This window comes from Brevibacillus massiliensis, from assembly GCF_000311785.1.
Lineage (GTDB): Bacteria > Bacillota > Bacilli > Brevibacillales > Brevibacillaceae > Brevibacillus_C > Brevibacillus_C massiliensis.
In genome coordinates this window covers 495,076-552,502 of the sequence record NZ_HE978535.1, presented here as the reverse complement: position 1 = coordinate 552,502, position 57,427 = coordinate 495,076, and the positions used below count along the sequence as shown (strand labels likewise).

Annotated in this window: 56 protein-coding genes, 3 pseudogenes and 1 riboswitch (1 of these 60 cut by a window edge); of the genes and pseudogenes, 14 read left to right on the top strand and 45 right to left on the bottom strand. The window is 52.6% G+C overall.

Translation table 11 applies throughout. The features are described 5' to 3' along the window. From HGBM_RS26375 to HGBM_RS02715, 7 genes are all read right to left on the bottom strand, one after another. On the bottom strand, positions 1-451 hold the beginning of the coding sequence (locus HGBM_RS26375) for a BadF/BadG/BcrA/BcrD ATPase family protein (protein WP_019119569.1). It extends 3,041 nt beyond the left edge of the window; the window shows 451 of its 3,492 coding nt (coding positions 1-451); it begins with the start codon at positions 449-451; the stop codon falls past the left edge of the window. Positions 452-628: 177 nt separating this feature from the next. Then, entirely contained in the window at positions 629-1,069 is a 441-nt protein-coding gene (locus HGBM_RS02740; RefSeq protein ID WP_019119568.1) for a YhcN/YlaJ family sporulation lipoprotein, read from the bottom strand. A gap of 150 nt (positions 1,070-1,219) precedes the next feature. Continuing rightward, positions 1,220-1,546, bottom strand: a complete 327-nt coding sequence (locus HGBM_RS02735; RefSeq protein ID WP_147512785.1) for an SMP-30/gluconolactonase/LRE family protein — start codon at positions 1,544-1,546, stop codon at positions 1,220-1,222. A gap of 90 nt (positions 1,547-1,636) precedes the next feature. Beyond that, positions 1,637-1,993, bottom strand: coding sequence for a Na-translocating system protein MpsC family protein (locus tag HGBM_RS02730; RefSeq protein WP_019119566.1), 357 nt, complete (start codon positions 1,991-1,993; stop codon positions 1,637-1,639). A 34-nt stretch (positions 1,994-2,027) separates the two neighbouring features. Further along, the gene (locus HGBM_RS02725; protein WP_019119565.1) at positions 2,028-2,507 is read right to left on the bottom strand and encodes a helical membrane plugin domain-containing protein; all 480 of its coding nucleotides are present in this window, start codon (positions 2,505-2,507) and stop codon (positions 2,028-2,030) included. Continuing rightward, complete coding sequence (fdhF, locus tag HGBM_RS02720) at positions 2,507-5,455, bottom strand: formate dehydrogenase subunit alpha (RefSeq protein WP_019119564.1); 2,949 nt, start codon at positions 5,453-5,455, stop codon at positions 2,507-2,509. The genes HGBM_RS02725 and fdhF overlap by 1 nt, the downstream gene beginning before the upstream one ends. 572 nt (positions 5,456-6,027) lie before the next feature. Then, a complete protein-coding gene (locus HGBM_RS02715) occupies positions 6,028-6,984 on the bottom strand; it encodes a carbon-nitrogen hydrolase family protein (RefSeq protein WP_019119563.1) in 957 nt (318 codons plus the stop codon). A 250-nt stretch (positions 6,985-7,234) separates the two neighbouring features. Between HGBM_RS02715 and HGBM_RS02710 the strand changes: the two genes are divergently transcribed. Further along, a complete protein-coding gene (locus tag HGBM_RS02710) occupies positions 7,235-8,419 on the top strand; it encodes a benzoate/H(+) symporter BenE family transporter (RefSeq protein WP_147512784.1) in 1,185 nt (394 codons plus the stop codon). A gap of 120 nt (positions 8,420-8,539) precedes the next feature. Here the strand turns inward: HGBM_RS02710 and HGBM_RS02705 are convergent, their stop codons facing one another. Further along, a complete protein-coding gene (locus tag HGBM_RS02705; RefSeq protein WP_019119561.1) occupies positions 8,540-9,004 on the bottom strand; it encodes a GlcG/HbpS family heme-binding protein in 465 nt (154 codons plus the stop codon). 122 nt (positions 9,005-9,126) lie between these two features. Continuing rightward, complete coding sequence (locus tag HGBM_RS02700) at positions 9,127-10,569, bottom strand: aminotransferase-like domain-containing protein (protein WP_026074162.1); 1,443 nt, start codon at positions 10,567-10,569, stop codon at positions 9,127-9,129. Between the two features lie 171 nt (positions 10,570-10,740). Here HGBM_RS02700 and HGBM_RS02695 point away from each other — a divergent pair, with 171 nt between their 5' ends. Beyond that, complete coding sequence (locus HGBM_RS02695; RefSeq protein ID WP_019119559.1) at positions 10,741-11,775, top strand: aldo/keto reductase; 1,035 nt, start codon at positions 10,741-10,743, stop codon at positions 11,773-11,775. Positions 11,776-11,805: 30 nt separating this feature from the next. On the opposite strand, the gene HGBM_RS02690 is transcribed toward HGBM_RS02695, so the two are convergent. Next, entirely contained in the window at positions 11,806-13,317 is a 1,512-nt protein-coding gene (locus HGBM_RS02690; protein ID WP_019119558.1) for a xylulokinase, read from the bottom strand. A gap of 29 nt (positions 13,318-13,346) precedes the next feature. Next, on the bottom strand, positions 13,347-13,946 hold the full coding sequence (locus HGBM_RS02685; protein WP_026074161.1) for a class I SAM-dependent methyltransferase: 600 nt from the start codon (positions 13,944-13,946) through the stop codon (positions 13,347-13,349). A gap of 192 nt (positions 13,947-14,138) precedes the next feature. Here HGBM_RS02685 and HGBM_RS02680 point away from each other — a divergent pair, with 192 nt between their 5' ends. Next, positions 14,139-15,776 carry a multicopper oxidase domain-containing protein gene (locus tag HGBM_RS02680; RefSeq protein ID WP_026074160.1) on the top strand — a complete coding sequence of 546 codons (1,638 nt, stop codon included), beginning with the start codon at positions 14,139-14,141 and terminating at the stop codon, positions 15,774-15,776. Between the two features lie 36 nt (positions 15,777-15,812). On the opposite strand, the gene HGBM_RS02675 is transcribed toward HGBM_RS02680, so the two are convergent. The 4 genes from HGBM_RS02675 to HGBM_RS26370 are packed head-to-tail and all read right to left on the bottom strand — an operon-like array spanning position 15,813 to position 18,708. After that, positions 15,813-17,147, bottom strand: a complete 1,335-nt coding sequence (locus HGBM_RS02675; RefSeq protein ID WP_019119555.1) for a HAMP domain-containing sensor histidine kinase — start codon at positions 17,145-17,147, stop codon at positions 15,813-15,815. Then, a complete protein-coding gene (locus HGBM_RS02670) occupies positions 17,144-17,848 on the bottom strand; it encodes a response regulator transcription factor (RefSeq protein WP_026074159.1) in 705 nt (234 codons plus the stop codon). Before HGBM_RS02670 ends, HGBM_RS02675 begins: the two co-directional genes overlap by 4 nt. 42 nt (positions 17,849-17,890) lie before the next feature. Continuing rightward, a complete protein-coding gene (locus HGBM_RS02665; protein ID WP_019119553.1) occupies positions 17,891-18,367 on the bottom strand; it encodes an SRPBCC family protein in 477 nt (158 codons plus the stop codon). 11 nt (positions 18,368-18,378) lie between these two features. Beyond that, complete coding sequence (locus HGBM_RS26370; RefSeq protein ID WP_218916979.1) at positions 18,379-18,708, bottom strand: hypothetical protein; 330 nt, start codon at positions 18,706-18,708, stop codon at positions 18,379-18,381. Positions 18,709-18,915: 207 nt separating this feature from the next. On the opposite strand from HGBM_RS26370, the pseudogene HGBM_RS30165 reads away from it, so the two are divergent. From HGBM_RS30165 to HGBM_RS02645, 3 genes and pseudogenes are all read left to right on the top strand, one after another. Then, positions 18,916-19,062: pseudogene (locus HGBM_RS30165) on the top strand (DMT family transporter); the annotation flags it as partial. 169 nt (positions 19,063-19,231) lie between these two features. Then, complete coding sequence (locus tag HGBM_RS02650; protein WP_019119552.1) at positions 19,232-19,939, top strand: MBL fold metallo-hydrolase; 708 nt, start codon at positions 19,232-19,234, stop codon at positions 19,937-19,939. Positions 19,940-19,962: 23 nt separating this feature from the next. After that, a complete protein-coding gene (locus tag HGBM_RS02645) occupies positions 19,963-20,562 on the top strand; it encodes a TetR/AcrR family transcriptional regulator (protein ID WP_019119551.1) in 600 nt (199 codons plus the stop codon). Between the two features lie 3 nt (positions 20,563-20,565). Here HGBM_RS02645 and HGBM_RS02640 read toward each other — a convergent pair whose 3' ends face one another. The 3 genes from HGBM_RS02640 to HGBM_RS29270 all read right to left on the bottom strand — a co-directional run bounded on the left by HGBM_RS02640 (position 20,566) and on the right by HGBM_RS29270 (position 23,748). After that, on the bottom strand, positions 20,566-21,348 hold the full coding sequence (locus HGBM_RS02640) for an enoyl-CoA hydratase/isomerase family protein (RefSeq protein WP_019119550.1): 783 nt from the start codon (positions 21,346-21,348) through the stop codon (positions 20,566-20,568). Between the two features lie 82 nt (positions 21,349-21,430). Continuing rightward, on the bottom strand, positions 21,431-22,501 hold the full coding sequence (locus HGBM_RS02635; protein ID WP_019119549.1) for a branched-chain amino acid aminotransferase: 1,071 nt from the start codon (positions 22,499-22,501) through the stop codon (positions 21,431-21,433). Between the two features lie 449 nt (positions 22,502-22,950). Next, positions 22,951-23,748, bottom strand: coding sequence for a C40 family peptidase (locus HGBM_RS29270; RefSeq protein ID WP_019119548.1), 798 nt, complete (start codon positions 23,746-23,748; stop codon positions 22,951-22,953). 172 nt (positions 23,749-23,920) lie between these two features. Here HGBM_RS29270 and HGBM_RS02620 point away from each other — a divergent pair, with 172 nt between their 5' ends. Together HGBM_RS02620 and HGBM_RS02615 are read left to right on the top strand one after the other, a co-directional pair. After that, entirely contained in the window at positions 23,921-24,601 is a 681-nt protein-coding gene (locus tag HGBM_RS02620) for a response regulator transcription factor (protein ID WP_019119547.1), read from the top strand. 36 nt (positions 24,602-24,637) lie between these two features. Then, positions 24,638-26,008: a sensor histidine kinase gene (locus HGBM_RS02615; RefSeq protein WP_035286209.1), complete on the top strand. Its 1,371-nt coding sequence runs from the start codon at positions 24,638-24,640 to the stop codon at positions 26,006-26,008. Positions 26,009-26,020: 12 nt separating this feature from the next. Here HGBM_RS02615 and HGBM_RS26360 read toward each other — a convergent pair whose 3' ends face one another. Continuing rightward, positions 26,021-27,463: a potassium/proton antiporter gene (locus HGBM_RS26360; protein WP_019119545.1), complete on the bottom strand. Its 1,443-nt coding sequence runs from the start codon at positions 27,461-27,463 to the stop codon at positions 26,021-26,023. A gap of 151 nt (positions 27,464-27,614) precedes the next feature. Then, positions 27,615-28,853 (bottom strand): D-alanyl-D-alanine carboxypeptidase family protein, encoded by a 1,239-nt coding sequence (locus tag HGBM_RS02605; RefSeq protein ID WP_019119544.1) that lies wholly within the window; start codon positions 28,851-28,853, stop codon positions 27,615-27,617. A 108-nt stretch (positions 28,854-28,961) separates the two neighbouring features. Here HGBM_RS02605 and HGBM_RS02600 point away from each other — a divergent pair, with 108 nt between their 5' ends. Then, the gene (locus HGBM_RS02600; protein WP_019119543.1) at positions 28,962-30,344 is read left to right on the top strand and encodes a class II fumarate hydratase; all 1,383 of its coding nucleotides are present in this window, start codon (positions 28,962-28,964) and stop codon (positions 30,342-30,344) included. A gap of 46 nt (positions 30,345-30,390) precedes the next feature. Here the strand turns inward: HGBM_RS02600 and HGBM_RS02595 are convergent, their stop codons facing one another. The 9 genes from HGBM_RS02595 to HGBM_RS02555 form a co-directional block, all read right to left on the bottom strand. Continuing rightward, positions 30,391-31,209 carry a GTP pyrophosphokinase gene (locus HGBM_RS02595; RefSeq protein WP_019119542.1) on the bottom strand — a complete coding sequence of 273 codons (819 nt, stop codon included), beginning with the start codon at positions 31,207-31,209 and terminating at the stop codon, positions 30,391-30,393. Positions 31,210-31,321: 112 nt separating this feature from the next. Beyond that, positions 31,322-31,912 (bottom strand): histidine phosphatase family protein, encoded by a 591-nt coding sequence (locus HGBM_RS26355; protein ID WP_019119541.1) that lies wholly within the window; start codon positions 31,910-31,912, stop codon positions 31,322-31,324. Next, positions 31,906-32,670 carry an adenosylcobinamide-GDP ribazoletransferase gene (gene cobS / locus HGBM_RS02585; protein WP_019119540.1) on the bottom strand — a complete coding sequence of 255 codons (765 nt, stop codon included), beginning with the start codon at positions 32,668-32,670 and terminating at the stop codon, positions 31,906-31,908. The genes HGBM_RS26355 and cobS overlap by 7 nt, the downstream gene beginning before the upstream one ends. Positions 32,671-32,679: 9 nt before the next feature. Further along, on the bottom strand, positions 32,680-33,231 hold the full coding sequence (gene cobU / locus HGBM_RS02580) for a bifunctional adenosylcobinamide kinase/adenosylcobinamide-phosphate guanylyltransferase (RefSeq protein ID WP_019119539.1): 552 nt from the start codon (positions 33,229-33,231) through the stop codon (positions 32,680-32,682). Beyond that, positions 33,232-34,350, bottom strand: coding sequence for a threonine-phosphate decarboxylase CobD (gene cobD / locus HGBM_RS02575; protein ID WP_245552851.1), 1,119 nt, complete (start codon positions 34,348-34,350; stop codon positions 33,232-33,234). A gap of 102 nt (positions 34,351-34,452) precedes the next feature. Continuing rightward, complete coding sequence (locus HGBM_RS02570; protein WP_019119537.1) at positions 34,453-34,734, bottom strand: hypothetical protein; 282 nt, start codon at positions 34,732-34,734, stop codon at positions 34,453-34,455. Positions 34,735-34,769: 35 nt separating this feature from the next. Next, positions 34,770-34,856 (bottom strand): YjcZ family sporulation protein, encoded by an 87-nt coding sequence (locus HGBM_RS32375; protein ID WP_147512788.1) that lies wholly within the window; start codon positions 34,854-34,856, stop codon positions 34,770-34,772. Positions 34,857-34,998: 142 nt separating this feature from the next. Continuing rightward, entirely contained in the window at positions 34,999-35,193 is a 195-nt protein-coding gene (locus HGBM_RS02560) for an alpha/beta-type small acid-soluble spore protein (RefSeq protein WP_019119536.1), read from the bottom strand. Positions 35,194-35,391: 198 nt separating this feature from the next. Further along, positions 35,392-35,733 (bottom strand): DUF952 domain-containing protein, encoded by a 342-nt coding sequence (locus HGBM_RS02555; RefSeq protein ID WP_019119535.1) that lies wholly within the window; start codon positions 35,731-35,733, stop codon positions 35,392-35,394. 240 nt (positions 35,734-35,973) lie between these two features. Between HGBM_RS02555 and HGBM_RS02550 the strand changes: the two genes are divergently transcribed. Further along, positions 35,974-36,849: a 5'-3' exonuclease gene (locus HGBM_RS02550; RefSeq protein WP_019119534.1), complete on the top strand. Its 876-nt coding sequence runs from the start codon at positions 35,974-35,976 to the stop codon at positions 36,847-36,849. Positions 36,850-36,869: 20 nt separating this feature from the next. Here the strand turns inward: HGBM_RS02550 and HGBM_RS02545 are convergent, their stop codons facing one another. Together HGBM_RS02545 and HGBM_RS02540 are read right to left on the bottom strand one after the other, a co-directional pair. Continuing rightward, the gene (locus HGBM_RS02545; RefSeq protein WP_019119533.1) at positions 36,870-38,573 is read right to left on the bottom strand and encodes a vWA domain-containing protein; all 1,704 of its coding nucleotides are present in this window, start codon (positions 38,571-38,573) and stop codon (positions 36,870-36,872) included. 23 nt (positions 38,574-38,596) lie between these two features. Beyond that, positions 38,597-39,901 (bottom strand): AAA family ATPase, encoded by a 1,305-nt coding sequence (locus HGBM_RS02540; protein WP_019119532.1) that lies wholly within the window; start codon positions 39,899-39,901, stop codon positions 38,597-38,599. 111 nt (positions 39,902-40,012) lie between these two features. Here HGBM_RS02540 and HGBM_RS26350 point away from each other — a divergent pair. Next, a pseudogene (locus tag HGBM_RS26350) lies at positions 40,013-40,699 on the top strand (hypothetical protein); the annotation flags it as partial. Positions 40,700-40,769: 70 nt separating this feature from the next. On the opposite strand, the gene HGBM_RS02530 reads toward HGBM_RS26350, so the two are convergent. Both HGBM_RS02530 and HGBM_RS02525 read right to left on the bottom strand, forming a co-directional pair. Then, complete coding sequence (locus HGBM_RS02530; RefSeq protein ID WP_019119530.1) at positions 40,770-42,233, bottom strand: amino acid permease; 1,464 nt, start codon at positions 42,231-42,233, stop codon at positions 40,770-40,772. A gap of 115 nt (positions 42,234-42,348) precedes the next feature. Continuing rightward, positions 42,349-42,538: riboswitch (Lysine riboswitch) on the bottom strand. 132 nt (positions 42,539-42,670) lie between these two features. After that, positions 42,671-43,102 (bottom strand): DUF2935 domain-containing protein, encoded by a 432-nt coding sequence (locus HGBM_RS02525; RefSeq protein ID WP_019119529.1) that lies wholly within the window; start codon positions 43,100-43,102, stop codon positions 42,671-42,673. A 177-nt stretch (positions 43,103-43,279) separates the two neighbouring features. On the opposite strand from HGBM_RS02525, the gene HGBM_RS02520 reads away from it, so the two are divergent. Beyond that, complete coding sequence (locus tag HGBM_RS02520; protein ID WP_019119528.1) at positions 43,280-44,980, top strand: pyruvate oxidase; 1,701 nt, start codon at positions 43,280-43,282, stop codon at positions 44,978-44,980. 56 nt (positions 44,981-45,036) lie between these two features. Here the strand turns inward: HGBM_RS02520 and HGBM_RS02515 are convergent. Then, positions 45,037-47,121: pseudogene (locus tag HGBM_RS02515) on the bottom strand (thioredoxin domain-containing protein). A gap of 293 nt (positions 47,122-47,414) precedes the next feature. On the opposite strand from HGBM_RS02515, the gene HGBM_RS30925 reads away from it, so the two are divergent. Further along, positions 47,415-47,744: a cysteine hydrolase family protein gene (locus HGBM_RS30925; protein ID WP_162530988.1), complete on the top strand. Its 330-nt coding sequence runs from the start codon at positions 47,415-47,417 to the stop codon at positions 47,742-47,744. Positions 47,745-47,911: 167 nt separating this feature from the next. Here the strand turns inward: HGBM_RS30925 and HGBM_RS32035 are convergent, their stop codons facing one another. From HGBM_RS32035 to yhfZ, 11 genes are all read right to left on the bottom strand, one after another. Next, positions 47,912-47,998, bottom strand: a complete 87-nt coding sequence (locus HGBM_RS32035) for an AlwI family type II restriction endonuclease (protein WP_261798107.1) — start codon at positions 47,996-47,998, stop codon at positions 47,912-47,914. A gap of 19 nt (positions 47,999-48,017) precedes the next feature. Then, positions 48,018-48,140 (bottom strand): AlwI family type II restriction endonuclease, encoded by a 123-nt coding sequence (locus HGBM_RS32030; protein ID WP_222705643.1) that lies wholly within the window; start codon positions 48,138-48,140, stop codon positions 48,018-48,020. A 52-nt stretch (positions 48,141-48,192) separates the two neighbouring features. Next, positions 48,193-48,975, bottom strand: coding sequence for a glucosamine-6-phosphate deaminase (gene nagB / locus HGBM_RS02495; RefSeq protein WP_051029588.1), 783 nt, complete (start codon positions 48,973-48,975; stop codon positions 48,193-48,195). A gap of 16 nt (positions 48,976-48,991) precedes the next feature. Further along, complete coding sequence (locus HGBM_RS02490) at positions 48,992-50,194, bottom strand: phosphopentomutase (RefSeq protein ID WP_019119524.1); 1,203 nt, start codon at positions 50,192-50,194, stop codon at positions 48,992-48,994. Beyond that, a complete protein-coding gene (locus HGBM_RS02485; protein WP_019119523.1) occupies positions 50,191-51,339 on the bottom strand; it encodes a YhfX family PLP-dependent enzyme in 1,149 nt (382 codons plus the stop codon). Before HGBM_RS02485 ends, HGBM_RS02490 begins: the two co-directional genes overlap by 4 nt. A gap of 157 nt (positions 51,340-51,496) precedes the next feature. Continuing rightward, a complete protein-coding gene (locus HGBM_RS02480; RefSeq protein WP_019119522.1) occupies positions 51,497-52,594 on the bottom strand; it encodes an aminotransferase class V-fold PLP-dependent enzyme in 1,098 nt (365 codons plus the stop codon). Between the two features lie 9 nt (positions 52,595-52,603). Beyond that, complete coding sequence (locus tag HGBM_RS02475) at positions 52,604-53,512, bottom strand: phosphotriesterase family protein (RefSeq protein WP_019119521.1); 909 nt, start codon at positions 53,510-53,512, stop codon at positions 52,604-52,606. 53 nt (positions 53,513-53,565) lie between these two features. Then, entirely contained in the window at positions 53,566-55,107 is a 1,542-nt protein-coding gene (locus tag HGBM_RS02470) for a YhfT family protein (protein WP_019119520.1), read from the bottom strand. A gap of 11 nt (positions 55,108-55,118) precedes the next feature. Then, complete coding sequence (locus tag HGBM_RS02465) at positions 55,119-55,490, bottom strand: DUF2620 domain-containing protein (RefSeq protein WP_019119519.1); 372 nt, start codon at positions 55,488-55,490, stop codon at positions 55,119-55,121. A 5-nt stretch (positions 55,491-55,495) separates the two neighbouring features. Further along, positions 55,496-55,867: a PRD domain-containing protein gene (locus HGBM_RS02460; protein WP_019119518.1), complete on the bottom strand. Its 372-nt coding sequence runs from the start codon at positions 55,865-55,867 to the stop codon at positions 55,496-55,498. Between the two features lie 11 nt (positions 55,868-55,878). Next, positions 55,879-56,796 (bottom strand): GntR family transcriptional regulator YhfZ, encoded by a 918-nt coding sequence (yhfZ, locus tag HGBM_RS02455; protein WP_019119517.1) that lies wholly within the window; start codon positions 56,794-56,796, stop codon positions 55,879-55,881. Positions 56,797-56,912: 116 nt separating this feature from the next. Here yhfZ and HGBM_RS26345 point away from each other — a divergent pair. Further along, positions 56,913-57,427, top strand: a 515-nt coding sequence (locus HGBM_RS26345) for an HAD family hydrolase (RefSeq protein ID WP_019119516.1), incomplete at its 3' end; no start/stop codon positions are given.

The window sequence follows — 57,427 nt, the reverse complement described above, 5'->3', positions numbered from 1 at the left end:
TCATGCACTTGTCAATGGTCGCCCCCGTCCCGGACGCACACTTGTCGTTCATCGAGGTAAGGGCTTGCTTGTCTCCTGTTTCTTCGTTTGCTTTAAAAATGATGATCTTCGCATCTTGACCGCCCAGTTCAATCACGCTGCCTACATCGGGGTGAAGATGCTCCACGGCCATCGTGACGGCATTCACCTCCTGAACAAACTTGGCGCCGATGTGCTCCACAATCGGACCGGCTCCGGAGCCTGTCATAAAGACACGGATATTCTCCTGGCTGACACCGGCAAATTCGTTGCCGATCGTAATGAGAAACTCGAGGACTTTCTCTGCCTGCTTCGTGTGGTGACGTTGATAGTCCGACCAAAGGATTTCATTGGTCACGGGGTTGACCACGGTGGCTTTGACAGTAGTCGAACCGACATCAATGCCGATAATCAAAGATTTCAGACTGTTCATCGCGTTATCCACTACACCACGTCCTTTCCGCAAAAATACATTTATATCCTTTCACTCGAATTTGTAATATATACACAGTGGTAACCCTAAAAAACGACCGGACCCTTCCAAAAGCAAAAGGGGCCAGGGACAACCTCCCTGACCCATTTCCGGTCAACTCCATTTTTTATATGCCGCTCATCCCTTCATCCTATCTTCAATATCTTTCATCTGTTTCTTTTGCTTGCAGGCATCCTCGCGTTTAGAAGACCAGGGAGTATTGCTTAGCATTTGTAATTCATTGATGATCGCCTTGTCGGAGGAAATGTGAATGTTTGATTTCGGAAACGCTTCCTTTAACTTCTTCGCTGTATTTTTTTCGATGGATTTGAATCTGAGGCGGTTAAAGTTGCTTATTTTGATCCCTACATGCAGTTCTTTATCGATTTGTACCGCGACAGCATCGTCAACGCCAGGTACTTGCTCCACAATGGATTTTACAGTCTTTTCCACATGAAAATGCCGGACGGGTGTCTCTTTGCATTCCGCTGCAGACGCAGCTTTTGTCTGTTGATTGGATTGTGCAGCACAACCGGTTAACAATACAAACAGCGATAATATCAATGGCTTGATACGCAAAGTGCATAACCCCCTAACCATCCTTAGCATTTCACGAAACTTGCATTTTATGGTTAGAAAGTTTTTACACGATAAGTGATTATTTGCCATTCTAAAAAAGGAAAAGTAGTCGTTCGTCATGGTCCAATTTCGATCCATGCCGCCACCAATCTATTTGCTGCCGGGTTCAATCTTGGCAATAGACGTACCGATCCCGGGTTCGTTCGGTTTGTTGACTCCTCGGGGCAGGTCATAGTTGCTCACGTAGAGCGTGGTTCCAACAAAATGCAAGCTTGCCGGGAACTCCAACGGCCCGTGATTATCGTTGCCGGCCACCTCCGCCACTTTGCCGTCGGAAGTCACTTTGACGATGGAATTGCGTTCGTTCGCACATACATAGAAATCGCCCTTCGGACCGAAAGCGAAGCCGTCTGCTCCGTACAGAAGCGGATCTTTCGCCACGCGCTCCATCCGGCCGAAAGATCCGTCTGCATTCACCTTGACCCGGTTGATCTCGCCAAAGCGAAATCTATATCATCCAATTGCCCGTTTTTTTCGTCATCCACTTTCAACGAAAGATGCGAAAGATTACCTGGGATCAAGCGGTTTATCGAATACAAACACGGTCATGGCAATGTCTTCTTCGATATTGATGTCCGAAAAGATCCTCAAGATTTTCGCCTTCATCAAATGTTCCAGTCTCTCTATGACCTCAGGATTCTTGTAGATGTTTTTCACCAACTTCGTCCGTGCTTCATGAACCATTCGTCTGCCGTCCTTCGAACCAATCATAAATTTTTCCACATTCGTCAGGTTCCCTCTCATCTCGCTGATCGCCCAGGAATCGACGAAACGAGTCAATATCTCTTTCGGACCGTTTCCCACATGTTCTTTTCTGATCTCGCGAACCACCATGCTGAATTGATGCTCCAGGTTTTTGGTCATGCGATTTCCCCCTTTTGCCACTTTCAAAACAGAGTCAGTCTTTTAAGCCTTCTCCTACCCCTTTCAGCAGGTTGATGCCAAAAGCGATCGCCCGATTGACGTCAGGATCGCGCAGGGCCTTGATCAAATCGAAAATGCCAATGGCAGCTTCCGTACGACTCCCCTCTTCAGCCTTTTGCAGCCCTTTCGCCAACCCGCTCATCAGCTTTTTCGTCATCTCCGGATTTACCGCCGTTAACTCCCCGGCAGCGGCCAGCGCATTGTTGATCATATTGGTGACAGGGGGGCGTCCCATTTGCCCCACGACGATTTTGGCAATCTCTTCTTTCGCTTCGACGGCGGCGTTGAGCGCTCCGAGAATCCCGCTATTGTGAAGTTCCTGGAGCAGTTTGATCGCTTCTTGGATGCCGTCGGCGTTTTTCGCAAGCACTTCGATGACATTCTCCACGGCTTGGTTCTGTCTTTCTTTTTCGGTGACAGGTGTTCTTGCGATACGGGTGATGGGTCTTGCCATTATTTTCTCCCTCCCGCTACATTTACATCTGAGATTGGCTCATAATCGGCTCTGGCCCACTTGCGTTCTACTTGTACCCCGAGCTGCGGATTTCGCTTGGCGAAACGAGGGTTGTACCTGGGAAGCGGAATCGTTCCTGTTTCTTCAAGAATCTGCATGCGAACCTTCACCTGTTTGTAGGCCGGAGTATGCGTCTGCACGTCAAACCCGCCGCCGGTCAGCAGATTTACGGCGCTTTCATGACTTGCCGAGTGCATCGGAACGTAGATGTCTTTCCCGCGCATGCGGTCGGTCACGAGTGCGTGAAGCTTGATTCTTCCATAAGGCGATTCCAGACGTACCAGCGTTCCGTCCTGGATCCCCCGCTCCGCGGCCAATTCCGGCGAGACTTCAACAAACACTTTCGGGAGCTTGTATTGGAGACCTTCGGATTTGTTTGTAAGATTTCCTTCATGAAACTGTTCCAGCAGACGGCCGTTGTTCAGCGTCAAGTCAAATTCTTCCGGGAACTCCATGGGAGGGACGTATTCAAAGAGCGCCAGCCGCGCCTTTTTGTCCGGGAAGTTAAATCCCTTGGTATAGAGAAGCGGCGTATTGCTTCCGTCCGGCGAGCCCCAGTGGAAGCTGTTCCAACCTTCCAAAACGTCGTAATTGCATTGCGAAAAGAACGGTGTGAGCGAAGCCATTTCGGCGAAGATTTCGCTTGGATGGCTGTAATCCCAATCAAATCCCATTCGCTTCGCCAGCTGGCTGAAAATCCACCAGTCCGGTTTGCTGTCGCCGACAGGGTCGAGCGCTTGGTACAGCCGCTGCACACGGCGTTCGGTATTGGTAAACGTGCCGTCTTTTTCAAGCGATGGCACCGCGGGCAAAATGACATCGGCAAATTCAGCGGTTTTGCTGAAGAAGACGTCCTGCACCACGAGAAAATCAAGTTTGGCCAGCATCTCTTGGGTATGGTTGGAGTCTGAATCTACCCACGCCATGTCCTCGCCGGCAATGTACATGCCCCTAAGCTCGCCCCGGTCTACCGCCTCCAGCATTTCAATGTTGTCCAAACCGCGTTTGCCAGGCAGCTTCACTCCGTAAGCCGCTTCAAATTTGGCGCGAATCTCATCGTCTGTCACCCGCTGGTATCCCGGAAAAATATCCGGCATGGTTCCCATATCGGCGGCCCCTTGAACGTTATTGTGCCCGCGCAGCGGAAACGCACCGGCACCCGGACGCATAAAGTTGCCGGTGACGAGCAGCAGGTTGGCAATGGCCGTGGACGTATAGGAGCCCGCCACGTTTTGCGTGACGCCCATCCCCCAGCAAATGGCGGTTCCGTCTGCGTCCCGTATCATTTTGGCTATTTCGATGATCGTCTCTTTTGAGATGCCGGTCTCTTGTTCGGCGAATTCCAGTGTATACCTCTCCAGCAATTTCACATATTCCGGGAAGAAATGCACATGTTCATCGATGAAAGCCTGGTTGTGCCAGTTTTGATCGATCATGTACTTGGCCACGGCTGACAGCCAGACGTAATCCGTTCCTTGTCGCGGCCGAATGAACAAATCCGCCCGGTCTGCCATTTCATGCTTGCGGAGGTCGACGGTAATCAGTTTTTGCCCGTGCAATTTTTTCGCACGCTTGATTCGGGTCGCGAGTACGGGGTGTGCTTCGGCCGTGGCAGTCCCGATCAAAATCACAAGTCCAGCCTGTGCAATGTCTTGGATCGTCCCCGTGTCGCCGCCAATCCCGCCGGTCTGCTGAAGGCCCCATGACGCCGGGGACTGACAGTAACGAGAGCAGTTATCTACGTTATTCGTTCCAAATACCTGGCGGGCCAATTTTTGCATCAAGTAGTTTTCTTCGTTGGTAAACTTGGAGGAGGAAATAAATCCCAAAGCATCTCCCCCATGCGCTTCTTTTATGGAACCCAGTTTCCTTGCAACCAGACTGAGGGCCTCCTCCCAGGTGGATTCCACAAATTCATCGCCCTGTCGAATGAGCGGTTTCGTCAGTCGCTCTTCGCTGTTGACGAAATCCCACCCGAATTTCCCCTTCATACACGTTGAGATTCCGTTAACGGGCGCTTCCGGAGAAGGTTCGATCTTCAAGATTTTACGGCCTTTCGTCCAGACTTCAAACGAACAGCCTACACCGCAGAAGGTACATACTGTTTTTGTTTTCTTGGTCCGCGTCTCCCGCATGGCCGCTTCCATTTCCGAAATGGCAAAAATGCTGCTGTAGCCGGGTTCAACCTCCTTGATCAAATCGATCATCGGATTCAACAGTTCTTGATCAAGACCGGTCATAAACCCAGCTTCGCCCAGCATCGATTTTTCCATCAGCGCATTGCAAGGGCAGACCGTTACGCACTGTCCGCAAGAGACGCAAGATGACTCATTAATCGGTTTATCGTCATCCCAGATCACCCGCGGAATCTCTCGTTCCCAATCGATGGTGAGCGTTTCATTCACCTGCAAATCCTGACAAACCTCTGTACAGCGTCCGCAGAGGATGCACTGATTGGGATCGTAGCGATAGAAGGGATGCGACATGTCTACCTCGTAGCCTTTTTCCCGGAACGGACGTGTCTGATGCTCAATTTCCAGCAGCTCCGCTGTATTGTGAACCCGGCAGTTTCCGTTGTTGTTGTCGCAGACGGTGCAATACAGCATGTGGTTTTCCAAAATCCGGTCCATCGCTTCCGTCTGAGCCCGCTTTGCCCGCTCGGAAGAAGTGAGAATGTTCATCCCGTCTTCGATATAGGTCGAACATGCCCGCATGATCTTTCCGTCGATTTCACACATGCACGTGTCGCAGGTCTGGATCGGACCCAGTTCGGGGGAGTAACAAATGTGCGGATGCTCTATCCCCTGCTGCAGAAGGTAATCGAGGATGCGTGTGCCTGCTTCGGTTTCGTGCTTTGCTCCATTTACGTGAAAACTCGCTTTTTTCATCTGCAAAACCTCCTGTTTCAAATAAAAGCCCACCATAAAACAACTTGTGCAAAACAGATACACAAACTGTTTTATGGTGGGCTAACACTTGGCAACGAATGATACCAGTTATCCATCCCGCCATAGATTTAGGGGTGATCAGGATGTGATTGGCAAACCGTTTTTACCACACATCAATGATCTGACACTTCATTATATCACAGAATGGAAATCCCTGCGCTAGAAATGAACCAGCCATTTTTCGAAAAAGATTGCCATCCACTAAACAAACAGGCGATAGGGAACTTTAAGCACAGAACTTTTTCGACCCTTGCAATCATGGTAGTCAGATCATCGAGGACGTGTTGTTTCATGATTCCCGGTATTGTATGCACTCATGGAAAGCTTATGCAAAGAAAACTGTCAACCAACAGGCAAAACAATCGGACGCAATTCCGTTTCCCCCGGTTAACCGAAAAAACCTTAGACGTTCAGACGTGAATGAAAACGCGTCTGCGTCCGAGTTTCTCGAATACGTTTCATGAAAAAGCGCGTCCTGGAAAAGGACGCGTTTGAATGTACCACTATTCACGCTATTTATCAGGCGAATACCGAACGATATCCTGCTTTTGTCGATTCACCACCAATTGAAAGACATCCGGGCGGCTGTAATGGCCCACGGCGTCAAAGTCGTAACGGCTTCGCGCGACCAGGGAAAGATCCAGATCGGAAATCAGCATGCCCTCTTGATGATAGAGCGGCTCCGCAATGTACTCGCCAAGCGGTCCGACAATCGCACTGCCTCCTCTGCAAATAACGTCCGGATCTTCATTGATGTCCTCGTAGCATGCCAGATCGGTTGGATAGGAATCTTTTGTCACAAACTGATTGCAGGACAGGACAAAGCAGCGGCCTTCACAGGCAATATGCCGGATCGTCGCCTGCCAGGTGTCGCGGGCATCTGCCGTCGGCGTAATGAGAATGTCGATGCCTTGGGCGTACATGGCGGTGCGAGCCAGCGGCATGTAATTTTCCCAGCAGATCAGACCGCCGATTTTTCCGAAGGGAGTATCAATGACCGTAAGCGTGCTTCCATCACCCTGTCCCCACAGGAGGCGTTCGGAACCCGTCGGCACAAGCTTGCGGTGTTTTCCCAGAACATTCCCATCCGGTCCGATGTAAACAATCGAATTGTACAAGGTCCCCCTGCTGAATTCTTGATCCCGCTCCACAACTCCGACAACGAGATAGACACCCGTCTCTCTGGCAAGTTCCCCGAGAATCTCCGTTTCGGCACCCGGTACATCGATGGCACTTTCCCAGTATCGCGCCCAATCCCTTCGTCCATCTTCATTCCGGCTTCCGACACGCGTCCCAAAATACAATCCCCGCGGATAACCCGGCAGGAACACTTCGGGAAATACAACGAGCTGAGCCCCCAGCCGAGCGGCCTCCTTCGTTTTGCTGGCGATTTTCTCCATGGATGACTGCTTGTCAAAAAGAATCGGCGAGGATTGGATGACCGCAGCACAAACATTCCTTTTTTCCATGACCGTAATCTCCTCTCAGCGTAGACATACTTGATTCTATGATAAAAGGAACGCAGGTAAAACAAACCATCCAATAGGCCGCTTTTCGGGCCATCCAATTTATCCAATATAGGATGATAAAAAAGGCTGAACGATTGGATGGTTGCGAATCTACAGAAAGTCTTTATAATGAAATTCATGAAAAATGCAAAAAAGAAAAGCAAAGGATCTCAGCTGCCAGTCGCATACTTGAGAGGGGTATCGTTTTTACGTGAACAGTCAAAACATATCAGCAGGAATATTGTCAGCTTTAATGGCTTGCACGGGTGGAGCCATCTTGGTCATGAATACAGGCAATTTGGCAGGATTAAGCCAGCCGGAAATGATCTCATGGCTATCCATTATTTATTTTGTAGGCGGCAGCCTCAATATTGGGCTGTCACTGCGGTATAAAATACCGATTGCGGGTGCTCATTCCATTACAGCCGCAGCTTTTTTGAGCACGGCGGCCGCCCCATTCTCGCCGCAGGAATTGGCCGGGAGCTTTATGATGGCAGGCGGGTTAATCGCTTTGCTTGGATTTTCGGGAATCTGTAAAAAAATATTGGAACTCATCCCAAAACCGTTGATCGATTCGATGCTGGCAGGTTTAATTCTAAATTATGCCGTTCAAATCGTGCCCGCTTTCAAAGAGTCTCCCCTTGTAGCAGGATTCGCCATTTTGGGATTCTTCCTTGTTCCTAAAATTTCCAAATCAATCCCGCCGCTGCTTGGCGTCCTTGTTTTTGGCGTTCTTGGCCTTTTCCTGGGATATGATTTTTCGATGGTATCAGAGGCGCAATTTACCTTGCCGCATCTTATTGTGCCGTCTTTTACAGCCCAGGGTTTCTTTTCCCTTTCCATTCCGGTAGCCGTGTTGATATTGAGTAACGATATAGCTGTTGCCCTGGCCGCGCTGAAAAAAAACGGATTTGACCCGCCAATCAATAAAGCGATTGCCATTTCCGGCATGGGTACAACGTTTGTAAGCCTATTTGGAGGACATTCCGCAAATATCGGGGGCATGATGACAGCACTTTGCAGCAGCGATGAGGCAGGTCAAAAGGAAAGCCGCTTCTGGGCAGCCGTCATTTCAGGCACAGCAGTTGCCCTGTTCGGAATCTTTGCCTGGAAAATCATCGTCATACTTGAATTGCTGCCCGTATTTTTCATTTCTCTGGTAACCGGATTTTCCCTTTTGGGCGTGTTATTGGGCAGTCTTCAATCCGCCTTCACAGCGACCTCTTACAGGTACTCGATCTTGTTTGCCTTTGTTATTGCCATTTCGAACGTATCATTTCTGGGGATATCGTCTGCCGTATGGTCATTGCTGGTTGGCGGCATCACAGCCAAGCTGCTGGGCGAAGGGAAGGTGCAGGAAAGGACTGCAGCAGTACGAGAAAAGAATGCAGTCTAGCAGGACTTGAACTTTGACGGCTTTTTTCATCTAAAAGCGGCTGACCATGCCAACTGCAAAGGAGGCCCATGCTCCCATCGTGGAATCGGACGGGGACATGGCCTCCTTTCCGTTTGGCGGCTAACTGTAACGCTGTGTCGAACCACTTTGTACGTCAGTGCTCGAGGTCCTTCCATTCATCGACTCGAAATATTGCACCGCCGCATTGGCAATCTCGATGTCTTGTGCGCTGCTTCCCCCGCTTACACCAATCCCGCCGACAATACGTCCCCGCACAACGAGCGGTATGCCCCCTCCCAGGATGACAATTCTGCCGTAATTGGTCGTGTTCACCCCGAACGCAGGACCGCCCGGAAGCGCTGATTCTGCCAAATTTGCTGTCGGCATTTGCATGCTTACGCTCGTCCAGGCCTTGTTCTTGGAAATTTCAATGCCGGCGATGCGAGCATGATCCATGCGAGTAAACGCAATCAGGTTCCCGCCGTCGTCAACGATCGCAATATTGCTGGAGAGCCCCATCTGTCGGGATTTTTGTTCGGCAACCGCGATTAACCGCTTGGCAGTCTCCAAAGTAAGCCTTCCCATGTTCTCACTCCCCTCCCTTTCTGCTACAGAATATGGCGACGGTACAGAAGCCGTGCATGCTCAAGACCATCGCGATGACTGCTGTCTGGTCGAGGCAGCGTCTTGCGGCATGGGGATTGCGGTCACTTGCTTTTGTCAAAGCTGCGCAAGGCATCGGAGAAGCGGGATATGGCTTCGTAAATCTGCTCTCCATCAGCCCGTCCGAAGGTAAATCGAGCGCAGCCTTTCTGTGTCCCAAAAATACTTCCCGGAACGTAGACAACTCCTCTTCGGATTGACTCTCTTAACAACAGCTTTTCATCGATATCCGCTTTCACTTTGCACCAGATGTGAATCCCGCCTTCAGGCGCTAAAAACTCCACCTGATCATCCAACAGGTCGTAGAGCGAGAAGACGATTTTATCCCGGTTGTACGCCAGTGCGTCACGAAGCCTATGCAGGTGCAGCGAAAAATCCTGCGAAGACAAAAACTGATTCGCGATCCACTCGGGAATAATGCTGTGTCCAAAATCGATCTGCTGTTTTGCGTCCGCCAAGCGTTCAATGACTTTTTGCGGGCCAAGGATCCAGCCGATGCGCAGTCCGGAAGCCATGATTTTGCTCAGCGAACTGATGTAGAGAACAGAACCGCTCTGATCCATTGATTTTAACGTGGCGACCTCGATGTCTCCAAACGCTGTTAAACTGTACGGATCATCCTCGACGATCGGGATTCCGTAGTAGGAAGAAATCTCCAGGATTCGCTTTCTTCGTTCCAGGGAGAGATACGAGCCATTCGGATTTTGAAAATTGGGATTAAGAAATACCATTTTTATGCGATGCTTCTTATACAGTTCAACCACATCATCCGGGTGGATCCCCTGTTCATCAACCGGCAACAAAAAGGCTCTTATTCCCGCCGATTTAAATAAAGGCAATGAATAACAATAGGACGGGTCTTCAATCGCGATCGCATCACCTGGTTGGAGCAAGCACTGGACAATCAGGTAAAGAGCCTGCTGTGCCCCTGAAGTGATGAGAATTGAGGCAGGGGTTGCCGAAATATTTCTGTATGCTTGCAAGTGTACGGCGATGGTTTCACGCAATTGCAGACTACCCTGAGGATGATCGTAGCCGACATGGTAATTGAATTCTTGAGTCGCCATGATCTTGCGAAAGTATCGGGAAGCAGACAAATCGGGTGAAAGTTCTCCGCTCGCCAGATCGATCAGGTCAAGATCGTACGTCTCTTTTCGGATGCTTCGCATCACTTTTGTGTTCGGCAGAAAAGACCCCGTTTCAATTAGTTTTTCCCAGTTCGGAACCCGTTTGCTGGCGCTCCCCCAAATGTTTCGGCTGACGATCGTGCCTTTTCCCTGCAAGCTTTCAACAATGCCCAAAGAACGTAGTTCTTCATAGGCAGCAACGATTGTCGAACGGTTTACCTGTAATTCCTTGGAAAGCAAGCGTTCGGAAGGGAGCAGGCTTCCCGCAGGAAATTCTCCATTGGCGATGCGCTGCTCAAAGTATTGGGCAATTTGCTTGTACACGGGGATTTGACTTTTACGATTCGGCTTCCAATCCATCATATGGTTCACTTCCTTCCCCTCACCCTGCGTTCCTAGTGGACGGTGATAATTTTATCCAACTGGAGGGTTCGCTTCTGTTTCGTAATGGATAATATAGTTTCAACACCAGATTACTATATTATCACCAATTGTTGAATGGAGCAGGGTTTACGAGAGGAGAGAGGATCATTGAAGTACAGACCGTTTCCTGGAACCAATTCGCTGGTCTCTGAAATTGGCTTTGGCGTTTGGACAGTCGCAACCCATTGGTGGGGCGTCACGGATCGAGATGCAGGGAGAAAGCTGCTGAAATCGGCGTATGAGGACTACGGAATCACCTTTTTTGATACGGCGGATGTCTACGGCGACGGCTACGGAGAAACCATCCTTGCCGAAACACTGGGCGGTGTTCGCGAGAAAATTTTCATCGCGACCAAATTCGGATACGACATCTACCAATACCCCGGCGAGCGAAAAGGGCATGCAGAGCTGCCGCAAAACTGGTCAAAGGAACATATCGCCAAGGCTTGTGAACAAAGTTTGAAGCGTCTGGGTACGGATTACATTGATTACTATCAGCTTCACAATCCGCGAATGGACGCGATACAAAATGATGAAGTGTTGGAAGCCCTGGAACGGTTGCTAGCCCAGGGCAAGATTCGCAGCTATGGAGCAGCGCTGGGACCTGATCTCGGCTGGAGGGAGGAAGCTCTTGCAGCCTGGAACAAAGGATACGCGGCCGTGCAGGTGATCAACAATATCTTGGAACAAGAGCCTGCCAGAGACTTGCTTCGGGTGGCAAACGAACAGGGAAAATCACTCATTGTTCGAATCCCTCATGCCTCCGGGCTGCTGGACGGGACCTATGATCCTGACAGGCATTTTGCCAAGTCTGACCATCGAGCGCATCGGCCGGTCCATTGGATGAAAGCAGGCCATGAGGTAGTGAATGAGATGAAGTCGAGAGGGTTATTCGACGAGACCAACCGAACATTGGGTCAGTTGGCCATCCAGTTTTCCCTGTACCATGCCCGTGTTCTCTCGGTAATCCCTAACATTACCAGCGAAGAGAATCTGAGAGAATTCGCGCTGGCATCCGATACCGCCCCCCTTTCCAGGGAAGAGTTTGAGCAGTTGGATCTGCTTTGGGTCAACGGTTATCGTGACAGATTAAAACAACCGCTATCCGATTCGATTAGCAAACCCGCCCCTTTGCCCAGGTAATGTTTCCGGTTATCACCTGAACAGCTGCCCTTACCGGTGAAACACATCCTGCAAAGCCGGGTAAAGCATGAGATACCGTTCGTACTTTTTCTGATACACCTGGTTCAACGCATCGTCCGGAACGTAACGATCAAACGGCTGACTGGCCAGCCGCGTTTTGGCGAACTGCCCGTAGCTTTCGCTCCAGCCAAGGCTGACAAATCCGGCGGCGGCACAGCCGAGTGCCGGAAGAAATTGCGCTTCTTTGGGTACGGTTATTTCCATCCCGGTGATGTCGGCAAAGATCTGATTCCACACGCGGCTTCTGGTTCCCCCGCCAATCAGGACAAGCCTGCGGGAGCGGTTTGAGACCGACAGCAGTTCCATGACTTGTCGCATCGCCATTGCCACGCCTTCCAGTACGGCGCAGCTCATCTCCGCCCTGGTCGTCCTGGGAGTCAAGCCGAAGAAACAACCGCTCGCCAGCGGGTCGTTGACCGGACAGCGTTCCCCGTTCAAATACGGCAGGAAGATGGCGCCGCTGCGGGAGCGGTCGCACGCCGCCATTTCCTGCTCCAGCTCGGCAAAAGCCGCCGCTTCGTCTGTTGTCCCGCGGCTGCCGAAGACGGACAGCGCCCATTTGTGCGCACTGCCGGCGTTCGACAGAGGTGTGATTGCGATCAGCAAGCGGGACGCCCCATGGGCGAGATGAAACCCGCCTCCTGCAATGGAACCAACCCGGTCCGTCGTAGCGGCTACCCAGCCGGATGTACCCAGATAGGCATAGACGTCACCCGGTTCGGTCACTCCCGCCCCAATCGTCGTCGCACCGGCATCGCCAATGCCGCAGAGCACAGGGGTACGGGCAGCAAACCCGGTAGCTGCCGCCGCTTCCGGCAGGACATGTCCGGCAATGCTGTCAGCCGAAAGAAGCTCCGGCATTTTCCCGATATCTACGCCAAACTGGCGGAGCCATTCCCCCCTCCACTGCCGGGTGGACAGGTCCATCACGCCGGTCGTTGCGCCAGTTGTCGGGTCAGCCACGTGGCGGCCGGTCAGTTTTCGGATCACGTAATCTTTCGAACTGATCAGAAAGCTTGCCGTTTTCTCATAACCTGCTCGCTCATGTTCCATCAGCCAAAGGATTTTCGGAAACGTCAGCGAGCCGTCCATGTGATTCCCGGTGACCCGGCGGATGTTGGCCTCCCCCAGCTCAGCGGCGATTCGCCCCGCTTGCTGTCCTGCCCGTACGTCCGCGTACAAAATGGCTGGACGCACCGGTCTGCCCTCGCCGTCGACGGGAATACAGTCCTGCATCTGGCCGCTCATGACAATGAGCTGCACGTCGGCCGGATTGATGCCGGACGACCACCATGTTTGGGCGATGGCGACGACCGCCTCGTACCATTGTTCCGGATCCTGCTCGATCGTCTGCGTTTCCCCTTCCTGGCCGTATTCCGTCCGCAGAGCGATTGTCGTTTCCTCGTGAATCGTAGCGTGTTCCGACACGAGTATCCCTTTTGCGCTCGTCGTGCCGATATCGAATGAGGCGATGTATTTCATGGCGTCAACCTCCGTGTCTCCATGCGTGTCTAAACCATCTTTCCATTACCTGCTTCCAACGTTATGAACAACCCCCGGCAGTGTGTTTGTCTGCGGATGACTTTGAAGCCTTCCTGCTGCAGCACTTCAGCCGTCTTGCGATTCAGCTCGCAGCCGTCACATACACGTTTCCACAGAGGCGTAACCCAATCCTGTATTTTGCCGACGACCGGGTGGTCCAGCCGGACATGTTCGAGCAGGAGAACCTTTGCATCTGGTTTGCATACTCTGCTGATTTCCTGAAAAGCCCGCTTGGGATCTGGAATGGTACAGAATACCAAAGTCGCTACGGCTGTATCAAAGAAGTTGTCTGCAAAAGGGAGCAGCTCCGCCCCGCTGTCCATCACCTGAATCGGTACGCGGCTCTCTCTTCTCCGGTTCATTGACCTGCTCCGCATCTGCGGATTGGGTTCAATCGCGATCACTTCTTCTGCATGCTCATAATAAGGGAAGTTCAGTCCGGTGCCGGAACCAATCTCCAGAACCACCCCGGTTGCCCTGCTCACCAGCTCTTCGCGAATTTCCCGCATGCCCCGTCTTTCCAAGGGATCCATCAGGATGTCGTAGAAACGAGAAAACCATTCAGCCACGTCATTTTCCCCCTCGATTACTTTGCCACAGATCGTCAGAAAATACCTTGCGAACCATTTGCAACGATCCTGGTCCGGGGCGTAAAGCCAATTCCCCAAGCAGAAACATCTTCATTTTTTCTACATAATCGTGTGATACCCTCTTTGCAGATACTGTAAAGGAGGTATCACACCATGTCAAATACGACACGCATGAAGAAGCGGATCGCTCTTCCGGTCTTGCTTGCAGGAGCCCTGGTGCTCTCCGCCTGCTCGAATAGCAGTCAACCGCCGAATCCCAAGGAGCACGACATGGCCCACCCAGCATCAGCAGCTCCTCAAGGGGATCAAGCCAAGCCTGTGTCCGCTTCTGAAGATTTAGCTCAGCATGTGCTGACGGGAAATACGTTTACACTTACGGCCAAGGAAAGCACGCTTCGGCTCGATGACAACACGGTAAAAGAGGTGTGGACCTACAACGGAACAGTCCCTGGGCCCGAGCTGCGCGTCAAGCAGGGCGAGACGATCCAGGTAGTCTTAAAGAACGAATTGCCGGAACCGGTCACGATTCACTGGCATGGCCTCCCTGTCACCAATAGCATGGACGGGATTCCAGGGGTTACCCAGAATGCCGTGAAACCGGGCGAAAGCTTTACCTACCAGTTCAAAGCGGACGTTCGCGGAACCTATTGGTACCATTCCCATCAGAACGGTGTGGTGCAGGTCGACAAGGGACTGTACGGATCTCTTGTGGTAGAACCCAGCGATCCGCAGCCTGTCGATAAGGATTACACGCTCGTTCTGGACGAATGGCTGAAAGATGACAGCATGGCAGAAATACACGGCGGTGGCCATGCCGGGATGAATCTGTCAAACGGCAATCCCGACGGTGGACACCAAGCTATGGACATGGGTCATTCCAGAAATGGCCACTCCGGCATGAACATGGGCAGTCCGGAAATGCCGATGAGTGACGCAGAAATGATGCCGCTGATGTACACGATCTTCTCTGCCAACGGCAAGACCGGATCAGCGATTCAACCCCTGATGGTAAAAGAAGGAGATAAAGTGAGAATCCGCCTTGTCAACGCCGGCTTTCTCTCGCACAAACTCAACCTTCAGGGACATGAATTCAAAATTGTTGCCACGGATGGGCAGCCGATCAACCATCCGCCCCTTGTAAGCGGGCAATTGTTAAACATCGCACCGGGAGAGCGGTACGATATCGAATTTACCGCCAATAACCCCGGCAGTTGGCTGCTGGAAGAGCGAAGCTCCAACCCGGGGGCAAAATCATTGACCGTTCCGATCGTCTACGAAGGGTTTAAAACCGCGGCTGCCAAAGCAGAATCCGGCGACTTGCCCTTGCTTGACATCACCCAGTACGGCGAAGCCGCAAAAAGCCATTTTTCGCTGGACGACAAATATGACGTCGAGTATACGATGGACTTAAATACGAAAATGGCCAACGGAGAAATGGCGTTTACCATAAACGGCAAAACATACCCCGATACCCCTCCCATCGATGTCAGGAAGGGTGACCTGGTAAAAGTTACGCTGGTGAACAACTCACCGAAAGACCTACACCCCATGCATCTGCACGGCCACTTCTTCCAGGTATTGAGCAAGAACGGCAAGCCGGTCTCCGGTTCACCGCTGGTCAAGGACACGTTGAATCTCCTCCCGGGCGAAGCATATGTGGTGGCCTTCAAGGCTGACAACCCCGGCAACTGGATGTTCCATTGCCACGACCTTGGCCACGCATCGAAAGGAATGATGACCGAAGTAAAATACGCCGGCTTTAAACCCGATTTTACGATTGATCCGACGGTTAACAATATACCGGAGTAAACGTGTGGCAAAAGGGCAGGAACAACCGTTCCCGCCCTATTCTCTCTTTGCCGGCAGCCTGACTGTAACAGTTGTTCCCCTTCCCGGTCCACTCGTGATCAAGACCTCTCCATGATGGGCTTCTACGATTCCTTTGACAATCGTCAATCCCAGTCCCGTGCCGCCGCTTTCCCTGCGGCGGGAACGATCACCGCGATAAAATCGTTCGAACACGTATGGCAAATCGTCAGGCGGAATTCCGGCGCCATTATCCGTTACGCTTGCTTCAACGAATCCTCCTTGATTGCTGACCGAAACCGTTGCCTCGCCGCCTTGTGGGGTGTGTCTCAACGAGTTTGTCAGCAAATTGGAGAACACCTGGGCCAATCGCTGGCTGTCACCCATTACCCAGGCAAAAGACGCCAGCTGGCTTCTCAACATGACCCCTTTTTGCTGAAACGCCGCCATCATGGAATTCACCGTCTTTTCTACGACCTGGTTCAGGTCCACCGCCTCGCAGGAGATGCTGAGTGCACCGGCTTCTGCCTGAATGACCTGATCCAGGTCGCTGACGAGTCGGGTAAGCCGCAGGACCTCGGAGCGTGTCGCCTCCAGATGTTCCGGGGTTGCCTCCCAAATCCCGTCTATCATCCCTTCTGTTTGCGCCAGCAGCGTATTTAACGGCGTACGCAACTCGTGAGCAATGTCTGAGGTGAGCCGCTTCCTCAGCTCATCCTGCTGCTTCAAAGTCCGGATCAAGTGATTAAAGGTTTCGACCAGGCTGGACAGCTCGTCCTTGCCCTTGGGGACCGCTACCCTCGCAGAAAAATTCCCCCTGGCTGCAGCGACCGCCGCTTTACTCATCATGACAATCGGCTTCGTAAAATGTCGGGCGGTAAAGATGCTGACCAAGCAGACAATCACGAGCAAAGCGGTCATCGTCCACCACATCGCATTGGTATGGGCAATCTGAAAATGTTCTTCCAAAGACATGGCCCCTGCATTGTCGTATCGTATGCCAATATATCCGACCGCTTCGCCTTCTTTTGTAATGGGAGTTATGTCTTCGCTGACGCTGAACAACGTATCCCGGTCTGTTTGTCCAAATGTGCAGAGTGACTGTCTGTTGGAGTCATACAAGGTCATTTGCTGCCCTAAAAAACGGGAAACATCCTCCAGTTTCTTACAGGCGACATCCTTCCATCCATGTTCCTTTTCGTATGCTTCCTGCAGAAGGCCGACAAGCGCCTCCGTATGTCTCTGATTTACATCCCGTACATAAAGGGAAAAGTGGTGGTCCATTTCTTTGATTGAGAGAATGGTCGAAATGAGGATGCCGCTGGCGCTGACCGCCATAAACACCAGCGTCAGTCTGATCCAGATGCTTTTCATCTGGTCCCCCCGGTGACTTTATCGGGATTGTCGAGGCGATACCCCAGACCGTACACCGTTTTTATGTAGCGAGGCTGTCTCGGATCATCCTCAATCTTGTAACGCAAGTTCTTGATATGCGTATCGATGGTCCGGTCGCTGCCTTCGAAGCCTAATCCCAGCACTTCTTCCACCAGTTCCTCCCGTGTCCACGTGCGGCCCGGATAGCGGAGCAGCGTTGTCAGCAATCGGTATTCACTCGGTGTCATCTCCACCGGCTGTCCCCTCTTCGTCACACTCTTCTTCCGCAGGGAAACAATCATGTCGCCACATTCGACGATATCGCTCAACGCTTGGTAATCGCCCGTCCGGCGTAAAATAGCGCGAACCCTGGCGACTAACTCGCGTGGACTGAACGGCTTCACAAGATAATCATCGGCACCGATCTCCAATCCGGCAATTCTGTCGGCTTCACTGCTTTTTGCCGTCAGCATCAGGATGGGGACGCGGGAAGTTTTGCGGATTTCCCGGCATACCGCTTCCCCCGTCATGTCCGGCAGCATCAGATCGAGGATAATCAGTCCGGCTTGATCCGCTGCCGCCAGCTCCAACGCCTCTCGCCCGTTTTCGGCAGTCATCACATGATACCCTTCCTTCTTCAGATAAGAGGAGAGAATCTCCAGTATTTGCGGCTCGTCATCAACGATAAGTATTGAGGACACGCCTGTCACCTCCACGTCGGATCCAATCCGCATGACTTTTTTCTATGAGACCTCCGCTGTTGCCCGAACGTATTTTTCATACCATTTTTCCCATTCAGCCTTGCGGGACTCCACTGTTCTGCCATCCAACAGGGCAGAAATGACCTCGAGACATACATGCCAGCCGGCCAGATCTTTTGGGGTATGAGCCGTCATCACTTTGATTTTTTCAATGAAGACCAACAGACAGCCGTCTGCCTCCGGATACAGCTCGAAGCGAACGATGTCGTCACCCCAGGTATATTCCAAAACAGAATGCGTGGAAAGCTCAAGTATCTTCATTTCCGCAAAGGTGCCGTCCTGCATGTCAAACTTGATCAGCCCGCCTTCGCGAAGATCTTCAACCTGCAGCTCGGAAAACCATTTTGCCAGTTTCTCGTTCTCTGTCAGAAACGCCCAGACCTCCTCGACCGAATGCCTGAAATGACGTTCAAATCGCGCGATATAACCGTTCTCCGCCTTTTCAATATCCGCCAACATCGCCTTTCCTCCTATTCATCGGATGATCTTGCAAGCATAGCCCGTCCGTCCGGGAAATGCTCGATCCACCCAAGCTCCAACAGCCGTCTTGTCAGGGCAGCCCCCAAGCTCCCTGCCAAATGGTGCCGGCGCTCGCTCCAGTCCAGGCATTGGCGGGCAAAATAAGGACGGCTTTTCGGGTTCCCTTCTACATCTACGCCAAAATCCTGCAATCGCTTCTTGCCGGCTTCGCATAAGAGGTAATCCTTGCCGGATTCCTTGATCAGCCGCAATTCCAGCAGCCGGTCTGTCAGGGCAACGCCGATTTTTGCCGGCCAAATGGTCGTAACAGGTACGGGCAAATTGCAGGGCGTGCAGCTGCTCTGACTCGCGGAAGGATTTCACCGGTTTGCGACGCGTAACGGGTCACCGATCAGCCCCGCTATTTCGGCAATATTGGGATTTGCCCCCATATCCCGCCCCCCTGAAACAACATTCATACTTCGATCTTAACCGAATCGTAATGATGATACAATTGCCGTATCATGATACATGCTGAGGAGGAATGTATGAACCCTGTCTTGTACGGAATGCCTGTCCTCCTTGCCACCTCCCTTATGGGTTCTTCCTTTGCAGAGGGAAAATTGGGCCTGGCCTACATCTCCCCGCTGCTGCTCGTCGGCATCCGCTTTACGCTTGCCGGGCTGCTCATGGCCCAGGCGTCACCCTGGAGTCTCCAAGTTCGTCATCAACCCTGCGTCGATCGGGATTGTTCTCTACCTCGCTATTTTGGGGTCGATTGTGCAGTTTTTGCTTGCAAAAACTAATAACATTAGTTTAAATTAAACTAACGACATTAGTTTTTTGGAATGAGGTTGTCCTGCTATGAAAATCACCCGAATGGGATCCGTTTACCAGCTTTCGTTTTTGCCCCGGTTTTTTCCAGTCAACTGCTATTTGGTCGAACAGGATGACGGGCTCACGCTGATCGACGCTGCCCTGCCATTTAGCAAGAACGGGATTGTCGAGGCGGCTCGGCAGATCGGCAAACCGATCACCAGGATTGTCTTGACCCATGCCCACGACGACCATGTCGGATCGCTTGACGCGCTGAAGGAAACGCTCCCGCATGTTCCGGTCTACATCTCCGCCCGCGACGCCCGCTTACTGTCCGGGGACGTTTCCCTCGATCCCGGAGAACCGAACACGCCAATCCGCGGCGGGGTCCCCAAAAAGCTGAAGACGCGGGCAGACGTGACGCTCGCCGACGGAGATCGGGTGGGTTCGCTGTTGGCGGTAGCCGTACCGGGACATACGCCGGGGTCGATGGCGTTCCTCGATACGCGCAGCCGGGCTTTGATCGCAGGTGACGCCATGCAGACAAGAGGCGGCGCAGCCGTATCCGGGCAGATCAAACCGCTGTTCCCCTTTCCTGCCTTGGCGACGTGGAACAAGCAAGCGGCACTGGCAAGCGCGCGAAAACTGCGAGAGTGCCGCCCGACCCTGTTAGCTGTCGGCCACGGGCGGATGTTGGATGATCCGCTCAAAGCGATCGACTCCGCCATCCAAGCAGCGGAAAGAACCCTCACTTAAAAAACGGGAAAGGAGCATGAAGCATGTCACCTAGAATCGGATTGGATCAGACGACCCTGCTGCAAGCGGCCGCGGAGCTCGCCGACACACATGGCTTCGAGAACGTCACGCTCGCCCTGCTCGCCAGGAAATTGAACATACGCACCCCATCGCTGTACAACCATATCGACGGTCTGCCGGGATTGCGCAAAAAGCTGTCCGTCTACGGGTTGGAACGATTGTACGAGAAGCTGGGTCACGCGGTGCAAAATCACTCCGGCGACGATGCTGTCCGGGCGTTGGGCAAGGCGTATCTGGCCTTCGCACGCTCCCGCCCCGGGCTTTACGAGCTCACCCTGCGCGCAGCCGATCCCGGCGACCCGGAGGCAGCGGATGCAGGAAGCAGAATCGTCGAGCTGATCGTAGACATCCTAAGCGCTTATGACTTGGCAGACGATGCCGCCCTCCACGCCGTGCGCGGCCTGCGGAGCATTCTCCACGGCTTCGCGTCGCTGGAGCAGAAGGGCGGGTTCGGCCTTCCATTGGATCTGGATAAAAGCTTTCAACTGCTGCTTGATGCGTTCCTGGAGGGCATTCACGCGATGCGTGATCATATGGCCCCAAATGATAGACGCAAGCTCTGAGCCCTACTTCTTCAGCCCGAAAAATTGGCGGGAAGCGATTTGAAACTCCTCGCTTTTAAACCGATTCGTCTGGTGCATGATTTCCAGCTCCAGAACCTCGGCCAGCGAGGAGTTCATCCCTTGCTGCAACAGTTGTTTGCATATTCTGAATACTTCGAAGGGACCGCTTGCCAGCTGCTGTGCCATCTCCATCGCCCGCTGCTCCAACTGCTCTGCGGGCAGAACCTGGTTGACCAACCCCATGTCAAGTGCTTCATTGGCCGCAACAGGCGTGCCCAGATACAATAACTCCAGGGCTTTCGCTCTCCCCAGCAGCTGCGGCAGAAGGTAATGCGAACCCAGATCAGGAATGAGACCCATCCGGGAAAACGAAAAGCGGATGCTCGTATCGGGGGCGGCCAGACGGATGTCACAAAGCAGCGAAAGGGCAGCCCCGCCGCCTGCTGCATGCCCGTGCAAACAGGCAATGGTGGGCAGCGGCAGTTCATACCAGCGTTGGGCAAACCAGTGGAACTTCGAGATATACGTCTTCAGGGCTTTTTTATCCTCCTGCGTTTTGGCCTGAAACGCTGCCAGATCCCCTCCGCTGCAAAACCCGCGGCCTGCTCCGGAAAGAATGACGGCGCGATACGTTTCGGGGCAGCCCTTCTCAATTTCGCTTACAGCATGATGCAATTCTGTGATCATTTCTTCATCGATGGCGTTTAATCTCTCCGGCCGATTCAAGGTGATCCGCAAGATGCCAGGATCCGTCTGTTCCGCAAGAAGTGTACGAAACGCCTTCACAACATAACCCCCTCTCTTTATCCTATAAGAAAAAGCAGCCGGACCTAAAAAGCTCCAGACTGCTTTTGTCTTTTCTCCAGCCTTACTCCACCGGAATGGTCCAGCCGAAAGGATCGGGCTGTGTGCCGTTTTGTATGCCTGTCAAGGAGTCGTACAGCTTCTTCGATAATTCGCCCGTTTGTCCGTTGTTGATGACCATTTTTTGCCCCTGCCAGTACAGTTCGCCGACCGGCGAAATGACGGCAGCGGTCCCCGTCCCGAACGCCTCTTCAAACGTGCCGTTTTCATAAGCCTGATGCAGTTCCTCCATCGAGATTCTCCGTTCCGATACAGGAACGCCCCAGTGCCGGAGCAGCTGCAGGACAGAATCTCTGGTAATCCCGTCCAGAATGCTTCCGTTCAAAGCCGGGGTGATGACTTCTCCGTTGATTTTAAAGAAGACGTTCATGCTTCCGACTTCTTCAATGTACTTTCTTTCAACGCCGTCCAACCACAGTACTTGCGAGTACCCTTTATCGGTCGCTCCCTCTTGCGCCTTGAGGCCGGCTGCGTAGTTGCCAGCCGTTTTTGCCGCTCCTGTCCCGCCTGGCACGGCGCGAACGTAATGATCTTCCACATAAATTTTAACCGGATGAATGCCTTCTTCATAATACGAGCCGACTGGCGACATGATGATCATGAATTTGTAGTGGTTTGACGGGTTGACGCCAAGCGTCGGTTCGGTGGCGATGACAAACGGTCGGATGTACAGGGACGTGCCTTCCGCCGCCGGAACCCATTCCTTGTCTATGCTCACCAATTTTTTCAAAGCCTCGATCAAGAATTCTCCGTCAAGCGGAGGAATACTCAAGCGATCATTCGAACGATTCAATCTCTTCATATTCATCTCCGGTCGAAACAAGAGAATCCGGTTTTCTTTGGTCCGATATGCTTTCAACCCTTCGAAAACGGTCTGACCGTAATGAAAAACCTTAGCGGCCGGGTCCAAGGTGATCGGCTGATAAGGGACGATTCGCGGCTGATGCCACCCTTTTTCCGTTGTGTAATCCAAAATAAACATATGATCCGTAAAATACTTTCCGAATCCAAGTTGTTCAGGCTCTGGTATTGATTTTTTTGCTTCGCTAATCACGATTTCAAGCGAACGGTCCATCTAGGCTGCATCTCCTTGCATATATTCGTAAATCATTTCGTTTGCAGAATGCAATCAACTGTTTGTTTTGTCTGAAATTTCCGCCATTCATCTTCCAAAAAAATAACTAGACAACGTCAATCCAACCATACTGCTTCCAACTGCATCATCTTGAAACATAACCTGTCCTCTTTTCTTCCCTTCTCCAAAGCCTCAGAAACACTGGGTGTGGGGAACCCTTCCACGGCTGTTTTTCGGTTTGGAGTTGTTTCCACCTTCTTGCTTTTGACATTAAGGAATGGCGATTCATCTATCCAATAGTTTATACCTAATACACCCAAAATGCAATTATTCCCTGCTGCCAACCTGGACCAATCTTTGCACATTTGCGGTTGCAGCCTGGAGGAGACGCCATGAGAACAGCCAATCCCCAGTTGCCCGGGAATTGGCTGTACGCTTTTTTTGCCTATTTACTTGATGATGCGAACGGCACCGACATAGTGTTGATCCCACCAGCCGCTTGCCATGCTGCTGAATGTAACGCCTGGCTTGCCGTACGTGTGCAGGATTTTGTTGTTTCCTGCGTAAATCCCGACGTGTCCAATCCGATTGATCGAACCTGCCGGATATTTCATGGTTGCCTTCGTGGAGAAGAAGACGAGGTCCCCTACCTGCAGGTCTTTACGGGCGATCGGAGTCCCTTGTTTGTACTGGGATCTCGCTCCGCCTTTCCCCAGGTCAATGCCGGCTCCCTCTTTGTAGGCTACCATCGTAAAACCGGAGCAGTCCATGGTCGATTTGTCGCGGCGGCCTCCGCCAAGCTTGTACGGCGTCCCGAGGTACTTTTTGCCGGCCGCAACGATTTGTTCGCCGAGGGTGTTTTGCGGCGCCTTGACAGCACTTCGTGTGGAGTTGGTGGACGGCGCGGATGAATCTTGACCTGCCTGAGGAGCTGCAGCAGGCGTTTGCGGGTTATCGGTTTCGACCGAATTGGATGTATTGTCTACATTCGATATGTCAGAATCTTGCACATCTTCGTCAGGCCGTGTAACGATTTGCCAGTAAGATGAATTCGCATCAATGATGTCGTCGTCTTTCTCTTCTTGACGATCCTGTTGCCCCTGTTTTTGAATCTGGTATTTGTAGTGATGGGAGCCTTCGTGATGATAAGAGCCGTTTGATTCGGCGAAAGCTTGTCCCGTCATCAGGCAGGAAGCCCCCACCAAGACAGCCATCAGAGTACCTGTTTTCCAGTTCCTTTTTTTCATATTCTCATCTCCCTTGAATGGTATGTTTGTGTTCACGCATTTCATGTTACCGGAGGAAAATGAGATTGGCTTAATAGCCAAATTAAAGTTTGCTGAGAATGCCATGCAATATTTTCCGATAATCGGCCATACTACCTCTGAAAACATGGAGACGAAATCGAGGCGGTTACCTATGTCTGAAGCATCAAAAGGCTCCATTCTGCTGGTTGAAGACGAAGCCAATCTGGCCAGATATCTCGAGCTGGAATTGACCCATGAGGGGTATGAAGTAGAGGTTTCCCACGATGGCCTGAGCGCCATTCAAAAGGCATTGGACAACGACTACGATCTGATTTTGCTCGATATCATGCTGCCTCAACTGTCGGGACTCGAGGTGTGCAGGCGCATACGCGAAAGCAAAAGCGTGCCGATCATCCTGTTGACTGCGCGCAGCGAGATTCCGGACAAGGTCGCCGGTTTGGACAGCGGAGCCAATGACTACGTAACGAAACCATTTGCAATTGAAGAATTGTTCGCGCGAATCCGGGCCCATATTCGCCGGCAGGAACAAAAAGAGCTGGAAGAAATCGTCATCGGCAATCTCGTTATCTCTCCCCAGGCGAGGAGGGTCTTTCGCGATGAGGAGATCATACTGACTCCGAGGGAGTTTGACCTGCTGTTGTACCTGGCGATGAATCAGGGACAAGCCCTGTCCCGCGATCAGATCCTGCGGGCCGTTTGGGGGTTTGACTTTACAGGGGATACGAATGTGGTAGATGTCTACATTCGCTATTTGCGAGGGAAAATCGAGCGGGACAACGCGCCGAAGCTCATCCATACGATCAGAGGGGTCGGATACTCCCTCCGCGAGTAACCTGAAAGCCGCAGTGAAGAAAGGGCGTTTTGGTTGATGGCCATCAGATTATTTCCTACTCACCGATCACTCGCTTGGAGATTGACCTTTTTTCTCTCCTGTGGAATGTTTGTCTTTTTGCTCAGCTTCTCCATCTTTGTTTACATCAACACGACACAGCTGTTTAATCAGCACGAACAGCGGCTGTTGGAGCAAAAGGGTCAATCGATCCGCAGCGACCTGACCGCCGCGATGATTGAAAATCCGGTGTTTGGGCTCGCCGACCTGACACAGACACTGTCGCTCTATTCGGATGTCAATCAGTCCATCCTCCTGCTATCACCAGAAGGGAAAGTCCTGGCTGCCTTTCCTGGTGTCAGCTGGAAAGAGAGCCAAAAAAAAACTTACTGGAATGTGCTTGTCACCAGCCAAACCATCAACCTGCCCGGGTACAGCGGTCCCCTGCAGATCACGATTCTGCAAAGCTTGGAGCCCTTTTTGCCGTTTTTTCACTACCTGCTCATCACCCTGTCACTGGCTTCCATCGGCATTCTCGCTTTTTCGGTTTTTGGCAGCTACGGGTTGACGCAGCTTGGCCTCCGTCCGCTCACCCGCTTTATCTCACAAATCCATACGATGAACAAATACCAGTTGATCCACCCGATCGCGGTGACCTCAAAAATGGTGGAGATCGATGAGCTGATTGTCGCCTTCAATACGCTGCTCAAGCGAGTAGAGGAAGCCATGACCAAACAAAAACAGTTTATCGATGACGCATCCCACGAGTTCCGTACGCCGCTGACGATCATCGAAGGGTACTTGCGCCTGCTCATGCGATGGGGCAAGGAACGGGAAGATGTGCGGGAAGAAGCCCTGGCGGCGATGAGCCATGAATGCACCCGCCTGTTTCGCTTGATCGACGACCTGCTCCGTCTGGCCAAATTGCAAAACAGCTCCGTGCAGGCTTATCACATAGAGCTGCAGTCGCTTGTTCCCATTCTGGAGGAGACGAAGCTGGCCTGGTCCCCTGTGTATACCAAACAGGTAGCGCTGTTTTTTGAGTGGGAAGAGCCGCTTACTGCCCCGGTCGACAAGGAAAAAATCCGCCAGCTGCTGGATATCCTGTTGGACAATGCCCGCAAGTATACAAGAGAAGGCGAAGTGCGGGTAACCGCCCATCGCCATGCGGGGTGGATCCATCTGCATGTCATCGACACCGGGATTGGCATACCCGAGGAGAAGATTCCCCATCTGTTCGAACGATTTTTTCGCGTGGAAACCTCCCGCAACCGGGAACAGGGCGGAAGCGGTCTTGGCCTGGCGATCGCCAATTCAATCGTCGAAGCACACGGGGGCACGATATCCATCTCCTCTCCCCCTGCCGGCGGGGCAGATGTGCACGTAAAGCTTCCCGCTGTGCAGCCGTAAACAATTTCTCTCCTAGCCTTCGAGAATGATTTGTTTGGCCGTTTCCCGCTGAGCCTTTGTGACCAGCACGTAGAGGATGTCTCCCGCCTGCAGAGACGTCGTTCCTCTGGGTGTCACGATTTTATTGCCGCGGATGATCGCGGTGATCAGCGTCTCCTCCGGGAGCTCAAGCTCGCGCAGCTCCTTTCCGACAACAGCTGACCCTTCTTCGATCGTAATTTCGACGATCTCGCTGTTGGTCCTGCCGATCGATACCAGCTCCAGGCTGTGCGGCGCGGGCGGCTTTTTTTCCCCGGTAAACCCCAGTTTTTGCGCCAGCGGAGAGATGGTCGCACCCTGGAACAGAGCCGAGGTAAAGACGACGAAGAAAACGACATTAAAGATCACCTGGCTGTGCTCCACCCCCGCTATCAGCGGGAAGGTAGCGAGAACGATCGGTACAGCTCCCCGCAATCCAGCCCACGAGATGAACACTTTCTCCCGAAACGAGTATCTCATGAACATCATCGACAAAAACACCCCGATCGGTCTGGCCACGAACATCAGCAGAAGCGCAAGGGCCATTCCCTGCCAGGCAATGCTGACCAGCTGGTTGGGGAACACCAACAACCCGAGCAGGATAAACATCAGGATATGCATCATCCAGCCAAAACCTTCGTTGAAGCGAATGATGGAAGTCCGGTAGGTCAGATCGGAGTTGCCGACAAAAATGGCCATCACGTAAACGGCCAGCAGTCCGCTGGCGTGAACGAAGGAAACCGTGCTGTACGTCAGCACAGCCAAGGCCAAGGACAGCACCGGGTAGAGTCCCGACGAATCCAGGTTGATCTTGTTGATCATCCAGACGGCTACCTTGCCCCAGAGCAGCCCCAAAACAAGGCCGATGCCCATTTCCCAGAAGAAGCTCAACACCAAAGAAAGGAAATTCACTTCGTGAGACTGGATGAGAGAGATAAACGATACCGTGAGAAAAATCGCCATCGGGTCGTTGGAGCCGGACTCTGCTTCCAGCGTCGCCTTCAGCTTGGTGCGGATATTCTTGTTCCCGAGGACGGCGAAAATCGCAGCGGCATCCGTTGAACCGACGATCGCCCCGAACAACAGTCCTTCGAGCCATTCCAGCTCCAGGATGTAGGTCGCGAAAAAACCGATGATCAGCGTCGTGACGATGACCCCGACCGTCGCGAGCGAAGCGGATGGGACCAGCACTTTTCGCACGTGGCACCACTTGGTTGTCAGGCCCCCTTCAAACAGAATCACGATCAAGGCCAAAATTCCAAACAGTTGGGCCAGGTAGGCGTTATCGAAGTAGATGTAGTGATTGAGGGCCATGCCAACAGCGATGAAAAAAACAAGAGACGGAAGGCCTAAACGGGAGGAAAATTTCGTGGTAATGACAGCGATCACCAGCAGGACGGCAAAAAGTAAAATCACGTTCGTTATCGTGTATTCCAATTAGGTCACCTCGCATTGGTGAAGGACATGGAAAAGGAAATCGACAGGTGCTTGTACAAGTCCACTGCATGAAACCTTTTATATTTTAGCACAGGAAAGGAGTAAAATGGAAGAAACAAACAGGTTCCCGCGTGCAGGAACCTGTCGTGTTTCAAGAGTTGGCACGCCTGTGCATCTGATGAAGCTGCGCCTTCATCGACAGCCGCTCTCTTTGTCTGCGTTTGACCCGCAGATAGGTATAGGCGACGAGCAGCAGATTTAGCAAGAGCCAGGTGGAGAAAAGGAGGTAATGGGGCAGCAGGGACACTTTTCCCTGTTTTGCGGGTTGTGGTGCCGCCTGCACGACGGGCTGCTGCTTTTGCTTCAGAGGCAGGGTTGCGGTAAAGCCCGAATCTCCCCGGACGATCAAATCTCCGTTGACTGCCGCCTCTGTCTCCAGTTTTTCCCCTTTTGGCGCCGTCACGAACAGCGGTTCATCCGTATAGAAGATCTGCGGCTGCTGATCCGGCAGGACCGACTTCATCGTGTACGACTCCCCGGCATCTGCCACCTTTTTCGTCTCGTAATGGGCAAAGCCGTAGTCGAGCATGCTCATCGTGTCATGATACGTCGCCTGCTTCGAGCTTGCCTTCAACGTGACAGCGATCAGCTCGGTATCTCCCCTCTTGGCCGAGATGACCAGCGTGTGCATCGCTTCGTCCGTAAACCCGTTTTTTATCCCCGTCGCCCCTTCGTAATCCCAGAGCAGCCGGTTGTGGTTGACAATCGTCGTCTTCCATTCCTTGCCGTCCCACGGCAGGGTCTTCGTCGCGACGATCTCCCGGAAAGTGAGGTTTTTCATCGCGTAGCGGGCGATCTTGGCCATATCCGACGCGGTCGTGTAATGGTTGGGATCGTGCAGCCCGTGAGGATTGGTAAAATGAGTTTTGGTCACTCCGACCTTCTCTTTCAAAAACTCGTTCAACTTCTCGGCAAAGGCTTCGTTGCTCCCCGCCAGGTGTTCCGCGATGGCTGTGGCTGAATCGTTGCCCGAGTTCATCAGCAGTCCGTATTCCAGCTTTCGCAGCGTCACCTGCTCGCCTTCTGCGAGGTAGACACGTGTGCCCTCTTCGCTGCGGGCCCGTTTCGATACCGTGACGATATCGTCAGGATTGCCGTTTTCAATCGCGTAAATCCCGGTGGCGATCTTCGTGATGCTGGCGGGATACATCGGAACGTCGGGATCCTTTTCAAACAGAACGGTCCCGGTGGTGCCGTCTATCAAAATAGCTGATTGTCCGTCGATCTTCTCCGGGGTCAATTGGTCGTCGCCTTGCGCGTGTACGGCCCCGCCCGGCACAAAAGCAAACAGGTTTGCAAACAGAAATAGACTGAGTAAGAGTAGTCGCATTGGTCTGTAATCCTTTCTTGTGAGTCAAAAAACACTTTACCAATATTACATAGCCAAGGACAAGTTACAAAGAATAGGAAAAACCCTATTCGAGAGGTGGTTGTATTCATGGAATACAGAGTGAGCAGGGACACGCTTGGCGAGGTCCGGGTTCCAGCGAATGTCTACTACGACGCGCAAACCCAGCGCGCGGTGGAAAATTTTCCGATAAGCGGACTTCGTTTGCCGCGGGAATTCATCAAGGCACAGGGAATTATCAAGGCTGCGGCAGCACAGGCCAACATGGCAGTAGGAGCGCTGCCTGAAGAACTTGGCAAGTTCATCGTGCAGGCAGCAGAAGAGGTGATCGATGGGAAGTGGGACGATGAGTTTGTCGTCGACGCGTTCCAGGCCGGAGCCGGCACTTCCCAAAACATGAACGCGAACGAGGTCATCGCCAATCGAGCGGGTGAACTGCTGGGAGCGACAAGCCGCGGGGACTTTTCCCGCATTCACCCCAATGACCACGTCAACATGGCTCAATCCACCAACGATACGATCCACGTTGCGATCAACATCAGTGCGCTCGCCAGTATTGAGGAACAGCTACTGCCCACGCTGGATCAGCTTGTCCATTCACTTGCTGCCAAGGCGGAGCAGTTTTTTCCGATCATCAAATCCGGACGGACCCACTTGCAAGACGCGGTGCCGATCCGTTTGGGGCAAGAGTTTGGCGGCTACGCTGCCACCCTGTCGAAATGCCGCGACGATCTCGCACACGCTTGCAAAGGCTTGCTCGCCATCGGAATTGGCGGCAACGCGGTCGGGACGGGCATTAATGCCCACCCTGACTACGCCGGGTACGCCGTGCAGGAAATTGCCAAACGGACGGGTCGGCCATTTCACCAGCCGAACAATCGTTTCGCCTTTATGCAAAATACGTCTGCCGCGATAACGGTAAGCAACAGCTTGAAGGGGCTGGCCATTCACTTGATCAAAATCTCCAGCGATATCCGCCTGCTCGGGTCGGGTCCCCGCACCGGCCTCGCCGAGCTGCAGCTTCCTGCCGTACAGCCCGGCTCGTCCATCATGCCGGGAAAAGTCAACCCGGTAATACCCGAGATGATGTACATGGTCTGCAGTCAAGTGATCGGAAACGATGCGACGATTACAACGGCAGGCATGGGTTCTCAGTTGGAGATCAACGTCATGATGCCTGTCATCGCTTACAATCTGCTGCAATCGATCCGTATCATGGCCAATGCAATCGAAGTCTTCCGCACCAGGTGCATCGACGGGCTGACCGCCAACGAGGACCGGTGCAGGTATTACGTTGAACATAGTTTAGCCTTGGCTACTTCTTTGAATCCGGCCATTGGCTATGAAAAAGCGGCGGCGATCTCCAAAACCGCCTACTCCGAGGGAAAAACGATCAGGGAAGTGGCCGCCCGGGACACTGCCATCCCCCTCGAACAGCTCGACCGGCTGTTAAACCCGGAAAAATTGGTATAGCAAGCCAAAAGCCTTTTCTGTGGACAGAAGAGGCTTTTTTCAGCTGTTATCGGTTGCCAAACCGCTTTCCGATCAATTCGTAAATCATTTGGAATTTGGGATTGTCGCGGAATGCCTCTTCGTAGCCGCTGAGGTGATCGCGGTACATCTTCTCGGCTGATTCCACATCCTGCTTGACAAACAAGGAGAAAATCTCCTCCAGTTTTTCTTCCATCGACGTATCGATCGGCGCCGGCGCCAGGATTTCCTGCCGCAGGCTGTTCATCAGCTCATCCAGTTGGTGGGTGATGGTGGACGCTTCATTTAGCTGCCTCAGTACGTGTTCCGGCATATTTCCGGCGTACTTATACCGCAGCTCGTGTTCATTGGTCGCCCAAAAATTCATGCCAAGCGTGCGAATCTGAATTTCACAAAACAGCGTCTTCTTGTCGCTGCCGTGATACACCGTGTAGGAAACGATCATATGGATACTGCGGTATCCGGATTCTTTCGGGTTGGAAATATAATCCTTCACATCGTGTATGACGAGATCTTCCCGTTCATGCAGCAGCGCCAGTACCTCACGGACGTCGTCAATGTAGCGGCAGACGATTCGCAGTCCGGCGATGTCCGTTATCTCCTGGGCAAGCTCCTGGGCCCAGGTGTCGCGGTGAAAATCGATTCCTTTTTCACGCGCCTTCTTCAAAAGGCTGTCCATTTTCTTTACCCGTCCGACGACGAATTCAATCGGCGAATATCGCCCGCTTTTTAAAAAACCGTATTTGATCCCTTTCAGTTTCAGCTTTAATTCTTCTACGGCTTGCTCGTACGGGGCCAGAAAATGTACCAGACTATTGAGTACTTTTTTCGGGACTTGTGCATTCATCTGTGCTAACCTCCGTCTGCCCGGAACAGGCAGCAGCTTTCAACAAAAAAATTCAACACATGGAAGGTCATTTCCTGCCGCTGGTTACTCTTTCTAGATTTTGCTGAAATGTTCACCAGGAATACCGCCAGCCGCCAGAGGTTTGTTGCGCCGTACACCGGAGGAGTTCGCCATGCGGAATGGATAACGCGAACAGTTGACTGCGATCCCGCTTCAGGTATAAAGCATAAAACAGCCGAATGACCCCTCCGTGGCTGACGATCAGTACGGTGCCTTCCCGGTGCCTGGCGAGCAGGCGCCGCATAAAAGCATCCAGCCTTTGTTGCAGCTGGGCCAGCGACTCGCCGCCGTTCGGCGGGTTGGTCCAAGGATCGTCGTAAAACCTCGTCAGCAAATCAGGATCCTGCCGGACAATCTCGTCGTATGTTAATCCTTCCCATTGGCCAAACGACAATTCGCGCAGGAGCGGCGTTTTGCTTACAAAAAGCCGGGGATGACAGGCGGCGATGATCGCGGCTGTCTCTTCCGTCCGCCGCAAGTCACTGGTGTACACGGCACTGAGGCGGCACTTTGCAAGCCGGCCGGCAAGCCTTGCAGCCTGCTCTCTGCCCCCTTCGCAAAGCGGAACGTCCAGGTGGCCAATGTAGCGCTTCTGCAAATTTTCCGCCGTGGCCCCGTGCCGGGCCCAGATCAGCGTCACCATCCGACGCTCCCCCCGAGATGCAGATAAGCGGCCCCGATCGCAAGCAGCACAGCTTCGCTTCCCTCTACCAATGCACCGTACGCATCCCCGGAAAGCCCGCCCAGCTTGGCCGTGATCATCCGGTTGAACAGGCAGGCAAAGAGCAGCCAACAAAGCAAAAATACAAGCCCTGCCCAAAATCCCGTCAGCAGCCATGCAGCCAAGACGGCAAGGGAAAGGGAAGCCGCATAGCGTTTCAAAGTCAGTCCCGCTTTGAGGGAACGGGCCATGCCGGCCGATTGTTCGTGCAAGTACGGCCAGTGACGGATCGAAAGCAGCAAACCGGTCCGAGACAAGAGCGGGATGGCAGCAAGGAGGAGATACCCGCTCGCATCCGCAGCCAAGCCATCGAGGGCCGCTCCTTTCACCAACAGTGTTGCAATCGCTGCGATCACGCCCATTGCCCCGACACGGCTGTCTTTCATGATCTCGATCATTCGCTCGCGGGAGCGTGCGGAGCCGATCCCGTCAGCCACGTCCATCAATCCGTCGAGATGAAGCCCGCCCGTGATCCAAATCCAACCGCCCAGCGTAATCACGCTGGCCAAAAAGGAGGGAAAAGCCAAGTGGCTGACCCATGAGAACAAACAGATCGCCAGACCGATGATCAGGCCGACCAGCGGATAGTAGGCGGTGCTGCGCGGCCAGGCCTCCGGTTGCGGACGAAATCGCACCGGCAGCCTGGTCAAAAACGTCAAAGCCTGCAGAAAGGCATTCATTTGCACAATCTACTCCTTATTTCCCTTCAGCAGCAGCGGTAGACCTGCCGCCACAAAATAGACTTCTTCAGCCAGGGCTGCCGCCTGTTGGTTCGCGTCTCCAACGGCATCCTGAAAGGCCCTGCCCAGGGGTGTCGCCGCGACTCCGCCGAGGCCGGCTTCGTCGCTGACAATCACCCAGGTGTGCCCAGACGACTCGCATTGCTTCAAGAACTTCTCTACCCGTTGGCGGATCTCGCCGGCAGCTTGCCGGCTCCCCCACTTCTCTTCTGGATAGGTGAACAGCAGGTTGGCCACCCATCCGGACAACGTCTCCAACAACACGGTATGCACATCGATCCAGCTCGTCGCAATGTCGGACAAAGCAAGCGGCTCTTCGCGCGTCTGCCAGCTTGCCGGACGGCGCACCTGATGGTTTTTGATCCGCTCGGCCATCTCCTCGTCCCACGCTTGCCCGGTGGCGACATACAAGACCGAGTCACCGCCGGACCTTGCAGCCAGCTGTTCGGCAAACGCGCTTTTGCCGGAGCGGATTCCGCCCGTGACAAACAAGATGCTCATTTACCTCTCTCCTTCAAGCGCCTGGGTCAATGCGTCCAACAGACGCCTGTTCTCCGCATCCCCTTTGACGGCCACCCGCACGTAGCCGTCCTCCAACCCGGGATACATACTGCAATTTCGGATCAACAGGCCATGTGCCGCCAGCCGCTGCTGCAGTTCATATGACGATACCCCGCTCACGCAAAGCAGCAGGTAATTCGTCCGGCTCGGAAAGACCCGTACGCCATGTATTCGCGCCAGGCCAGCAGCCAATCTCTCACGCTGCGCGGCTGCGAACTGCTGTGACCTTGCGATAAAATCCTTGGCCTCAAGCAGGTATTCTCCGGCGACCTGTGCCAGATGGTTGACGCTCCAGGGAATCTGCTTCTCGGCCATGCGGGTGATCACCGATTCGGCAGCCGCCGCGTAGCCCAACCTAAGCCCCGGAACCGCATACATTTTCGTCAAAGAGCGAAATACTAGCAGATACGGAAAATCATTTAACCGAGAGAGCAGCGAGAGCTCCTCTCCATCAGGCAAAAAATCGATAAACGCTTCATCAACGCATAAATATGTCTTGTGCTCAGAGCAAGCCCGGGCGGCTTCCAACAGCGCGGCAAGCGGCAGGTGGTTGCCTGTCGGGTTGTTGGGATGTCCCAGAAATACCATGTCTGATCTGCCGATCAAGGCGAGCAGCTGATCCAATTCCGGCAAAAAATCTTGTTCTGCACTCGTATACAGCGGAAGTATCTCGCAGCCGGCTTTTCTCGCTGCGCTTTCGTATTCGGAAAAAGACGGATATACCAATCCAACGCGCTTCGGAGAAAGTGCCGTGACCGCAAGCTGGAGGCATTCTGCCGCCCCGTTGCCGATGAGGAGCTGTTCCGCCGCTACCCCCAGATGTCCGCTCAGCTTGCGGCGATATGTCCGGCAGGTGGGGTCGGGATAGCGGGTGATGTCCGGCAGGGCTTGTACCAGCCTTGCAAAAAGTCCGTCCGGCGGCCCCAAGGGATTGATATTGGCACTAAAATCAAGCAATTCTAGTGGATTTACCCCAAATATTTCCCCGGCAGACCACAAATCGCCGCCGTGTCCGTGTCTCTCTACCTGTGCCATCGATAATCCCCATTCCTGTTTCATGTTTTCTCGTCATTACCTAGGGTAGCACAAGCATCTGCCGCTGGGAAGGGATTTCCAGACGATGTTTGCTGTCAAAAAAAGGCACCGGAAAAGTGCCAATCTTCAGTCTCCCTGTTTTTTGTTCGAGTCTTCTGCCATCATTCCCATGACAGCATTCATGTTCTCCAGCACTTCAGAGATCCGTCTGGCTTTGCTTGCCCATTGACTGAAATCCAAAGAAGTGAATAAGCGCCGACGCCGGTTTGCCATCTGCCATTCTGAAAACAATTGACGTATGGAAGCGGGATTTTTACGAACCGTTTCGCGTTTGTCAGGGTGTTGTTTCAGCCATGCAGAAAATTCTGGATGGTCGCGCAGCAATTTTTTTGTCTCTCTTTTGACCATTTGGCTTCAACTCCCGTCTGTCACGGATACGTCAGTTAGCAATCGAATGTCGTACTAACGATAACGAGCAGGATGAACAAGACTAATACGATCAAAAAATCGTCAAATCCACACCGGGACATCTACTCCACCTCCTCCAAAGCGCAAGTGTGAACACTGTATCCTATGACTAGTCCGGAAAAACGGTTCTTCGATCTGCCCGTTTTCCGAGAAAAAGGCAAAAAGGACCCCCGCAGGGATCCTTCATCCAGCTATTCAGTTTGGTTAACGGGAGAGTTGTTGTTCGGCGAAGCTTACCAGACGCTTGGTGATTTCTCCTCCAACAGAACCGTTCTGACGGGAGGTCGTATCTGCGCCAAGCTGTACGCCAAATTCAGCAGCGATTTCGTACTTCAGTTGATCCAGGGCTGCGTTTGCTTGCGGAACCAACAGGTTGTTGCTGCTACCGTTGTTAGCCATTTGTTTTGCCTCCTTAAGCAGAATTTTTTCTCCCGGGACGGATTTGCACCGTCAGCCGCCAGGCTTCCTCCCAAGGGACCGAGAGACGATGGAAACCATCTCGCCAGCCGCAACAGGGCGTCCGGTGTTACTATCATCCCTCGGTCCAAGCGTTCAAATACCTGCATCAGTGAAGCAAAATCTGTTAAGCGAGCCGTTTTACACCCCGTCACCCAGCCTCCATCCATCGCTCGCCTTGTCCATCCTGCGAATCTGGATGATGGCGTCCTGATTTAAGGCGCCGTAGATGTGCGGGTAAAGCAGCCCGTCCTTTGCCCGTTCGTATTTGATCTCTGCCGCAACTCTGGATTCGTCGATCACCAGCACCAACAGTTCGCCTGTAAAATCGCGGTAGACGCGATTGGCCACTTTGACGAGCAGATCATCCCCTTTTGTGGCGTGAATGAACCCCTCCTCGTCGTAATCGCGCGGTATGTATTCCGTTTTGCCGGCATAATTCTGCCAGTATGCCGCTGGTACGAGACAGTATATCGTTTCCATACGTCCTCCTGCCTGATTCGTTTGTTTTCTGTGAAAAACGTCTCGACGTTTTTCATAAAACATGGATGTGACCGCTTGCGGTCAACACTTTTGTCCCCCGATGAGAGGGGAAAACGGTCATGACCGTTTTGTTTGTATTGTATCGCCAAGCAGCAGAACCCACCAGACGCTCTTCCCTCTTTTCGCTTCGGACATGCTATAATAGACGGGTTACATGGTTCTTCGGAAAGGGGTTTGACTGTGAACAGCCATACCATTTTGCTTATCGACGGCATGAGCTTCCTGTTTCGTGCCTTCTACGCCTCATCATGGGGCGGCAGTGTCCGGCAGACGACGTCAGGTGTCTACACCAATGCCGTCTACGGCTTTACCAAGATGATGCTCGATTACGTTCAGCTCACCCGGCCTACCCATGTTGCCGTAGGCTGGGACGTTGCATCCAGGGAGACGCTGGTCCGCAGCCAGTGGTATGACGGGTACAAAACGAATCGGGCTCTCCCTCCCGAGGAGCTCGTCCCGCAATTTGACCTGGTAAAAGAAATGACGGACGCGTTTTCCGTGCCTAGTGTCGGCTGTCCCGGATTTGAGGGGGATGATATCCTGGGAACGCTCAGCACGCGTTTTGCCGCAGACGGGCATCAGGTCGTCATCGCTACCGGGGATTACGACAGCCTGCAGTTAGTCGGCCCGCAGGTGAGTGTCAAGATATTGAAAAACGGCGGAAAACACGAACACTATACGCCGGACAGTCTGTTCGAGCTTCGCGGCATCACCCCGAAGCAGGTGATCGACTTGAAAGCGCTGCAGGGTGACGCATCGGATTGCATCCCGGGCTGTCCGGGAGTGGGCGAAAAAACCGCGCTCAAGCTGATTCGCGAATACGGCAGCGTAGACGAGTTGTACGCCAATCTGGACAAGGTCTCGGGAAAACTGCGCGAACGCCTGGAAGAACATCGCGAACAGGTCTATTTGAGCCGCAGGCTGGCCACGATTTTATGCGACGTTCCGGTAGAACTGACGCTCGAAGAAGCGGCCTGGAATTACCAGCGGGAGCGTGTGGCGGAAAAATTCGCCGAGCTGGAATTCGGACCTGCCCTGCTCAAACGGGTCGTCTGACGGCTGCGACCGCGGGAGGCTCAGCCGAAAACATCAAGCAGCAGCCCCGTCTGTTCTTCTCCTGCACTCTCCCAACTGGCAGCAAAGCGAATCCGGTGGGAGACGCCGTAAATATCGTACCGGGAGACGAGATGCTGGCGGGCCGAGCCGATCAACAGCGTATGCAGCTTGAGCTGTTTGCGTCCTCCGGCATCGGCCAGCATCGCCTGTACATAGGGGGAGATCGCTCCGATGCCGTCTGTTACCATGACCAGATCCGCACCGTGAAACGCGGGATTCTGCTCGACAATCTGAATCCCGCGTTTCATCGGCGCATCAAAGTGCGTCCCGCCGCCAAAAGCCATCCGGGCCAAGGCGTAGAACGCTTCCCAATCAGGCCGGCGGTGGTACAGCGGCTGCTCCACCAGCTCCCCTTTGGCCCCGAACAGCAAGAGGTAAAAGTCGCGGCGCTCCATGAGGCAGAGTGCCGCAAACGTCATGACGAACACCTGGGCGAGCCGAAGCTTGCCGCCTCGCATCGAGTGGGACGTGTCCAGCATGCAAATGACCGGCCCTCTCGGCGGCTCTTCGATCCAACCGCAGGCGTCATAGGTAAACAGTTTTTGTTCCACCCATTTTAAGGAAAAGTACGTCTCCAGGTCCGGATCAGCCAGGAGTACGGCTTCACTTGGCAGCATGTGCGATACGTCATTGGACTGACGCAGGTCAACGTATTCTTCGGGAATGTTCCGGGAGCGAATCTCCCTGCGCTTGACGCGGAATTGCTGCACGCTGCGTCCCACGTCCTCAAGGAAGGCAATCAACTCCGGGTTTCGCTTCAACTTGTTAACCCACAGGAGGTACTGTTCATACGCTTGCCTGCGCAGCTTCCCCAACTCTGTTCCCCAGCGGCGGTTGGCGATTCGCTGGCTGGCGCGAAGCAGTTCGTCGACGAGCAGTGTCTCATCGTCCTGTTCCCCTAATGCCGCCTGCAGGGATTGGTTCAGCCATCCCCCCAGTTCGCTTTCAATGGCCGCAAGTGCTTCCCGCTCCTGGCGGGAGAGCCTCTCCTGCTGTTTTTCCCGCTGAGCCAGCTCTTCTTTCAGCTTTTTCAGTTTCTGCTGCAGTTTGCCTCGCTTGGTGAACTGCGTCTTCATCTCCTCTTGCGCCTCTTGGATCCGCTCGCGCAGCGCGCGAATTTCCGCTTCAACCAGCGGCTTCGTATCGCTTTTTTGTTCCCGCTCTTCGATGCTTCGCTTGCCGTACTGCAGCGTGTAGCCGACCAGCTGCAGCTTTTCCAGCTGCGCCTTGGACAAATGCTCGGTGATGCCAAACGATTCCTCGCCCTGCCCTCCTTTTTTGCCCTGCAGTCCGATCGTATTTTGGGCCCGCTCCGTCTCACGCTTGGCGGCTTCTTCGGCAAAGGATTCGCTCAGCCACATCAGCGCTTTCACCGCCGTTTTAAACGCGGCTGCCTCCTGGTTGACCGTCCGCGGATGAATGCTGTGATAAAAGTACTGTTTTAACAGATGGCGCACCATCCAGCGGTGAAACAGGGGCACTTCCTTGGTTTCATCTATTTCCGGATTCTCCAGGAAAAAACAGAGAAAAAAATCGGCAAGCAGGGCCCGGTCAAGCCAGGGAGCCCTTTGCTTGGCTTCTTCGATCCACTCGATCGCGACCCGGGACGAATGAAAATACGCGTCGAACACGTACTGGTCGACGCGATGGCAGCGTATGATCATCTTTTGCCTCCTGCATGTTCATGCTACAGCGTATAATCGTACTCGGCGCCGGGGATCTCCCGGTCGAACACGGTCCGGTAGAACCCCTGCAGCATCTGCAAAATCCGCTCTCCTTCTATTCGCAGATGGGCGTATTTAACCGTATACTTTTCCACCTGCAGCAGCAAAAAATTCTTCTTGCGGATTATTCCGGCCAAATCCCGCTCCTTGGCCTGCCAGTCGACGAGCTTGTCACGGAGCAAGCGGGCAGTCTCCTCTACCTCCTGACGGCTTTCCTCCAGGAGCAAGCGGTATTCCTCCAGAGCTTCCTTGCCGAGCCGGGAGCCGATCTCCTTTTTAAACTGGAAGGCGTGCAGATCCGCTTCCTTGTCCATCCACTTGTCTGCCACCTGCTTAAACCGGCGCAGCGGCAGCTCGTTTTGCACTTCGGCTTTCAACAGTTCCGTGAAACGGGCGTCGAATATCTGCTGCACCGCCTCCAAATCCTCCGGCACCTCCCACAGCATGTGCGGCGTATACACCGTATCCCAGGCGTTTACGACCTCGCGTCCGTTCAAGGCGGCAGACGTTTTCCATACGTGGCCGATCTTGCTCCATCTGCGGTCTGACAAGGTAAATTCCTTCTCTTCCAAATCCTGCTTGAGACGGTACAGAAAATAGACGATCGATTCCGGAATCGTCACCTGCTTTGCCGCTGCCTGTATATCCTTGACATCGTACAGCGAGAAGAGAACCGGCAGCGGTTCAGTCGGAAGCTGGAACATCGCCTCATAACTGGAAGCGGTCTGTAGATACCTGACTTCGTAGCGGACTAAAAAGCGGTCGTACAGCGCGGCAAGCTGTTCGTACTCGTCAGGCAGCTCGTTGGAGGCCGCGATCAAAAACAGCAGCGGCACCTCTTCCCGCTCCCGCCCGTTAAAGAAGACGCGTTCGTGCAGGATGGACAGCAGCGCGTTGAGGATCGCGCTGTTTGCCTTGAAAATTTCGTCCAGAAAAGCGAACTGGGCTGTCGGCAGGTAGCCGGCCGTCTTGCGTACGTACTGATCCTGCTTCAACTGCTGCAGCGAGACCGGACCAAAGATTTCATCCGGCGTGGTAAACCGGGTCAGCAGGTAATCAAACCAGTGCTCCGTCCCAAACAACTGAGCCAGCGACCGCGCCAATTGCGACTTGGCTGTGCCGGGGGGGCCGATCAGCAACGCGTTTTCGCCGCTCATCATGCTCAAAAACAGAAGTCGGATCAGCTCGCTTCGCTCCAGAAACCGCTTCTCCAAAAGCTCAAACGCCTGCTCCAGTTTTGCATGCAGCTTTGCTGTGTCTGTCTTCATCTATGTCGGCGCCGCGCCCGCATCTCGCCGGCACAGGGCGCCTCTCCTCCTATGTGCATGTATGCTTTCTATCATCCTTAATAGTGGCATAACTCAAGCAAGCCTGCCCTGCTGTCCGCCGGAATTCGCCGGGGGTTGGCCGTACTCGTTCCGCTCCTGTTCCTGTTGGATGTGCTGGCGATGTTCTGGTTTGACCTAAAAGGCGGCAACGCCACCGCGCTGGTCGGCGGAACAGCGCTGGTCATCCTGCTGTTGTCGGTCCTCTTGGCTTATAAGGGAAAGGGGCTTGAGCAGGCGACAGACTGCCTGATCAAAGGCTTTCAGTTCGGCTTTAAGGTGTTTGGTCCGGTGATCCCCATCGCCGCTTTCTTTTACATGGGAGACAGCGGCTTCACGCAGGTCTTCGGGGAAGTGCTGCCAGCAGGTTCGCAGGGCATCGTCAACGACCTGGGCATCGCCCTGGCGAACACGATCCCGCTGAACAAGGAAGTGGCTGCCGTGACCTTGACGACTGTGGGCGTTATTACCGGCCTTGACGGTTCCGGTTTTTCCGGGATTACCTTGGCGGGTTCGGTCGCCGGGTTATTTGCCCACGCGCTTGGCACCGGCATTGCCACCCTGACGGCGCTGGGCCAGATTGCCGCCATTTGGGTGGGCGGCGGAACGATCATCCCCTGGGCGTTGATCCCGGCTGCGGCGATCTGCAATGTCAGCCCGTTTGAGCTGGCTCGCCGCAACCTGCTGCCGGTCGTGATCGGGCTTGTCGCAACGACGATTGTCGCCATGTTCCTGATGTGAGCCGCCGCCCCGCAAAAAAACAGGCCGGGGCCCGGACATCCCGGAAGCGCACGGCCTGTTCCATTGTTTTCTATGCGGTATGATCATCTTGAAAACGGCATTGATCCAAAGGAATGACCTTGGTCTTTTTGACGAATTTGTACACCAGCCAGACGATCAAAAACATCGGCAGGCCGATATAGGAGACCAGCACCCCGTTCCAATCGATGCTTCCGCCCAGAAACGCCTGGTAATTTTGCCCCAGAATCACAATGAGACAAACGACAAAGGCGAAGATCGGGCCAACCGGAAACCACTTGGCCTTGAACGGCAAATCGGCCAGCTGATGCCCTTGTGCCAGGTATGCCCGGCGAAAGCGGTAGTGGCTGATAGCGATGCCCAGCCAGGCGATAAAGCCGGACATGCCTGAGGCATTCAGCAGCCAGATGTAGACGGCTCCATCGCCAAACAGCGAAGACAAATACGCGAGCGCTCCGACAACCGTGGTGGCGAGCAAAGCGTTCAGCGGCACGCCGCGTGAATTCAGCTTGGCCAAAAACTTGGGGGCGTGTCCCTCTTTTGCCAGCACCCACAGCATCCGCGTGGAGGCGTACATCCCGGAATTTCCGGCGGAGAGGACCGACGTAAGAATGACAGCGTTCATCACCGAGGCGGCAAAGGCCAGCCCCGCTTTTTGAAAGACGAGGGTAAACGGGCTCATCGCCACGCTGTCCACGTCTCCGCTGATCAAATGAGGGCTGTCGTACGGGATTAACAAGCCGATTACCAGAATCGCCACAATATAAAACAGCAGGATGCGCCAAAAGATCTGCCTGATCGCCTTTGGAATACTATTCCTGGGATTCTCACTCTCCCCGGCGGCAATCCCGACCAGTTCGGTTCCTTGAAAAGAGAAGCCGGCGATCATAAAAACCCCCAACATCGCCATAAATCCGCCGTGAAACGGTGCGTCGCCTATCGTGAAATTGCGGAAGCCGACCGCTTCTCCGCCCATGATGCCAAAAATCATCAGCAGCCCGACGACGAGGAAAATGACAATCGTCGCCACTTTAATAAAGGCAAACCAATACTCCGATTCCCCGTACCCTTTGACGGACAAGTAGTTCAGCGTAAAGATCAGGAGCAAAAACAGGCCGCTCCAGAGAATCGACGGGCTGTCGGGCAGCCAGTACTTCATAATCAGTGCGCCTGCGGAGATTTCCACGGCGATGGTGACGGCCCAGTTGTACCAGTAGTTCCAGCCCAGCGCAAATCCCAGCGACGGATCGACAAACTTGCTGGCATACGTGCTGAACGATCCGGATACAGGCATGTACGCCGCCATCTCCCCCAAACTGGTCATCAAAAAGTAGACCATCAGCCCGATCGCCATGTAGGCGACGATCGCGCCGCCGGGTCCCGCTTCACTGATCGTGGCGCCGCTGGCCAGAAACAGGCCTGTCCCGATCGACCCCCCAATGGCAATCATCGTCAGATGCCTTGCCTTTAACCCCCGCTGCAACTGCCCGGATGATGCAGGCGATTCTTGTCTCATGTGCACAACACCTCTTCTTTATTTTCTTCGAGATCTCTCACGAGGTGCAGGGGTTGAAAATAAAAAATACCGCCAAAAGTGATGGACGGCATTCTCATAACCACACCATACCTTCGCCTGAGATAGCTCTCCACGATTCCCGTATGACGGAACCGTGACAGTTCTGCCCCTTTCGAGTGCAGCCCCAGCCCGCCTGTCCAGAGAAAACAGGCAAACTTCGGCGAATTTTCCTTTTATTCGGGTTCATCGACGTTCTCGGCATCTTCCCCAAATGACTCTTAAAATTCGCGACCTCTACCTCACCGTTCGATGAGGGTTGCTTATTTAATTGATACATAACATGTTTAAGTGTAATCAATTGATCAATTCTTTTCAAGCAAATTTTTTTGCCAGAAAAAAGCCGCCAACCTTTGGGTCGGGCGGCCGGGAACTGCTGTTTAGAACATCCCTTTTTGGAGCACCGCCTGGGCAATGCCGATAAAATACTCCGATTCGCGGCGGATATGGTTCAGTACGGTAATCGCCGTCGGGTTGTTGCTCAGCGCTTTGCTCTCCTTCCCCAACTGATTCAGCAGTTGGACGAACTGCTCGCTTTGTTTCAGCGCAAAGCGAACCAGTTCCATGATTTGCCCGTAAACAGCGCTGCTGAGATGTTTGCCTGAGCGGACGACGAGCTCTATATAGCGGACAAACAAGGCCTGTGTTTCGGCCAGGGCCTGCTCCCAAGTCTTCAGCGCCTCGACGAAAGGCTGCTCCAGATCGGGCACCAATGCGCGGATGACATCCGTGTGTTCGCTTTCCTGAAGTTTCCAAAATTCCCCTTCGTCCAAAATTCTCAGCGGCATTTTCTCCTCGTAGTAAAACTGCATACGGAAGCGCTCCTCCTTTCTCTCTTGATCAGTTTATTGCCGGCTGACTGGTTCGGTGCCTATCTTCCCGGATGGGCTTTCCCTTTTTTCGTTCCCGTTCAAGAAGAAATCAACGTTTTCTTTTCCTTGGTTTGCGAAAGACTACGGAGAGAATTGCTTTTGCGGAGGAGAGATCATATGTTTGGCAAATTGGCTGGAGAAGTCCTGGTCGATCTGTTGATCGAATGGGGCGTGGACCATATCTACGGAATGCCTGGCGATTCGATCAATTCTTTGATCGAGCCGCTGCGCAAGGCACAGGACAAGATCAAATTCATTCAGGTGAGACATGAAGAAGCAGGCGCGCTCGCAGCGGCAGCCTACGCCAAGCTGACAGGAAAGCTGGGCGTGTGTATGGCGATCGCCGGTCCCGGTGCGATCCATCTGTTAAACGGGCTGTACGACGCTAAGCTGGACAAAGCTCCGGTGCTTGCGATCACCGGCCAGGTGGAGTCCGATCTGATCGGCACGGATTTCTTTCAGGAAGTAAACCTGGAGCGGATGTTTGACGATGTCGCTGTCTACAACCAGCGCATCATGTCCGCTGAACAGCTTCCGGCGGTCGTCAATCAGGCGATCAGAAGCGCCTATACCAAGCAAGGCGTTGCCGTTCTCACCGTACCCGACGACATCCCCAAATTTGAAGTGAAGGGCGAAGCGCGCCGGACGAGTACGTTTTACTCCAAGCCGGTCATCCTGCCCCAATTGATGGATCTGATGCAGGCCAAACAAGCCCTGGAGAAGGCGAAGAAACCCGTGATCCTCGCCGGCAGGGGAGCCAGAGGGACCCGGGACAACCTGCTTGCATTCGCCGAGAGAATCGGAGCCCCGATCATCCTGTCTTTGCCCGGCAAGGGGGTTGTTCCTGACGATCACCCGCTCTGCCTGGGCGGCCTGGGACTGATCGGCACGCGCCCCGCCTACGACGCCATGCAGGAGGCAGATACCTTGTTTATGGTCGGCACCTCCTACCCGTTTACGGGGTACCTGCCGGCTCGGGCCATGACCATCCAAGTCGATACCGATCCCTCGCAAATCGGGAAAAGATATCCGGTCGACATCGGGCTGACAGGAGACGCCAATAAGGTACTGCGCTGGCTGACCAATGAGATCAACCCGCGAAAAGACCGGGACTTTCTGGAGCGCTGCCAGCAGAATCTGCATCAGTGGTGGGCCAAGATGGATGAGGTCGCCCAAAACGACGATGTGCCGATTAAGCCTCAGCGCGTGATCCAGGAGCTGCAGAAAGTGTTGGCTGACGATGCCGTCCTGTCAGTCGACGTCGGAAATGTCACCGTCTGGGTGGCGCGCCACCTGAAGATGACCAACCAGCAAATGGTCATCTCCAGTTGGCTGGCGACGCTCGGCTGCGGCCTGCCGGGGGCCATCGCCGGAAAGATCGCCTATCCGGACAGGCAGGTGATCGCCGTCTGCGGCGATGGCGGGTTCGCGATGACGATGAGCGATTTTCTTACCGCGGTCAAGTATAAACTGCCGATCGTCGTCGTGGTCCTGAACAACCACAAGATCGCGATGATCAAATTTGAGCAGGAGGTCATGGGCAACCTCGAATACGCCACCGATCTGCACAACCCCGACTTCGCCAAGTACGCCGACATCTGCGGCGGGGTTGGCATCCGGGTCGAATATCCGGATCAAATCCTGCCGGCGCTGCAGCAGGCTGTCACACTCGGCAAACCTTGTATTGTCGACGTTGTCGTTGACGCCGACGAAGCGCCGATGCCGGCAAGGGTAAGCTTTGGGCAGGCGGCAGGATATGCCAGACACTTGTTAAAAGAGCTGTTCGAGGAAGGCAAAGTGAAAATGCCCACCCTCTAAAGAAAAAATCCCCCGCACCCAACTGCACGGTTGGAAGCGGGGATTCGTCTTTGCCATCAATCGGCAAACAGTTGTTTTACCTGCTCCACATCGGTCAGCGGAGCACTGCAGGTAAAGTTTTCGCACACGTAGACGGTGGCTTTTCCATCCTGCATTGTCTTCTCCTGAATCGCCGGGGCGATGTCGGCCAAGGTGTCGTTCGGGTCGTGGCAGGCGATCACGGCAAGCGGCTGGTAGCTATCCCGCAAAACGGCACGAAGCTGCTTCACTTCTTCCGACCCGCGCTCGCCGGCGATCACGATCTCCCTTGCCGGACCAGTGGCAAGCTGCAGCGCCATCAAGGAAAAGCTGTACCCCGGCGGATACTGCTCGATGCTTCCGGCGAATGCCTGCAGCAGCCGCTCGGCCCGCTCTTGGTACTCCGGGCGTCCGGTCAGGTGGAACAGGCGAAGCAGGTTGTGGGCAGCGACACTGTTTCCCGACGGCGTGGCCCCGTCATAGATCTCCTTTGGCCGGGCGATCAGTGTTTCCCCGTCACTGCCGTAAAAGAACAGCCCGCCTGCCTGCTCATCCCAGAACAGGCGAAGCAGGTCGTCCGTCAATCGGACCGCTTCCCGCAGATGCCGGGAATCCAAGGTCGCCTCGTACAGTTCCAACAGCCCCCAGACGAGAAACGCGTAATCGTCTGCGTAGCCGAGATGAGCCGCCTCGCCATCGCGGTAACGGGCGAGCAATCGTCCATCCTGGCGGCTGATTTTGCCCTGCACGAACTGCAGCGCCCGGGCTGCCGCCTGCTCGTACCTATCTTCTCCCAGTACCTGGGCTGCCTTTGCCAGGGCGGCGATCATCAGGCCGTTCCAAGCTGTCAGGATTTTATCGTCCTTGCCGGGATGGACGCGCTGTTCCCGGGCTGCGAACAACCGTTCACGCGCGTCTGCCAAGAGCTGCCGCAGCTCCGGTTCGCCTTTGCCCAGCTGGCTTGCCGTCTGGGCCAAAGAACGGCGAATCAGGTTGGGGATGCTGCGACCTTCAAAATTGCCCGTTTCCGTGATGTCGTAGGCTGTACAGTACAGCTCCCCCGCTTCGCTGCCCAGCACGCGGCGGATCTCGTCGGGCGTCCAGAGGTAAAACTTGCCCTCTTCCCCCTCCGAATCGGCATCCTCCGCCGAGTAAAAACCGCCTTCCGGATCGGTCATGTCGCGCAGGACGTAGGTGAAGATCTCCTTCGCCACTTGGGCGTACGGCGGCTTCTTCGTCGCCTGGTACGCCTCAAGGTATGTATAGGCCAGCAGCGCATTGTCGTACAGCATCTTCTCAAAATGGGGAACGAGCCACTCCCGATCGACCGAATAGCGGGAAAATCCGAATCCCACGTGATCGTAAATACCCCCGCGGTGCATGGCTGCAAGCGTCTGTTCCACCATCGCCAGCGCCTGTTCTTCGCCGGTCAATTTCCAATGCCGCAGCAGAAACAGAAGGTTGTGCGGCGTGGGGAACTTCGGCGCGTCGCCAAACCCGCCATAGCGATGGTCAAACTGTTGGCGAAACAACTGAAAGGCATGGGCCAGGATATCTTCCGTCAGTTCTCCGTCGGCGTCCCCCGACAGGTGCACAGTGACCGCCTCTGTGATCCGCTCTACGGTATGGGCGATCCGCTGCGGCTCCTTCTCCCAGAGCTCCGCCACCTGATGCAGGATATCCATCAAGCCGGGCCTGCCCCACTTCGAGGCCTTGGGAAAATACGTCCCGGCGAAGAACGGCTGCTTCTTTGGCGTCATGATGATCGTCATCGGCCAGCCGCCGTGTCCGGTCATCGCCTGACACACCGCCATGTAGATGTGATCAATGTCCGGGCGTTCTTCCCGGTCCACTTTGATGGAGATGTAGTGCTGGTTTAAGAGCGATGCTACTTCTTCGTCTTCGAAAGATTCGCGTTCCATGACGTGGCACCAATGGCATGTGGTATTTTATTCCAACGACTAAGAATACCCAATAGATAAAAAGACAGGCTTGTTTTCACTCAATGCTGTTTCAAAAGCCTCGTCCGACCAAGGGAACCAATCAACCGGATTGTATGCGTGATGAAGCAAGTACGGCGACTTTTCCTTTGCTAATCTATTGGGTTTATTGTTCGTTGTCATAGGGTACCACCTCCTTGTCTGCTGGATTTATTTGGCGATATTTAGAACTTAGCATACCCTGTTGCAAAAAGAAAAACCCTTGTCTGTTTCCTCTCCTGTTTTCAAATAAGCAGCTTTGATTTTCGGTTCGCTCATGCCTCTTTCCCCTTTCAATTGTTACATCATTGATTCCTGTCAGATAGAATCCGAAACCCCTAAAAAATTTCACCCCAAAATCTCTACAGGGTTTCGGGAAAAAACCGGCCTTGTTGATTCGGGATCTCTCTCATGCCTTTACACAGAGTCATTCCCAATTGGCGATTAAAGTGGAAGATCAAATTGCAGCGACAAAAAAACTGACCGAGGTTTGCTTACTGCTGCATACCCCGGTCATTTTCAGTATCACGATTTACGACCCTTCCATTCCGGCATCGACATTATGGTGCAAAAAGTTCCCATCCCTTCAGATTTTGGATAAACAAAGCAGTTGGGTGGAAATCCATCCCGCTCACAACAACATTTTACTCAGAAGCATTGGAAAAAAACGCGATTTTCAAACTTCAAAACCGAGTGTGCGGCATGGGATGTCGCAGGTGGGTTCGATTCCACACGCTCCGCCAAAACGAGTAGGAGGGGGTGACTAACCCCCGACCTCTCACAACAGCTAGCATACGGGTCCGCACTAACCGCTTCCCAAAGATTGACGAGGTTCCAATTACCATACAATAGTTTCTTTTCGCTGATTTTTCTTCCATCGACGGCTGGTTCGCCTTCAGCCGCTTCCTGACGAGAGGATTGCGTTAGAGTCACCTCAACCACAATAAAATTCATCAAACCCAAAGATCATGTCGGGACCGTTGCCTGGTGCGGGTCCTAACGGTAAAAACTCTTGATCCATTCTAAATCGCCTTGCTTCCCTACGATTCATTCACAAGAGGGTTTATAGCAAGAAACGCTCGCCACATCGCCCACTCAAAGTAGGAAGCTCCTTCTCCCTGTGGGATAATGCTCCCACGTCGAATCGGTTGAGTTAAAACCAACAAATCACTCCGATCATCAGCTTGTTTAAACGTTCCGGTTTTTTCCCGCTTTCTAACCGATACCCTCGCTTTGATAGGCAAAACTCCATTCGCGAACGTGTTTGTTTTCTGTCACAAAACAGGCTGCCTCCTTGTCCATTATCATCGTTACATTCGGATGAAGCTGCAGCAGTGAAGCAGGGATTTGCGTACTCACTTTTCCCATAAGCGTTTTCGCGATGGCGGCCGCCTTATCTCTGCCATTGGCAAGCAGCAATATCGTCTTTGCTTCCATTATGCTGCCAAGCCCCATCGTAATCGCTTGCTTGGGAACCTCGTCTTTTTGCGGGAAAAATCGTGAATTCGCTTCAATCGTTTCCAAAGCGAGATTCACAATATGTGTTTTGATTGATAAGGAAGAGTCGGGTTCATTGAATCCAATATGGCCGTTGCGCCCGATCCCCAATATCTGAATGTCGATTCCGCCGCTTTTTTTGATTTTTTCGTCATAGCGGCTGCACACATCCTTCTCATTTTCAAATCGGCCCGGCGGAATGTTTACATGTTCTTTGTTGATGTTGATGTGGGAAAAAAAGTGTTTCCACATGTACGCATGATAACTTTGTGGATGTTCCGGATGTAGGCCCACATATTCATCAAGGTTAAAAGTGGTAACCTGACTGAAATCGATCTGGCCTTTACGGTACATCTCGATTAATTCCTTGTACATGCCGATCGGCGTGCTCCCCGTTGCCAATCCCAAAACCAGGCCCGGCTTTTGTTTCATCTCGCCAGCAATCCATTCAGCCGCTTTGCGGCTCATTTCCATATAGTCGTCTGTTATGACCAATCGGATCATCGTTGACAACTCCTTACCTTGAACCTGCCCAGATACTCGTGCCATATTCCGGGGAAGCCGCTTGAAAATAATCCGCAATCGTAGCAGCAACATCGGCAAGTGTATCTCGCACTCCAAGTTCAGTTGTTTTATTTTCCCCCCTGCGGTACACCATTAACGGGGTACATTCCCTGGTATGGCCGCTGTGACCGATCGTTGGGTCGTTCCCGTGATCGGCGGTTACGATCAATAAATCACCCGGTTCCAACCTGTCGATGATTTGACCGATTCCGCGATCCGAAATTTCCAGGACACGTGCGTATTTCTCGCAATCCTGCTCGTGCCCGGCCAAATCCGTTTCCTGAACGGTGGCACAAATCAGTCCGTGTTTTAACACGTCCAAACGGGAAAGAATCCTCTCAAAAACCCCCGCTGTTTGTACAACAGGATCCCGCTCCTCGACGTCCCCTTGAACGACGTCGGCAATTTTCCCATATAAATAGACGGGTATTCCCGACCGCTGCAGGATCGAAGGAATCTGTGTTTCCGGATTGATCCCGTAACCGAGGTGGCGAACCTGATAATTTTCATTGTAAATGTTCAGTCTTGGGGTATCGACTCCACATTGACGGTTACGGGTGATGCAGGAATTTATGATATCCCGGGCCGTTACTCCGGTCCCACCGAGAGCAATCACCCGGCTGGTTTTCACGATTTGCCGAACCACTTGCCCGACTTTTAGAATTTTTGCAAATGGAACCTCATCCAACGGACCGGTTACATTTATGATTTGACCGGGATCCGTCTCCATATTGTCGGCGACAATGATTTTTCCGTCTACCAGAAGAACTCCCGTTTCGCTAATCGGACGGGAGACTGGAAAACCGGCTTCAAGCAAAGCGGCTTCAACTTCTTCAGCCACGTCAATCATGAACATTTTGACCGGAACTTTGGGTTTCGCACCCATGATCTCGTTATGTCCTGCATAAGTATCCGCGCCATCATGAGCCAAACGGCAAACGCCATAACTGGAAACAGGCTCCACTTCCGGCAGCAGTGCAGAATTCCGTAAAATTTTCGCCAAACCAAGCTTGGACAGCACGGGTAACCGCGTAGGACGTTTTTCCAATAAATGTCCGAGAGTGTGCGAACCGACATCCTGTTTTCGCACTTCAGCCACATCGGGCATCTCGCCGACACCCAGCCCGTCTAAAATTACAACCACAGTTCTGCTCATGATTTTCTCCCCTCCGAATCAAAGATGCCATGGATTTTCGGATTCTTTCCTATCCCTTCCACAACAGCAACGCTTGCTCTGGTGACAAAAATCTGGGTCCTGAATGAAAACAGTGCTGTATCTCCGACTGAAACCTGATCCGAATTAAGTGTTCCATAATAATCGATAGACCCGGGTTCATCTGCAATGACCTCCACTTGTTTCAGTTGATCCCATTGCTTACCGACCAAAGCATGTTTAACGTGCGATCGGTAATAAAACCCTCCGCCGTAAACATAAGCCTTTTCTCTAAATAAATGTGACACTTCCGATACGTAAACCATGGCCGGCTTCTCAGGCTGCTCGGCCACCGCATGCAGTGGTGTAGTTCCCGTAAGTGCGTGTCCCGGTTCGGCATGGGTCGCCCCCAACTGTTTTAGCAATCCCAATGTTGCAGTCGAACTGACACTGGGGGTATTCGCCTGAAGCCCGTTGAACCCCCATTTCTTTAAACATGCGATTGCCTTTTCGATCGTTTTGATGTTGGGCGTTGGCTTCACCTTATCATCTTCAACGAGCAGACAAGGGAAACTTGTAACTCCGCCTACCTCCACTCCGGGCAGCTGCATGATATTTTCCACATCGGTTTGCAAATCGCGCAGACGGAATCCCCCCGATTGTCCCGGATAGAGAAAATCGCCATCATCGATTACGCGGAGAAGCACTTTTTGCCGTATTCCCAATTTCACCGCTTCGTCAGAAATCAATTTTGCATTGTCATAACTAAAGACGGTGATCACTTCAGGGTTCAGCTCCAATATCTCGCTTATGAACGCACGGGGGATTTGAACAAGGTGACCCACATGTCCCAGCTTTATGCCATTCTGAGCAAGTGTCCTGGCTTCCCACGGGTCAACCGCAACCGCTTTGGGAATGCCCGCTTCCACAATTGCTCTTGAAACGATTGGATTTCTACCGAATTGTTTGGTCATGAAGTAAAGCTGCAGTTGTTGTTTCTTTGCCTCTTTTGCCAAATGGGCTGCATTTTCGCGGACGGCATCCAAATCAATTACATATGTGTTGGGCGGAATGTCTCCTTTTTGGTGAAAATATAATGCTGCCTCCAGTAATTGAGGATTTCTGCGACGAGTGACGCCAAGGAACATTCAACCACCTCCTACCGAAAAAGCCTTTTTTTGCACTGGCTTATCTTGTTTGAAAAATAATCTTTGTTTATTGGCTTGTCCCATCGTGATCCGCATGTATGGCGCGACTGTTGGCGCAACCCGGCCATCCTGTTCCGCGTTAGTTCCCTTACTACATTCATGACCGGTTCACTTGATGAAGCGATTTCTTCAAAATGTCAATGACCAGTCCCGCACCGCTTCGCATGGGATTGATCCGCAGCAAATACGGGGCCAATTCGGGATCGCTTTCCACAAATGATCCCGAGACGCGGTAGATCATTGGCAGCACCTCGTATTTTGATTCGGCACCTACAGGAAAGATCGCGCCGCCAAACTGATCACAAGCCTCAATGACCGGTTGGGCAATCGGATCCGACAATTTGGCAATGACGTTTCTTGATTGGGAGTTTGACAGTTGCGCCCATTCGATCCCCGGTACTTCGCCATCGTTCAACCGGCTGCAGATTTCCGCAGCCTGTTCGGTCTGAATCGCACACATAACCGGGGCTGTCACAAGTGCCCGGAGCAGTTCCATCGCTTCCGGTCCCTGCACCTGGCCTCCGCCCGAATAGTTCCGTTTTTTTATCATTTCAAGCGGCGCCTGTTTCCCTACGACAATCCCGATTCCTTCAGGCCCCAATAACTTAAACCCTGAAAAGGTGGATATGTCGGCACCGAGTTGAACACCGATATGCGGAACTTTAAACACGGTATAATTATCGTCGACGAGTACCGGGATATCCGGATGCGCTCGTTTTACCGCCTGAATCAACTGTCCCACATCATATTCGTCTCTCATCTGTTGGCGGGAATGCTGTACATATACCACTTTCACCTGAGAAAGCGCCCGCACGACTTCAGCCAAATCATGGTAATCGACAAATACCGGCTTAAGCCCCATCAGACGGATTGTCTCTTTGGTCGTGGTGTAAATCGGAGCCTTATGCAACATGATCGGATCCCCAGGATTCAGGCAGGCGCTCAATGCAAGCCGAATGCCGCCTGTACCGGCACCCCGAACAAGAACGCAATCTTCGGTGCCAAAAAATTCGGCCAACACTTTTTCAACTTTCATCGTCTGATTTGGACGTCCCCGGCCCGGTGTTACCCCATAATCTCCAGACGATAAAAACTCCGTACCGGAAAAATGATGGGAAATGGCGTCCACTAATGCAAATTGGGCTTGCACCGCCTGTTCCCTTGTCATCGTGGGCAGAGTCGAAATTCTAATCATGGTTTCCTCCTAGAACGCCAAAAACTTTCGCGGATTGAAAATCAGCATTTTATCAAGGATGTCTCGCGTAACCCCTTTTTGCTGCAAGGCAGGAACAAAGAATTCGAAGAGATGGTTGTATCCCCATCCACCGTGCTGTTTCATATACGATTTTCTTGTGATATCGCATGACAGCATGATCTGGTCCTCATACCCGCGATCAAGAAGGGCAACCAGATGATTCACGCGATCTTCGTCTTTTCGGTAACTGTTTTTTCCGATCGTGTCAAACTGCAGGAACGCACCGTTTTTCAAAATCAGCAATTGTTCTTCCATATCTGTGTTGAGATCCTGATGTCCAAATGAGACACGGTTCATCTCGACGCCATATTTTTCAAAAATCGCCATTTGTTCCTTTCCCATTGTTCCAATCTCACAATGGGTACTGATCGAGGCGCCTGTTTGTTTATGCGCCAAGATGGCAGCACGGAACACCTTTTCTTCCGCTGCGGTAATCTCCTTGAAACTGCTTCCGATTTCCGCAATCAGGCCTGCTTTAATGTTTGTATCGTCCATTCCCACCAAAATCTCGCGGACCATCATTTCGGCCAGTTCCTCTGCACTACGCTCGAACACAAAGGATGGATAAAACTGCTCTTTGTAAAATCCGGTCGATGCGACAATCAGCAAGTTATGCTTACGGGCAAGGGCAGCCAGGCCCTGTGGATTTCTCCCCATACCGATGTTTGAGACTTCAACGACGGTATTGCATCCCGAAGCGATAATCGACTCCATCTCTCGATCCATCTCCGGCGAATCCTCCAAAATGGAGTCATTGTCTTGACGAACACCCGACAGATTAAACACTAGATGCTCATGTATCATGGTTTTTTGGACGGCTTGAGGATCAAATGCTCCTGTTACCGAATGCACTTTCATACGATATCCTCCTAACAGGGAAAGGTAGGGGTTCCCTACCTGTAACCGAATTTTTATACGAGTTTCACAAAGTGCAACAGATTGAGAAGAATTCCGGTTATGATGATGGCCACGGGTGCAGCCGCAAGCCTCATGATCGGACGTCCCAAACCTTCGTTTGCCGCATACAGCAGGATGAAAATCGTCAAGGATAATCCGAATGCGTTTGGCGCCATTTTCATCGCGGCGAACGCGCCCCCGATAAACAAAGCGAGTTCCATCATTGTATTCATTGATGTACGAATGTTATCCGAAGATTCACGTAGTGTCGGATATCGCTGCAGGAACCGTCCGATTCCGCGAAGCGCAACTACCTCTATGCAAATCCACAGAGCCCCCAAAATGGCGGCGATTACTGGATTAGGAGATAAATAACCTAGCGGGAACACAAAGGTTAAACCTACTACTCCATAAACCCCGGTAGCCAATGCGGTTGTAACGATTAGCGGAATAAAACTGATTCCCCGTATCACGTCGGCTACAGCAGCACTGCGCAGAAGGTCAGTTTGTTCCTGTCCGGTAGCCTGCCATGCCTTTTGCAAGATTGGACCGGCAACATCGGATCCGGTAAAGAACCCCATGTTACACGAAACCGCAAGAAGTGCACCAATCGCTGCCAAGAGCGGAAGTCCTTTGTAAATCCGTTTCGTGCGAACGTCAAAAATGTTTGCCTCCGCTTCCGCCGCTGCTGCCATTTCCGCTGAAGCATCAGCACCATTCTTTTTGATTGCCCGGTCTTTGGAAATGGCGAAACACACCAGAAAAATCATACCTACTAACATAAGTACGGCAATCTGCATAACGAACCCGGATATGGTGTTTCCCAGCGAGTTGTTGTAGGAAGCTTGCGAAATCAAATCCTGCACTTGTGGATTCGATACCGCCGCATCCTTAAGTGCATTTACTTTCGCAGCAAAATCGGCTTTTTCCGTGAACGTAACACCCGCAAGCTGTTTCGCTTGATCTAGGAAACCGTTTGCCTTGGCAGTAAACGTTCCGCCGATCACCGGCAGCAATTGTCGAACGATCAGGACTGAGATACCGGTGATCAGAGCTCGTACCCAGCCAAACTGATACAGAACTGCCAGCACCGGGAACGCGGTAAACGAAACCAGTACCGGGGTCGTTAGCTCTCCTAATGCACCGATTAAATCCACCGGTAAAAGCGTAAACACCGTCTGCACTCCAGCAAGACCGAACAAGACGACAAGTCCCCAGGCAGCCCCAAGGATTGCCGCAAGCCACCAACTGGTGGCCATAACCCCTAAGATATCCGTTGGCAGAAACAGCAGCCATGGATTTAACAACTGGAACGAAACGGCAAACGACAGACCTACCGATACAATGAAGCCAATACTTAATCCAAAGGAAATGGAGGCAAGTTCAGGACGTCTCATCCTCCCCTCCAAGAACTCCGGCATAATCGGGCGGATGCCGTCATGAAAAACCGCTTTTCCCAAATGAGCTGCCATAGCCGTTATAGCCGTAAGGAGTGTAAGCACAATAACCTGGGCAGCGGAGATGTGTTGCAGGAATGATAAATTGATTGGTTCCATACTTTCTCCTCCTAAATGAGATTATGCTTTTTCAGTAAGCTGCTGATAATCAGGGGAACCGCATCTTCAACACTTTCTACAGCCATCCCGAAAGCAACTTTTCCTTCACTTACCAATTTTTCAATGTTTTTTGCATCAGGTTTTCCTCCAAGTTTGGCAACGGTTGCACAATTCGAATAACCTAGAATGCCAATCGGGATAGAGAGCGCTGCACCTCCTCCGCTATTGCACGCGCCGAGATAGTAATCAGCCTCACCTGCCTTAATCTTTTTCGCCGCTTCAAAATCCGACGTAACAGTCACACTTATCTTGTCCCCACCTGCCTCCTTTGCTGTTCTTTCGATCACATCCTTGCGAAGTCCGCCCACTACGATTCGTAACATTTTGTTTACTCCTTTCCGCTTAATAAGCAAAGATATAATGTAACAAATGATGCCTCTGCATGGCAGTTAACGCTTTCAGTTCCGGGCAGGGCCAGAATTTCTCCGGCAAATTGATAAAATTCGGGGTGCTTGTCTGTTAACGCTTTCACTTCATCCGAAACTTCCTGAACGGGAGCATTTTGCATAATTCTCTGCAAGGCGATTGCAAGGTGGCTTACAAACGAACCTGCATTTTCTTCCGACAGGGTGATTTGCAAGTAATCTTCCACTCTTTTTAACAGCGAAGGCAGTTTCTCATAAACATAGTCATTAATCTGATTTGTCTGATAGAGAAGGTCAATTCTCTCCAGCAAATTTGCTTCCAGGTTTGTTCCCATTGCGTAACCCCCTAATATCTTGGATACATCTCGCCATTCATAACCTGCTTTTGAATGTTTAGAACCGCTGAAACATTCATGATCGAGAAAAGTTTTTGGAAGATGTCCGCATCCTCCTTTCTGACGACGATTACAGCCTCTGTATTTGAGCTTTGTTCCGATTGAGGTATCGGAACTTGTTTGATAGAAAGAAAGCGTTCCTGGACTTCGTCTCCATTAAAAACGCACGCATCAATTTTTTTCGTTTGCAGACTTGACAAAATGTGGGTGTACGGCAGTTTCACATACTCTACGTTTTTGCCTTCACATACCCTGTAAGTCAAATTGCGCTGGTCGATGGAATCGAAGTCTAAGCCAACCCTCATGCCATCCTGGATTTCATTGAAACTTTTATCCGCAAACAAGAGAGTATGTGCAGACAAATATGTTCCTACTCCAAAATTGAGGACCACTTCAATGGCAGTTCCTTCTTCCATTGCTTTCTTCGCTGCATAACGGGAGATCAGGATGAAGTCGTATCGCTTGTTAAGGAGGCTTTTGATTCGACTTTCGGCTCCCCGCATGTAGGCTAAACTGAAAGGAACGTTTGCTTCCTCAAACACACTGTATAAACCGGTCGCGAGTCCCTCATAACGTTTGGAATAGGGGAGAGGCATCGCCCCTGTGACCATTTCAAAAGCTGCGATTTGCCACATTTTCGGCAGATCCATTTCAATCAAAAAAGTACCCTGATGCCCTCTTGATTCCAATTTGATAGCGCCAAGCTCTTCCATTCGCTTTAACGCCACCTGCACCGTTCCTCTGCCAGAGTGCATTTTTTCCGCCAGTTCCGATATTTTCGGAATACGGTCGCCCGGTGAAACACCCATTAATATTTTGGCAATGCCGACCAATGCCATGCCATTTTTGGTGAGAAGCTGCTCTATCATGTCGACCCCCTATTGTACAAAAATCTGTATATTGTATTATGATTATAAAATGAATTTTCGCGTTGCACAATACTTAAAATCGAAGTCTCAAAAAAATTTGAAAAAAGGTGATGTAAATGTACCGAATTGTGTTTCTCGATATTGACGGAACAATTTTGACCTCCAAAGGTGAACTTGACAGGGAAGTGGTTGAAACTGTTGACGCACTGAAGCGAATGGGAATTTTGATAGGATTGGCAACCGGCCGTTCTTTGGCTGGCTCTGTACTGTACGGAGAAAAGTTGGGCTGTTCCCTTTATGTCACTTATAATGGCAGTTATGTGATCGATAACGGCCGTGAAATCCATGACAAAAGAATCCCTGCGCAGCTGGCGTTCCAGCTGTGTGAAAAAACACTTCTGGCAAACGGTACTTATGTTCATTTTTCCGATCATACCGCGCGTTCAAATCGCCCACCTAAGGGGGTGGAGCATTTACTTCCCGAGGCTGTGCAATGCGATATTGCAGAGACCTATTGTGGCGCTCACCGGTTAACTCTCTATGTAGAGCCGGAACATCGAAAGAACATCGTGGGGGAATGGGTTGAAGCGGTCAGTTATGATGAAGGGGATCGGCTGGAAGTATTTCCAAA

Excerpts from the sequence above, each read along its gene's own strand:
- fdhF (WP_019119564.1), bottom strand. The coding sequence starts at position 5,455 with ATGAAAAAAGCGAGTTTTCACGTAAATGGAGCAAAGCACGAAACCGAA.
- HGBM_RS02675 (WP_019119555.1), bottom strand. The coding sequence starts at position 17,147 with ATGAAAAGCATCTGGATCAGACTGACGCTGGTGTTTATGGCGGTCAGC.
- HGBM_RS02560 (WP_019119536.1), bottom strand. The coding sequence starts at position 35,193 with ATGGCTAACAACGGTAGCAGCAACAACCTGTTGGTTCCGCAAGCAAAC.
- HGBM_RS02465 (WP_019119519.1), bottom strand. The coding sequence starts at position 55,490 with ATGTTACGAATCGTAGTGGGCGGACTTCGCAAGGATGTGATCGAAAGA.
- HGBM_RS02725 (WP_019119565.1), bottom strand. The coding sequence starts at position 2,507 with ATGGCAAGACCCATCACCCGTATCGCAAGAACACCTGTCACCGAAAAA.
- HGBM_RS32035 (WP_261798107.1), bottom strand. The coding sequence starts at position 47,998 with ATGGATCAAGAGTTTTTACCGTTAGGACCCGCACCAGGCAACGGTCCC.
- HGBM_RS26355 (WP_019119541.1), bottom strand. The coding sequence starts at position 31,912 with ATGGTGACGCTGATCTGGGCCCGGCACGGGGCCACGGCGGAAAATTTG.
- HGBM_RS02700 (WP_026074162.1), bottom strand. The coding sequence starts at position 10,569 with ATGGATTGGAAGCCGAATCGTAAAAGTCAAATCCCCGTGTACAAGCAA.
- HGBM_RS02615 (WP_035286209.1), top strand. The coding sequence starts at position 24,638 with ATGGCCATCAGATTATTTCCTACTCACCGATCACTCGCTTGGAGATTG.
- HGBM_RS02525 (WP_019119529.1), bottom strand. The coding sequence starts at position 43,102 with ATGCAGTTTTACTACGAGGAGAAAATGCCGCTGAGAATTTTGGACGAA.
- HGBM_RS02595 (WP_019119542.1), bottom strand. The coding sequence starts at position 31,209 with ATGAATGCACAAGTCCCGAAAAAAGTACTCAATAGTCTGGTACATTTT.
- cobU (WP_019119539.1), bottom strand. The coding sequence starts at position 33,231 with ATGAGCATCTTGTTTGTCACGGGCGGAATCCGCTCCGGCAAAAGCGCG.
- HGBM_RS02555 (WP_019119535.1), bottom strand. The coding sequence starts at position 35,733 with ATGGAAACGATATACTGTCTCGTACCAGCGGCATACTGGCAGAATTAT.
- yhfZ (WP_019119517.1), bottom strand. The coding sequence starts at position 56,796 with ATGATAGAGCAGCTTCTCACCAAAAATGGCATGGCATTGGTCGGCATT.
- HGBM_RS02705 (WP_019119561.1), bottom strand. The coding sequence starts at position 9,004 with ATGGGAAGGCTTACTTTGGAGACTGCCAAGCGGTTAATCGCGGTTGCC.
- HGBM_RS02600 (WP_019119543.1), top strand. The coding sequence starts at position 28,962 with ATGGAATACAGAGTGAGCAGGGACACGCTTGGCGAGGTCCGGGTTCCA.
- HGBM_RS02635 (WP_019119549.1), bottom strand. The coding sequence starts at position 22,501 with ATGGACCGTTCGCTTGAAATCGTGATTAGCGAAGCAAAAAAATCAATA.
- HGBM_RS02650 (WP_019119552.1), top strand. The coding sequence starts at position 19,232 with ATGAAAATCACCCGAATGGGATCCGTTTACCAGCTTTCGTTTTTGCCC.
- HGBM_RS29270 (WP_019119548.1), bottom strand. The coding sequence starts at position 23,748 with ATGAAAAAAAGGAACTGGAAAACAGGTACTCTGATGGCTGTCTTGGTG.
- HGBM_RS02460 (WP_019119518.1), bottom strand. The coding sequence starts at position 55,867 with ATGGGAACAAACCTGGAAGCAAATTTGCTGGAGAGAATTGACCTTCTC.
- HGBM_RS02475 (WP_019119521.1), bottom strand. The coding sequence starts at position 53,512 with ATGAAAGTGCATTCGGTAACAGGAGCATTTGATCCTCAAGCCGTCCAA.
- HGBM_RS02540 (WP_019119532.1), bottom strand. The coding sequence starts at position 39,901 with ATGAAGACAGACACAGCAAAGCTGCATGCAAAACTGGAGCAGGCGTTT.
- HGBM_RS02545 (WP_019119533.1), bottom strand. The coding sequence starts at position 38,573 with ATGATCATACGCTGCCATCGCGTCGACCAGTACGTGTTCGACGCGTAT.
- HGBM_RS02530 (WP_019119530.1), bottom strand. The coding sequence starts at position 42,233 with ATGAGACAAGAATCGCCTGCATCATCCGGGCAGTTGCAGCGGGGGTTA.
- HGBM_RS02490 (WP_019119524.1), bottom strand. The coding sequence starts at position 50,194 with ATGAGCAGAACTGTGGTTGTAATTTTAGACGGGCTGGGTGTCGGCGAG.
- HGBM_RS02480 (WP_019119522.1), bottom strand. The coding sequence starts at position 52,594 with ATGATTAGAATTTCGACTCTGCCCACGATGACAAGGGAACAGGCGGTG.
- HGBM_RS02690 (WP_019119558.1), bottom strand. The coding sequence starts at position 13,317 with ATGAAATACATCGCCTCATTCGATATCGGCACGACGAGCGCAAAAGGG.
- HGBM_RS02470 (WP_019119520.1), bottom strand. The coding sequence starts at position 55,107 with ATGGAACCAATCAATTTATCATTCCTGCAACACATCTCCGCTGCCCAG.
- HGBM_RS02570 (WP_019119537.1), bottom strand. The coding sequence starts at position 34,734 with ATGGTCAAAAGAGAGACAAAAAAATTGCTGCGCGACCATCCAGAATTT.
- HGBM_RS02605 (WP_019119544.1), bottom strand. The coding sequence starts at position 28,853 with ATGCGACTACTCTTACTCAGTCTATTTCTGTTTGCAAACCTGTTTGCT.
- HGBM_RS02730 (WP_019119566.1), bottom strand. The coding sequence starts at position 1,993 with ATGACCAAAAACCTGGAGCATCAATTCAGCATGGTGGTTCGCGAGATC.
- HGBM_RS02680 (WP_026074160.1), top strand. The coding sequence starts at position 14,139 with ATGAAGAAGCGGATCGCTCTTCCGGTCTTGCTTGCAGGAGCCCTGGTG.
- HGBM_RS02620 (WP_019119547.1), top strand. The coding sequence starts at position 23,921 with ATGTCTGAAGCATCAAAAGGCTCCATTCTGCTGGTTGAAGACGAAGCC.
- HGBM_RS02645 (WP_019119551.1), top strand. The coding sequence starts at position 19,963 with ATGTCACCTAGAATCGGATTGGATCAGACGACCCTGCTGCAAGCGGCC.
- HGBM_RS32375 (WP_147512788.1), bottom strand. The coding sequence starts at position 34,856 with ATGTCCCGGTGTGGATTTGACGATTTTTTGATCGTATTAGTCTTGTTC.
- cobD (WP_245552851.1), bottom strand. The coding sequence starts at position 34,350 with ATGAAACAGGAATGGGGATTATCGATGGCACAGGTAGAGAGACACGGA.
- HGBM_RS02485 (WP_019119523.1), bottom strand. The coding sequence starts at position 51,339 with ATGTTCCTTGGCGTCACTCGTCGCAGAAATCCTCAATTACTGGAGGCA.
- HGBM_RS02520 (WP_019119528.1), top strand. The coding sequence starts at position 43,280 with ATGTTTGGCAAATTGGCTGGAGAAGTCCTGGTCGATCTGTTGATCGAA.
- HGBM_RS02665 (WP_019119553.1), bottom strand. The coding sequence starts at position 18,367 with ATGTTGGCGGATATTGAAAAGGCGGAGAACGGTTATATCGCGCGATTT.
- cobS (WP_019119540.1), bottom strand. The coding sequence starts at position 32,670 with ATGAATGCCTTTCTGCAGGCTTTGACGTTTTTGACCAGGCTGCCGGTG.
- HGBM_RS02715 (WP_019119563.1), bottom strand. The coding sequence starts at position 6,984 with ATGGAAAAAAGGAATGTTTGTGCTGCGGTCATCCAATCCTCGCCGATT.